Source organism: Salicola sp. Rm-C-2C1-2 (genome assembly GCF_040196175.1).
Lineage (GTDB): Bacteria > Pseudomonadota > Gammaproteobacteria > Pseudomonadales > Oleiphilaceae > Halospina.
Genome location: NZ_JBEFNF010000001.1, coordinates 914552 through 971781 on the forward strand (window position 1 = coordinate 914552; position 57230 = coordinate 971781).

Here is a 57230-nt window from a genome sequence, read left to right on the forward strand (position 1 = left end):
TTCTGGTGCTGGATATCACCGCTAACGCGTTTCTGCATCACATGGTGCGTAATATTGCCGGTACGCTGATGGCGGTGGGTCATGGTGAACGCCAGCCAGAGTGGGTCGCAGGGGTGCTCCGCGAGAAGGATCGGCGCTCTGCCGGCGTTACCGCGCCAGCCCAGGGCCTCTACCTGGTGGATGTATGCTATCCGGCGGAAAACGTTTTGCCGCGCCCAAGATTGGGCCCCTGGTGGCTTGGGCCGCCTCCATAAGGCTTGGTCTGCGAGGCGGCGGGCGCTATGCTGTGCGTTTTAACGCTGGAGATGGTCTTGTCACGCCCCCGAATCAAGATCTGCGGTATTACCCGTGAGGAGGATGCCATCGCGGCGGCTGAGGCCGGCGCGGATGCCATCGGCTTGGTTTTTCATCCTGATAGTGCGCGTTATGTCCCGCTTGAACAGGCTCGGCGAATCCGCGAGGCGCTGCCTCCTTTCGTAACGACGGTCGGTCTTTTCGTGAATGCATCAGGCCGTTTCGTGGAGGAAGCACTTGGCCATGTGCCACTGGACCTGCTCCAGTTCCATGGTGACGAGTCGGCGGCGTTCTGTGGCGGATTCGGACATCCCTGGATTCGCGCTGTCAGGGTTCGGGATTCCCGGGTGGTTGTGGCGGCAGAGAATACTTATTATAGAGCGCTCGGCCTGCTGACGGATGCCTATGACCCGGATTGTTATGGTGGAACAGGAACAACGTTCAACTGGGACTGGTTGCCGTCGACGCCCTCCATGCCGCTTATTCTGGCGGGCGGGCTTACAGCGGAGAATGTCGGCGAGGCCGTACGACGCGTGCGACCCTGGGCGGTGGATGTCAGCGGCGGTGTGGAATCCGAACCGGGCATCAAGAGCCGTCGGCGCATCAATGAATTTGTCCGGGAGGTTACCCTGACCCATGAAACTGACTGAGCAACAGATCAAGGAAAGTCCGGACGCGCGGGGCCATTTCGGCGCCTACGGGGGCCGTTTTGTCTCTGAAACCCTGATCGATTCTCTGCAACACCTGGAAAGCGAGTATCTCCGGCTGCGTGAGGATCCGGATTTTGTCGCAAGGGTGAACAGTGATCTTGCTGACTATGTGGGTAGGCCGACGCCGCTTTACCATGCGGATCGGCTGAGCAGCCAGCTGGGAGGCGCTTCCATCTGGCTGAAGCGTGAAGACCTCTGCCATACGGGCGCGCACAAGGTGAACAACACCATTGGCCAGGCGCTGCTGGCTAAATTCCTGGGCAAACCGCGTGTCATTGCGGAAACAGGTGCTGGTCAGCACGGTGTTGCTACGGCGACCGTTGCAGCGCGTCTTGGTCTCAAATGCAAGATCTACATGGGGGCTGAGGACGTCCGCCGGCAGGCGATCAACGTCTATCGCATGAAGCTTCTGGGCGCCGAAGTGGAATCTGTTGAAGGGGGTACGCGCACGCTCAAGGATGCCATGAATGAGGCGCTGCGTGACTGGGTTACCAATGTGGACGACACCTTTTACATTATCGGTACGGTGGCAGGCCCCCATCCCTATCCGATGCTCGTGCGTGATTTCCAGTCCGTGATCGGTCGCGAAACGCGACAGCAGTGCCTTGAAAGAAACGGGGCACTGCCGGATGCGTTGGTCGCCTGTGTTGGCGGTGGCTCCAACGCAATAGGGCTTTTCCATCCTTTCCTGAGCGATGAATCGGTTGCGATGTATGGCGTTGAGGCCGGCGGCCATGGTGTGGAATCCGGCGAGCACGCGGCGCCGCTTAGCGCGGGCAAGCCCGGCGTATTGCATGGTAACCGGACCTATCTGATGGAGGATGAGTTCGGCCAGATTGCGGGCACGCATTCGGTTTCAGCCGGCCTCGACTATCCTGGCGTGGGCCCGGAGCATTCCTGGCTCAAGGACATCGGGCGCGTAAACTATGTGTCGGTGACTGACGACGAGGCAATGGAAGGCTTCCGCCGATTGACGGCGGTGGAAGGTATCATGCCTGCGCTTGAAACCGCTCACGCGATTGCCTGGGTCATAAAAATGGCTCCTACCATGAGGCAGGATCAATCCATCGTTATTAATCTTTCCGGCCGTGGCGACAAGGATATCGATTCTGTTGCCCGCATGGATAACATCGAAGTGGAGCAGCGCTGACCCATGAGCCGAATTGAACAGCGACTCACGACCCTGCGTGAACAGGGGCGTAAAGCCCTGATTCCCTACATCACTGCTGGTGATCCCGACACCGATGAGACGCTACATATCATGCACAGTCTGGTGCAGGCCGGGGCGGATCTCATCGAACTCGGGGTGCCGTTTTCTGACCCCATGGCGGATGGCCCCGTGATCCAGCGGGCCTGTGAGCGCGCGCTGGCGAAAGGCTGTACCAGCCGCGACGTGCTGGAGGTGGTGCGCCGTTTCCGGGAAACAGACGGCGAAACGCCCGTTGTGCTTATGGGGTATCTCAATCCTGTCGAGGCAATGGGTTATGAAACTTTTGCCGGGCGTGCTGCCGAAGCAGGGGTGGATGGTGTCCTGATGGTGGACTTGCCGCCGGAAGAGGCTGGCGATGTGGTTCCCTGGTTCCAGTCCCAGGGGCTCGATCTTATCTTCCTGATCTCGCCTACCACCTCGGATGAACGGATTCGGCGCATGGGCGAATACAGCAGCGGTTACCTCTATTACGTGTCACTCAAGGGGGTCACCGGGTCTGCCAGTATCGACGCTCGAGCCGTTGAGGACGGCGTTGCCCGCATCCGTGATCTTACGGAACTGCCGGTCGCTGTCGGGTTCGGGATACGTGATGCCGAGACGGCAGCCGCCATAGGTCGGGTTTCGGATGCTATTATCGTGGGTAGTATTATTGTTGATTGTATTGGCCGGCATCCCGAGGGGGGCGAATCACTGCACCAGGCCCTCAAAACGCTGGTGAAGCCCCTGAAGGACAGCCTCGACACACCCTGAGCCGGAGGACAGTTCATGAGCAGCTGGCTCGATAAGATCATGCCCGGGATGATCCGTTCGGACGCGCAACAGCGCTCCACGGTCCCAGAAGGGCTCTGGAAGAAATGCCCCAAGTGCAGCGGGTTTCTATACCGCCCGGAGCTCGATCGCAACCTCAACGTTTGCCCGAAGTGCGAGCATCACATCCGGATCAACGCGCGTCGTCGCCTGGAGATCTTTCTGGACGCGAAAGACTCTCGCGAATTCGCGAATGACCTTGAACCCGTGGATCGCCTCAAGTTCAAGGACACCAAGCGCTACAAGGATCGCCTGAGCCAGGCTCAGAAGAGCACGGGCGAGAAAGACGCTTTGGTGGTCATGGCCGGTACAGTGCAGGAAGTCCCTGTCGTTGCGGTGGCGTTCGAGTTCCAGTTTCTGGGCGGCTCCATGGGGCAGGTGGTCGGCGAGAAGTTTGTGCGCGCCGTAAACCTCTGCCTTGAGGAGAACGTTCCGCTGGTTTGTTTTGCTGCCAGCGGTGGCGCCCGCATGCAGGAGGCCATCATGTCGCTGATGCAGATGGCCAAGACAGCAGCGGCGCTTCAGCGCATGCGGGAAAAGGGTATTCCGTTCATTTCCGTGCTCACCGATCCCGTTTTCGGCGGCGTTTCCGCCAGTCTTGGCATGTTGGGCGATCTCAATATCGCGGAGCCGTATGCGCTGGTGGGCTTCGCCGGCCCCCGGGTCATCGAGCAGACCGTGCGCGAGAAACTGCCGGAAGGGTTCCAGCGCAGCGAATTCCTGATCGAGCACGGGGCGATTGATATGATCGTTTCCCGGCATGATATGCGGGATCGTGTTGCTCACGTTCTGGCCAAGCTGGGGCAGCGCGAGCAGCCTCCTGAGGACGAGCCTGAGCCGCTTGCCGAGCAGCTGCCGGAAGAGGCCAGCGGTGACGCCGATGCCGCTCAGTGATGCCGGTCTTGATGACTGGCTGGCGTATCTCGAATCCCTTCATGCCAGTGAAATGGAGCTTGGCCTTGACCGGGTGATGATCGTCTACCGGCGTCTCATGCCGGAAGGCCTGCCCGGCAGGGTCGTGATCATCGGGGGCACCAATGGCAAGGGCAGCACGCTCACCGCTCTGGAATCGCTGATCCGTTGCCATGGCCACAGCACTGGGGCCTTCACCTCTCCGCATATCCGGCGTTTTAATGAGCGCGTGCGCATTGACGGTGAACAGGCTTCGGACGCAGCCCTCTGCAGCGCCATGGCTGCCGTGGAACAGGCTCGACGCAACGTGGCGCTCACCTATTTCGAGTTCACCACTCTGGCGGCTTTCTGGCTTTTCCGGGAGGCTGGCGTGGAGTACCCGCTTCTGGAAGTGGGCCTCGGGGGGCGCCTCGATGCTGTCAATGTGGCTGAACCGGTACTGTCCATCATTACCGGGGTGGATCTGGACCATACCCAGTGGTTGGGCAGTGACCGCGAAACGATTGGTTATGAAAAGGCCGGGATTCTGCGTGCGGGGCAGCCGGCACTATTCGGTGATCCGGATCCGCCGTCCTCGGTCGTTGACCAGGCTGCTGCTCAGGGTGTTGCTCTGCGCATTCGGGGCCGGGATTTTGGTGGCGAGGACGGTGACAGGGGATTATCAGCTTCCCAGCAGACAGCTCTCGCCGCCCACGGGATGCTTGGCTTTTCCGAGACTGACGAAACGCTGATAAAGCTGCGTGAGTCTGAAGCCCCGGCCGGCCGTTTCCAGAGGCTGGAAGGCCAACCGCCCGTAATCCTTGATGTGGGCCATAATCCCCAGGCAGCTCGTTGGCTGGCGAGGCGACTTGAGGGGTTGCCGGAAAAGCCGGTGGAAGCGGTTTATGCTGCCATGAGCGACAAAGATGTCGAAGGGGTAGCCGCTGCGCTCTCCGGTGTCATTGACCGCTGGCATCTGGCCCCGCTGCCGGGACCGCGTGGCTTGGCCCCGGAGCAGCTTGCTGAGCGGATTTCCGGTGTTATTCCGCAGGATCTGATCCGAACGACCCCCTCGGTTCGGGATGCTTTGGCCTCAGCCAGCGAGACGGCCGGGCAGAGCGGTTGCGTTCTGGTTTTTGGCTCTTTCCTGACGGTTTCTGAAGCTTTGTCAGTGGTGGCTCCGTAACTGGCCCCGGCTTCCTTAAAGCGGTTACACTCCATACCGACCTGAACATAATCGAGGCGCAGGGATTTGGACGGATTCAAACAGCGGATCATCGGGGCACTGATCATTGTCTGCCTGGCAGTGATCTTCCTGCCGATGCTTTTTGACGAGCCGCACCAGGGCCGTCAGGAGCAGATTCTGGAAGTTCCTGAAGAACCGGAAATGCAGCCGGTGCAAATTGAGGAGCCCAAGGAGCCGGACGTACCGCGAAGCGGTGACGCGCCGGATATCCCCATGGCGGATCAGGGGGTGGCCCGTGACGAAGAGCCAGCCGTGGCGCAGGATGATCCAGAGCCGGCTCCTGAAGTGGAGCAAGAGGATGCGGGCGCGCTCAAAGGCGCTTGGCTGGTTCGGCTTGGCAGCTTCAGCAATCGTGATAATGCCCTCAGGCTCAGGGACAGATTGCGCAATCAGGGCATGGAAGCCCACAGCGAGACCGTCGATAATGAGAAGGGCACCTTTACACGTGTGTTCACGGGGCCTTTTCTGGACGAGCAGAAAGCCAAGTCCGCGCGTGACCAGCTCGAAGCCGATTACGACCTTGAACCCATGGTGGTTGAAGGACGGGACTGACGTCGGTTTGGCGGTCTCCAGATTCCTGCTAGAATGTTCGTTTGCTGAAAACACTGGGGCCTCCGGATGGATGCGCTGATCTGGATTGACTGGGTCATCCTTGCCATTGTCGCCGTTTCCACTCTGATCAGCCTTAAACGGGGTTTCGTCAGGGAAGCGATGTCACTTGTGATCTGGGTGGGCGCATTTGTAATTGCCCGCACGTTTCACCCCAATATGCAGATGCTACTGGCGGATACCGTCAGCAATCCCACGGTTCGTCTTATCGCGGCTTTCAGCATCCTGTTTCTGGGCACTCTGGTCGTAGGGGCAGTGGTGAACAATGCTCTGGGCCGATTGGTGGAGGCCACCGGCCTCAGCGCTACTGACCGAACCCTGGGCATGGTCTTCGGACTGTCGCGTGGTCTGGTAGTGGTACTGGTTGCGCTCGCGCTGTTGCGCATGACGCCAGTGACCGGTGACGTCTGGTGGCGTGAGTCGGTGACCGTTCAGGAGCTTGCAAGAGTCGAGGCCTGGACGCGGGATATACTTGGTGATGAGATCGATGCGCTTCTGCCGGATGCGGAAGCCGCGAATGACGCCTCTGGAAAGGCTATGAAGCAAGGCGCACAACACCTTATGGAAATGCAGGAAAGTGCGCCGCAATTCTCCAGGGAAGACCGTTCCCAACCCTAAGCAACCGCGGAGTAATGCAATCCGATGTGTGGAATCGTTGGCATCGTTGGCACGGCCAACGTCAACCAGTCGCTCTATGACGCGCTGACCGTTCTTCAGCACCGGGGTCAGGATGCAGCAGGCATCGTGACTTTCGAAAATGAGCGTTTTTTCCTGCGTAAAGACAACGGCCTGGTCAAGGATGTCTTCCGTACCCGCCACATGCGCCGGCTGGTGGGCAATGTTGGCATCGGGCATGTGCGCTATCCCACAGCGGGTACATCCAGTTCAGCTGAGGCACAGCCCTTTTATGTTAACAGCCCCTATGGCATAACACTGGCGCATAACGGCAACCTCACCAACACAGATGAGCTGGCGAACGATGTATTCCGTTCGGATCTGCGCCATATCAACACCAATTCCGATTCCGAGGTGCTTCTGAATGTCTTTGCGCATGAGCTTCAGAAGAAAGGCAAGCTGAATCCGTGCAGCGACGATGTCTTTGATGCGGTGCGGACCGTTCATCGCCGTGCGAGCGGAGCCTATGCCGCGATCGCAATGATTACCGGCTACGGCATTGTCGGTTTCCGGGATCCCAATGGCATCCGCCCGGCCTGTTTCGGTGTGCGTGAGACGCCTGAAGGTAAGGAATACATGATCGCCTCTGAGAGTGTGGCGCTGGCCTCACAGGGGTTTGAGTTGATCCGTGACATTGCGCCGGGCGAGGCGGTCTACATCGAGACGGATGGCAGCCTCTACACGGAACAGTGCGCGGAATCACCGATGCTCAACCCGTGCATCTTCGAGCATGTGTACTTTGCCCGCCCTGATTCAATCGTTGACAACATTTCGGTGTACAAGTCACGTCTGCGCATGGGCGAAGCGCTTGCCGGCAAGATCAAGCGCGAGATGCCTGACCATGACATCGATGTGGTGATTCCCATTCCCGATACCAGTCGTACATCAGCATTGCCGCTTGCCTATGATCTGGGGGTCAAGTTCCGGGAGGGGCTGATCAAGAACCGCTACATCGGGCGTACTTTCATTATGCCCGGGCAAACCATGCGCAAGCGTTCCGTTCGCCAGAAGCTCAACCCGATTGAACTGGAATTCCAGGGCAAGAATGTGCTGCTGGTGGACGATTCGATCGTTCGCGGCACCACCTGCCAGGAAATTGTGCAGATGGTGCGTGATGCCGGTGCCAGGAAAGTTTACTTTGCATCGGCGGCGCCGCCTGTCCGGTATCCCAATGTCTACGGTATTGACATGCCGGCGGCGAACGAATTGATTGCCCACGGACGTACCGAGAAAGAGGTGGAGTCACTGATCGGTGCGGATTGGCTGATCTATCAGGACCTGGATGATCTGGTTCACTGTGCCCAGGAGGGCAATGAGGCGATCGGCGAGTTTGACTGTTCGGTGTTCAATGGCCATTACCCGACTGGCGACGTAACCGCTGAATACCTTGAGCGCCTGGAACAGGAGCGCTCGGACGCCAAGAAAAATGAGCGCAATAAGGACCTGACAGCGGACAGCGACGTCATCGATATCTATAACGACGAGTGAACCATGAGTGATTCAAGCAAAGAGGTGCCCCATGCCGATCTGACTGGTACCCGGGTTGAAACCCGGGCCGTTAGGGCAGGCCAGCGCCGGACGCCCGAACTTGAGCACAGCGAGGCGCTGTATCCGACCTCCAGCTTTGTCTACAACAGCGCGGCCCAGGCAGCGGCACGTTTTGCTGGGGATGAGCCCGGCAACATCTACTCACGTTTCACCAACCCTACCGTAGCCACCTTCGAGGATCGGATTGCGGCCATGGAAGGCGGTGAGCGTGGTGTCGGCACAGCGTCCGGTATGTCAGCCATACTGGCCACTTTCATGGGGTTGCTCCAGCAGGGGGACCATCTTGTGTGTTCCCGTGGTGTATTCGGTACCACCACGGTCCTGCTGCAGAAGTACATGGCTCGCTTTGGCGTTGAAACCACTTTTGTGGATCTGACCAGTCAGGCGGAATGGGAAAGCGCTATCCGACCGGATACCCGGATGCTGTTCCTCGAGACGCCCTCTAACCCACTTGGGGAAATCGCCGACATGCAAGCGCTGGCGGCACTCGCCCACCGTAATGAGGCGCTCCTTGTCGTGGATAACTGCCTCTGTACGCCGGTGCTGCAGCAGCCATTCCGCCACGGTGCGGATATCGTGATCCACTCGGCCACCAAGTATCTGGACGGACAGGGGCGTTGCGTGGGGGGCGCTGTTGTCGGCAGCAACCAGCTGATGGAACAGGTCCATGGTGTGATCCGGTCGGCAGGGCCTACTATGAGTCCGTTCAATGCCTGGGTTTTTCTCAAGGGTCTTGAAACACTGTCGCTGCGTATGAATGCCCACTCGGCGAATGCCCTCAGGGTTGCGGAGTGGTTGCGTGCGCAACCGGCCATCGAGACGGTGCTCTATGCCGGTCTGCCGGATCACCCCCAGAATGAGCTGGCGCAGCGCCAGCAGAGTGGCGGCAGCGGTGTGGTGTCTTTCAGAGTCAAGGGGGATCGCGATCAGGCATGGCATCTGATTGATCAGCTGAACCTTTTCTCGATTACTGCCAATCTGGGCGATGCCAAGAGTACTGTGACCCATCCAGCCACTACGACCCACGGTCGCCTTTCCGATGATGACAAGAAACGGGGAGGAATCACTGAGAACCTGGTGCGCCTGTCTATCGGGCTGGAGTCGGTTGAGGATCTGATTGAAGATCTTGACCGGGCGCTTTCCGGCGGCTGAACGGCTGGTTTCCCGTTGGACATGTTCTGGCGAATCAAGTCATTACATGTTTAACTTGGGGCAAAGGATCAAGTGGACGCTATGGCACAGGGCAAAACCGGACAGGCGCAGCAGGAGACAGCAGATCGGGGGCAGACGCGCTTCCGTGAGCTTCTCGCCCAGGGTGGGCGTGAAGGGGCACTGATTGCGCTGATCGTGCTCTGCGTTTACCTGGTAATGGCTCTGGTCTCCCATAATCCGGCCGATCCGGGCTGGGCGAGCATTGGTCATGAGCTTGATGCGACTAACTATGCAGGGCGCAGTGGTGCCTGGCTTTCCAGCCTGCTGATGACCTTTTTCGGTGAACTCGCCTGGCTCTTTCCGCTTCTGACTGGCTGGTGCGCCATTACGCTGTACCGCAACCGCGGTACCTATCCGGACTTCCACTGGCCGCTGTTCTTTCTTCGCGCCGGCGGTTTTGTGCTGTTCCTCGCCGCCAGCTGTGGCCTCTTTGGCCTGTATTCGTTCTTCGATCTTGGGCCGGATTCCGGTGGCGTTCTGGGCAGCGAGATAGCCATGACACTGGTTGCCATGCTCAACAGGCCCGCCACCACCTTGATTCTGGCAGCGATCGTTCTTTTCGGGCTGACGCTGGTCACCGGACTTTCCTGGATTGGATTGATTGACCGTATTGGGCAGGCGGCATTGATGCTGCTCCGCGCTATGGCAATGGCCGGCCGGGGTGTTACGGATGCTCTGGCACGCCTCAGGCGCAGAGCCGCAGAGGTGCGCCAGGCGCGTCTGGAAGCCCCGAAGAAAACCGAACCGCCGGTCGTTAACCGGCGCGTGGACGAGCCCTCACCCGGATTTCTAAAACGCTTTGTTCAGCGCCTGCGGCGCAGACGTTCGCATCGGAAAGAGGCGGGATTCGGGCGTCAGGAACCGGCCATTGGTGATGACCCGGAGTACAGTCAGCCCTCATTGCCGGTGGTTATGGATGCTGTTGATGAAAAGGCTGATCCAACTGCGGGGGATCCGGGTGACCAGGAAGTAACTATTACGCGCTTCCAGGGTCAGGGTGCAGGCGACGCGCAGCCCGAGGCGGATGAAAAAAAGGCCAGCGGAAAACGCGGCCGGGCCCGTCGTGCCAAGGGCAAGGCAACTGATCGGGGGCAGAGCTCAGTGCCTCCTGTAAGTCTTCTGGATGAGCCCGCAGCGCACAAAAAACAGGGGTATTCCACCGACTCGCTGCAGTACATGTCCCGCCTGCTCGAAGAGAAACTTGCCGATTTCGGAGTGGCCGTGGAGGTGGTTGAAGTCAATCCCGGACCGGTGATCACCCGCTTCGAGATCAAGCCAGCGGCTGGTGTTAAGGTTAGCCGGATCTCCAATCTGGCCAAGGATCTGGCGCGCGCTCTGGCGGTATACAGTGTGCGCGTGGTCGAGGTGATCCCCGGCAAGTCGGTGGTCGGCATCGAAATCCCGAACGAAGAACGGGAGATGGTGAAACTCTCTGAGATCCTGTCCTCGCCCAGCTATACGAAATCCGGATCCGCGCTCACCCTCGCTCTGGGCAACGACATCGGTGGTGAGCCGGTGGTGGCGGATCTGGGTAAGATGCCCCACGTTCTGGTTGCCGGCACTACCGGGTCGGGTAAGTCCGTGGGTGTGAATGCCATGATCCTGAGCATGCTCCTCAAGGCCACGCCTGAAGAAATTCGTATGATCATGATTGACCCCAAGATGCTGGAGCTTTCGATCTACGAGGGGATCCCGCATCTGCTTTCGCCGGTTGTGACAGATATGAAGGAAGCAGCCAATGCGCTGCGCTGGTGCGTGGCGGAAATGGAACGGCGTTACCAGCTGATGTCATCCCAGGGGGTGCGCAACCTCGCTGGCTACAACCGCAAGGTGCGCGAAGCGCGCGAACGCGGCGAACCCATCAGGGACCCGCTCTGGAACCCGCAGAATGCGCTGGATCCCAGCGAAGACGCCCGGCCGGAGCTGGAGCCGTTGCCGTATATTGTTGTGGTCGTGGACGAGTTCGCGGACATGATGATGATTGTTGGCAAGAAAGTGGAAGAGCTCATTGCCCGGATTGCACAGAAGGCCAGGGCGGCCGGCATCCACCTGATTCTGGCAACGCAGCGGCCCTCGGTGGATGTGATTACGGGCCTGATCAAAGCCAATATACCCACGCGGATGTCGTTCTCTGTGCAATCGAAAGTGGATTCACGAACAGTTCTGGACCAGGGCGGGGCTGAGCAGCTTCTGGGCAATGGCGACATGCTTTACCTGCCACCGGGCTCCAGCAATCCGGAACGGGTGCATGGCGCGTTCGTGGATGATGATGAAGTGCACCGGGTGGTGGAGGCCTGGAAGCAGCGCGGTGAGCCGGATTACGTGGACGAAGTGCTCAGCGGCGGCGACAGTGACAGTGTCCCGGGCATCGCCGCCGTGGGCGGCAGTGAAGACAGTGAGCAGGACGCGCTGTTCGATGAGGCGGTAGCTTTTGTCACCGATAGTGGCCGGGTTTCAATCTCTTCCGTACAGCGCAAATTCAAGATTGGATACAACCGGGCGGCGAACCTGGTGGAAGCCATGGAGTCGGCGGGCGTGGTCAGCGCTGCCGGTCACAATGGTGCCCGTGAAGTTCTTGCTGCCCCGCCACCGAGAGATTAGCTATGACCAAAATGATCCGGATCACCTTGATGACGCTCTGCCTTGCGGCCGCGCCCGCACTGGCCCAATCAGTCGGGGCCGGGGGCGCAGCCGAACTGCTCAGTAAGCGTTTGTCAGATTACCAGAGCTACCAGGCGGATTTTGAGCAGACGGTGCAGAGGCCGGATGGTGAACGGCTGCAGAGGACAACAGGCCAACTCAGCGCACGCCGGGGCGGTGACTTTTTTTGGTACACCGATCCGCCCATGGAGCAGAAGATTGTCACGGCAGGCGATCAGGTCCGTGTCTATGACCCGGACCTGCGCCAGGTAACCATCTACCCGCTTGAAGACCGGATTGCCTCAACGCCCGCGCTGCTGCTCTCCGGCGAAGTCGGGAATCTGGCGGAGACCTTCCGGGTCCGGCATGAGAAAGAAGGCGATGGTGAACGCTTCATATTGAAGCCGAGGGAACAAGGTGCGCTTTTCCTGAAGTTGAGTATGCGTTTCGACGAGGCCGGGGTGCTGCGTCAAATGCAGCTGCATGACTCGCTGGATCAGCTCAGCAAGCTCCAGTTCCGTAATGTGGTACTTAATGAGACTGTTCCGGATGACCGTTTTGAGTTGGATGCGCCAGATGATGTGGATGTGATCCGCAATAAGGCGAACGGAGCCCGCTGATGCAGCAAGGGCTTTTCGGCACTGATGACGCACGGCACCAGCCCCTGGCCGCTCGGATGCGTCCACGCGGGCTGGCGGACTATGCCGGCCAGCAGCATCTTGTGGGCGAGGGCAAGCCACTACGCCGGGCTGTTGACGAGAATCAGCTGCATTCCATGATTCTCTGGGGGCCACCTGGTGTGGGCAAGACCACCTTTGCGCGCCTGCTGGCAGAGCAGACCTCAGCCTGGTTCGAAACGCTCTCGGCAGTAGCTGCAGGCGTTAAGGACATCCGTAACGCTGTGGGCGCGGCGCGGGAGCGCCTTGAGACCAGCGGTCAGGAAACGCTGCTGTTCGTGGATGAGGTCCACCGCTTCAACAAGTCGCAACAGGATGCCTTTTTGCCCCACATTGAGGAAGGCACCGTGATTTTCGTGGGGGCCACCACCGAAAACCCCTCGTTCGAGCTCAACAGCGCACTGTTATCGCGGACCCGGGTATACGTGCTGCGGGATCTTGAGGAGACTGACCTGATTGCTCTGCTCCGGCGCGCTCTGGAAGCGGAAGACGGGCTCAATAGTTCAGTAGCGGTTTCCGACGAGGTGCTCGCCATGATGGCCCGGGCCTCGGATGGCGACGCCCGGCGCGCGCTCAACAGCCTTGAAGTAGGTGCGGATCTTGCCCGGGATGAGGAAGGCGGCAAGCCCGTTATTGATGAGGCCGTGCTGGGAGAGGTGTTGCAGACATCGCTGCGGCGCTTCGATAAGGGCGGTGATGTTTTCTACGATCAGATCTCCGCACTGCACAAGTCAGTGCGGGGCTCGGATCCGGACGCAGCCCTGTACTGGATGTGCCGGATGCTGGATGGCGGCTGCGACCCGTTGTATATCGCGCGCCGGCTGGTGCGCATCGCTAGTGAGGACATTGGCAATGCGGATCCGAGAGCACTGAGCCTGAGCATGGAAGGCTGGCAGGTACAGGAGCGGTTGGGCAGCCCGGAAGGGGAGTTGACTCTGGCACAGGTCGTGACCTACCTGGCGCTTGCACCCAAAAGCATTGGCGTCTATCGGGCTTTCAATGAGTGCATGGCATTGGTGCGCCGGGATCAGGACCGAACCGTTCCGGTGCATCTGCGCAATGCGCCCACGAAGTTGATGAAGGAACAGGGTTACGGCGCGGAATACCGCTATGCCCATGATGAACCGAACGCGTTTGCGGCGGGTGAGAGTTACATGCCGGAGGCGCTTCATGGCACGTGCTTCTATGAGCCGGAGCCGCGCGGCCTGGAACAGAAACTGGCGGAGAAACGCGCCTACTTGGATCGGCTGAATGCCGAGAGCGAGCGCCAGCGCTATCCGTCCGGGAACAACAACTGACGATTGGAAAGAGAGTATCATGCTGGATCCCAAATGGGTGCGAACCGATCCTGACGCTGTGGCTGTGCAGCTGGCACGGCGCGGCTATGAACTGGACACAGGACGGGTGCGCGAACTGGAGACCCGCCGGCGCGAACTGCAGAGCCGGACGGAAGAACTGCAGGCGGAACAGAAGCGGCGTTCCAAGACAATCGGGGAGGCTAAGCGCAATGGTGAGGACCCGCAGCCGCTGATGGATGAGGTGGAATCGCTCAAGCAGCAGAAGGCGGATGCTGAGAATCAGCTCAGAGACCTTCAGGCTGAGCTCAACGCCTTTCTTGAAGGCATTCCGAATGTGCCGGATGAGGCTGTGCCCGAAGGGGATTCCGACGAGGACAATGTGGAAATCCGCCGATGGGGTGAGCCAGCCCAGCCCGACTTTGAGCCCGTGGATCATGTGACGCTTGGTGAAGGGCTGGGCGGTATGGATTTCGCTGCCGCCGCGACCATTGCCCGGTCCCGGTTTGCCGTGATGCAGGGTGGTGTAGCACGCCTTCACCGTGCGCTCACCCAGTTTATGCTGGATCTGCACACGGCGGAGCATGGCTACACGGAAACCTATCTGCCGTATCTGGTGAACAGCGACAGCCTGACCGGCACCGGCCAGCTTCCCAAGTTTGAGGAGGATCTGTTCCGCCTCGATGGCGACCGCGATCTCTACCTGATTCCGACGGCGGAAGTGCCTGCTACCAACCTGGCACGCGACAGCATCCTGGGGCCCAATGAGCTGCCAAAGCGTATGGTCTGCCACACGCCGTGCTTTCGCAGCGAGGCCGGGGCCTACGGCAAGGATACCCGGGGCATGATCCGTCAGCACCAATTCGAGAAGGTGGAGCTGATCCACATTGTGCGGCCCGAGGAATCCGACGCCGCTCTTGAAGCACTTACCGGTCATGCGGAAACTATCCTGCAGCGGCTCGAGTTGCCATACCGGGTGGTCACCCTGTGCGGTGGTGACATGGGCTTCGCGGCTGCCCGCACCTATGACCTGGAAGTCTGGCTTCCCGGCCAGTCCGCCTACCGGGAGATCTCTTCCTGCAGTAACACCCGTGACTTCCAGGCCCGCCGGATGCAGGCGCGCTGGCGCAATCCCGAAACCGGCAAGCCGGAACTGATTAATACTCTGAATGGTTCCGGCCTGGCGGTGGGGCGTGCGCTGGTGGCGGTGCTGGAGAACTATCAGGAAGCGGACGGCAGGGTCCGTGTTCCGGCGGCGCTGAAGCCCTACATGGGTGGCATCACCGAGCTTGTACCTGAAGGAGTCTGAAGCCAATGGTTACTCAGTGGGTGAAGGATCGCCTCAGAAGCCTCCTGCCTCCGGGCAGGACGACCGTCACGGAAAACCAGCGTGGCGGTGAAGTTTACCTAGTGGGGGCAGGGCCCGGCGATCCCGATCTGCTGACCATCAAGGCACTGCGCCTGCTGCGTGAGGCAGATGTGGTGCTGCATGACCGGCTGGTATCCCAGCCCATTATGGACCTCATCAACGAGGGCGCAGAAGTCATCCATGTGGGCAAGGCGCGCTCCAACCACAGCGTTCCTCAGGACCGGATCAACGATATGCTGGTCGAGTATGCCCGTTCAGGGAAACGGGTAGTACGGCTCAAGGGCGGGGATCCATTCATTTTCGGGCGCGGCGGTGAGGAGATTGAGCGGCTGGCCGAATACGGGGTTCCTTTCCAGGTCGTTCCGGGGATTACTGCCGCCCAGGGGTGTTCTGCCTATGCAGGCATGCCTTTGACGCATCGGGATCACGCCCAGTCAGTGCGCTTCATCACTGGCCACCTCAAAAACGATACCGCGGATCTTCCCTGGCAGGATTTCGTCCAGAATCGCCAGACCCTCGTGTTCTATATGGGTCTCGTTGGGTTACCGGTCATTACGCGTGAGCTGGTCGCCCATGGCATGGCAGCAGATACGCCCTGTGCCCTGGTCGCCAAGGGGACCATGCCGGAGCAACGGGTGGTGTGTGGCACCCTGGGGTCCATTGTGGAGTCGGTTGAACAGGCGGAGGTCCGGGCACCGACCATTATCATCGTTGGGGATGTGGTGAGCCTGAGAGGCCAGCTCGGCTGGCTGGAGCAGATGCCCGCCGAGCTGGAGGCGTTCAGCTCCGGTGACGGTGGGGAATCTGGTCCCTGAGTTCGGTCTATATAGCGGCTTGGCAAGTTGGTGATCGACTATCAGTTTATATGAGTTGACGGCGTTCCTGGTTTGTCTGGCAGCGGGCCTTGATCCTGTTTCAGTGCGGGTGGTAATTTTCCTGTCCAGTTAAGTATTGATAAACAGGGAGGTTTAGCATGAGCACACCCGCCATTGCAGATCGTTACGTTACTAGGGATTTCAGGAACGCCCCGCTCATATCCTTGGCGGACCTTATGGGACTCAAGCGTTATAAAGATGAGATCCTGGGGGCACCAGAGGTCTATTCACCGATTCTTTCCGGAATAGCCGTTCACCGGCATCTTCCCGAGCCTCAGCAGCGGCAGGTCAACAGGGCAGTTGTTAAAGGCATTCCTGGCAGCCACCTTCAAACCCAGTTGATGAACAGAATTTGCGCTCAGAGAGTCCAGCCGTACTGGTATATGTGGTCTCTCTCCGATAAAGAGCTGAAGGCGTTTTACAGCTTCAACTCGAACGCGGCGGCTGTTACCAATGAATTTAATCCGATTCCCATTCCTGATTTAACCGTCACAACTGTGGCCGGTGGCCTTTACTTTATGGCCAAAGGACGCTTGCGGGAAGCGGCACTGGAAAAGTTGTCCTCGTTAAAGACGAGTGAGCTGGTGACGGCGGTTGGTCGGCGTTTTGGGTTGGGGGAAGGGGCTGTAACGGCTCTTGGTAAGACTGCTCTTCCGGCCCTGATAGTGATTTCAGGCATCAATATCATGGCGAAGAATCAGTCTGAACAAGCCAAGAAGGAATTGGCGGCCCGTGGCCTACTTGCGTACGAGGATCTGTAGAATGCTCATTATTCTCCTTGCAAGTGGCTTAGCCGGTTCGTTTTTTTATTATGTCGGGCTGTGGACTATCAAAGAGGGAAGGCTTTCAAAGAGCTTATTAAATTGGTCGCGCTGCGTCGCCACGCCTGCCCTACTTTTGGCCGTATGCGCAACGGCCACCACTGAGTATTTTTATGAGGATGCACCGTATCTATTGACGCTGGGATTGTGGCTGCTGTTCATCCTTGCTCTTGAGCCGGCTTACCTCCTGACCGACGAGGTTGATGCGCGGCAGACGAAGGAGGATGAGGCGTGAATCGTCAGTGTGCTGTCTGGTGATGGGCCCGGGAGTTCATGAGATGACAGTTCTCTTGATTACCGCGTTGGGTGCTGTGCTTCTGCTCTACGTGGGGTTGAAAGCGATTAAGAGGGGATACGTTTCGAGGGGGCTATTGACGTGGCTTGGGACAGTTGGACTCCCGGGATTGTTATTCGCTCTCTGTGCCAGTGCCATGATCGGCTGTTTTTTGGGTAACCCTCCGTATTATCTGACGCTGACGATCTGGCCAGTGTTCATGCTTGGCTTGGAACCCGGTTATCGCCTGGTCGGGTATGCGGAAGGGTGAATCACAGGAAACGGGGGATATAGAGCAATGGATGGATGCCTCAATGCGGTTTTTCCTGACTCGCGGTACTTCAGGGCATGCCTATTCGTATTGCTGACGCCATGCTTGTACAGCCCCTCCGGATGGGCGGAAGAGTCAGGGTTCCGCTATGAGGGGCGGCTAGTTCCGGTGGCTCGTACCTATAACGATCTCCAGCTTTGTTCCAATTTTGCGTTTGAATTTGAAGGCAATGAAACACTTGCTGATCGTTACCTGAATGTTTCCCAGAGCCTCTATGAAGCGTCCGAGAGTTCCGGATGGACGCCTGACGAGTTTGCATCCGCACTCGTGGTAGTCCAAGAAGACATGAGTTCGATGAAGGTTCGGGAGGGCGAGACACTAGAGAGATTCAGCCGCCGCCATTACTCCGGCGCGCTCTGCGAGGACGCTGTGGAGCGGGCTGAAGCCTATCTTGAGGGTGATCTACCCAAGCCTTGAATAGTTGGGTCGCAGATGCCCGCCGAGCTTGAGGCGTTCAGTTCCGGTGACGGTGGGGAATCTGGTCCCTGAGTGCGTCCCGCATCTGGCGGATGGCCTTGTCGGTGGTCTCCCAATCGATGCAGGCATCCGTCACGGATACGCCGTATTCCATTTCATCCATTGCGGCAAGTTTCTGCTTGCCCCAGTTGATGTTGCTTTCGACCATCAGTCCGATGATGGACTGGTTACCTTCCTTGATCTGATGGGCGACATCCTGCATAACCAGCGGCTGTACGGCCGGATCCTTGTTGGAGTTGGCGTGGCTGCAGTCCACCATAATGGCATTGCGCACGTTTGCCGCCTCGAGTTCCTTTTCGCAGAGTGCAACGTTCACTGAATCGTAGTTCGGACCGCTGGCGCCACCTCTCAGTACCACATGGCTGTAGGGATTGCCTTTAGTGCGGGTAACCGCCACCTGACCATTCTGGTCAATCCCGAGAAAGCTGTGCGGATTGGATGTCGAGTTCATAGCGTTAATGGAAACATCCAAGCTACCGTCAGTACCGTTTTTGAAACCTACAGCCATGGATAGTCCGCTGCTCATTTCGCGGTGGGTCTGGGACTCGGTGGTGCGGGCTCCGATTGCGGACCATGCGATGGTGTCCTGAAGGTACTGTGGCGCAGTAGGATCCAGCGCCTCAGTAGCCGTGGGTAGGCCCAGTTCGGCAATGTCCAGAAGCAGCTTGCGCCCCAGGTAGAGACCACGTTCAATGTCGAAGCTGTCGTCGAGGTGCGGGTCATTGATCAGACCCTTCCAGCCCGTTGTGGTGCGTGGCTTTTCAAAATAGACACGCATAACCAGAAAAAGGGTATCACTTACTTCGTCTGCAAGCGCCTTGAGGCGCCGGGCATAGTCGAGCGCGGCCTCGGGATCATGGATCGAGCAGGGGCCCACAACCAAGAAGAGGCGTGGGTCTTTGCCATCAAGGATGTTGTTAATGGTCTGACGACCTTCCAGCACGGTGCGGCGCGCTGCATCAGTCAGTGGCAGCTGTTGTTTGAGCGCCGCTGGCGTGGTCAGTACCTGCTGTTCCTCAATGTTGACGTTTTCGATGTCGCTGCTTGCCATCATTGCCTCTTGGTCGCCATGCACGTAAACAGGTCGTTATAGTGCGTCAAATCCCTCAGTGATGCAATCCGGCGGGCTGCTGTACTGGCCCGCAACGGTTGCCTGGTTTAAGCTGTATAACAGACATTTCTGACCGTGCAGGGCAACGTTTGAGCCTGATTGAATCCATTATCACCGAACTGAGGGTGCCGGATCTTCCTTACCCAGTCGGTCAGCCAGTGCCAGCCGAACACCCGCTCTGGTACCGGACGCTATCACAGGCCTGGGACGCTGGCAGCGATGAACGGGTGGTTACGCACCTGCAGCGGGTCGACGCAGTCTGGAGCATGCGTCAGGTTAATGCTGCTTACCTGGCAGATCGGATTATGAATGTGTTCCTCCGCCGCTCCGGGCTTCATCCCTATCTGGTTCACCGCGCAGCACGTCTGCGTTTCTGGCTCGCTCTGGACCTTGAGGCACATGGTGACAAGGCCGTGGCCGAGGAGCGACCGCTGCGGCGGTGGCTGGACAGTCTAAATGCACTGCGTGGCTGGAGTCGTACCGGAGGGCGCTCTGACCGGCCTGTGGAGACTCACCTGGCGTCGATGGAACAGGCAGTGGGTGAGGCTCTGGAAGCCGGCGACGAGCAGCCGATTGACAGCTGCGTTGGTGACTGGCTGGAACAGGTCCGGCGTCAGGCTGAGCAGGCGGAGCGTGTTGCTGCACGCTTGTGGCAGACCGAGAGTGGCGCAGCTGGTCAGCGCGCTGCGGAACAGGCAGTCAGGGCTGCTCTCTCGCGTACCTGTCGGGGGCGGCGTTTGCCCAATGCCTTACTGACGTTTATTGACGGTGACTGGCGCGGGCTGATGCGCCGTGCGGCACTGGTTCATGGGGTCGACTCTGAAGCCTGGCGCCATGCGTTGCGCCTGCTGGAATGGTTGATCTGGGTCGGGGATGAAAGTCTTTGCGGTCAGGACCGGAACAGGCTCTACCATGTTGGAGAACAGTTGACCGACAAACTGGTCCAGGTGGTTGCCATGGTGGAAGGAGAGAACCCCGATCCTGAACGGTTTGCGGCGGTGGATACCTTGCTTGCAAGGCGGCTGCGTGATGAAGCCGTCGATCAGGAACCGGCGGACATGCCGGAAGCGGATCCACGCTGGCTGGACAGGCCCGATCAGCAACAGCGGGAAGAGGCCAGTGATTGGATAGACCGGTGGTATCTGTACGAGGAGGATGGCCAGCAGATCCGCCAGTTTCTGACCGGTCTGTTGGAGGAAACGGGCGAGGTACTTTGGACAAACGCACGGGGTGCCAAACTGGGCGTTGAACCTTTCCGCTCGGTACGCGCCCGGTTTGAGGCCGGTGAGTTGATGCAGCTTCCGGACGCTTACCCGTTTGCCGCTGTTCTGAAAGACACGCTAAGCAGTCTGCAACGGGTTCTTGAGTCCCAGAGAAAACAGCGGGAGCAGGCGCGGGACAAGGCACGCCAGGAAGCGGAGGCGCTGCGCCGTGCCCAGGAGGAGGCGCTTGAAGAAGAACGCCGCCGCGATCGCGAGCGTGAGGAGCGCGAGGTGCGTGAGCGTGAGGAGGCGGCTCAGGCGGCACGTGATGAGGACGAAGCAGAACGTGTCAGTGAAGCTGCTGAACTCTGGGCAAAGGTTTTGGCGGAAGTCGACCGTCTCGAGGCCGGAAGCTGGATTCAGTTGGGCAGTGGCGATGAGGCCGTGCGGTTGAAGCTGGCGCTGCGTATCAGGGCATCCGGAAAAATGGTTTTTGTGGACCGGTACGGGCTCAATCGCAGGGAAATCCTGCGTGAGGAACTGGCTGGCCGGGTACGCAGCGGGGAAGCGTGGCTGCTCAGTGAGGGAGCCGAGTTTGCGGATACGCTTTCGCGGGTTGTGGGACGATTGCGGGTAGGGCGCTGATGACAGGAACCTGGATACCGGAAGACAGTGATCAGCGCAATGAATACCGTCTCGCTGGCCGTGTGGTTGCGGATCTGCAGGTGGTGGATGGTGTCGATGACGAACCGCCGCGCTGGTTGCGCTGCCGCACACGGGATATTTCCGCCAGTGGACTCAGTATCACTGCGGACGAGTTTGTGGTGGAGGGCGCCTTGCTGAATCTGAGAGTGACGATCGATGACAGCTGTGTTCACGCGCTTCTAGCGGAAGTGCGTTCATGCCGGGAATGGGAGGATGGCTTCTGGCGGGTCGGTCTGGTGGTTGTAGATGCTGGCGACGACAGCCTTCCTGATTGGAAGGAGGCTGTCGCCACCCTTCTTGAGGCCTGAGAAACTGCTCAGGTCTCCATCGGATTCATGGCCATGTTGCGGAATCCTGCATCCACGTAAATAACTTCCCCGGTGATGCCGCTGGCCATATCAGAGGTCAGAAAGGCAGCTGTGTTGCCAACTTCCCTGGTAGTTACATTGCGCTGCAGGGGCGTGCGCTTTTCGTTCTCCGACAGCATGCTGCGGAAGCTCTTGATGCCGGAAGCCGCCAGGGTCTTGATCGGGCCCGCGGAAATGGCATTCACACGGGTTCCTTCCGCGCCCATGGAAGCAGCCAGATAACGCACGCTGGCTTCCAGACTGGCCTTGGCCAGACCCATGACGTTGTAGTTGGGCAGCACCATCTGCGAGCCCAGATAGGTCATGGTCAGGATGGACCCATTGCGCCCCTTCATCAGCGGCCGTGCTTCGCGAGCAAGCGCGGTAAGGCTGTAGGCGCTGATGTCGTGGGCCATCTTGAAACCCTCACGGCTGGTTACTTCGGTGTAGTCGCCATCGAGTTCTTCACCGGGGGCGAAGCCAACGGAGTGGACCAGTATATCGAGTCCTCCCCAATGTTCGTTGAGCGTCTCGAAAAGCGCCGCAATCTGATGATCATCGGAGACATCACAGGGCAGCACCATGTCGCTGTTCCAGCTCTCGGCAAAACCCTCGACCCGGGATTTGAGCTTGTCATTCTGGTAGGTGAGGGCCAGCTCCGCACCCTGCTCGTGCAGTGCCTGGGCAATGCCAGTGGCAATTGAGTGTTTGCTGGCGATGCCGACGACCAGCGCTTTTTTTCCTTCGAGTATTCCCATGCTGACCTCAGTGTGCGTTGCGTATGTCGACGTACAGCTTAAGCTGCTGTCCGGGCTGAAGATAGTCCTGAGTGTTGATGTTATTCCACTGCGCGATCTGGGATACACCCACATTGAACCGGTTGGCGATGTACCGGAGCGAGTCGCCGGACCGAACCGTGTAGCCCACACGCCGGACCATTTCCCGCCGTTCGTTGCGTGGCTGCTGCTCATCGGTCCATATGGCAAGGGTATCTCCCGGGCGGAGTGTGTCGCCGGGAGCCAGGTTGTTCCAGCTCGCCAGTTTGCTGACGGAAACACCATGGGCGCTGGCAATATCCCAGAGCGTGTCCCCGGGATTAATGCGGTAGTCGATCCGGTTCTGCCCTTCACCGCCTGCAGAGGCCTGACGTGCAGCCCGACGGTTGGATTCGCTCAGGGCATAAGCGTTGCTGTCGTTACCGGCAGCCGGAATGAGCAGGCGTTCACCGCTGCGGATGGTGTGGCCGCTGATGTCATTGTGTTGGCGGATGACATCCGGCGTCGTGTTGAAGGAGCGCGCAATGCTGATCAGCGTGTCGCCACTCTGGACGGTGTAATTGCGCCAGCTGACCCGCTGACCATCAGGCAATGAGGTCAGTGCCTGCCGGAACTGTTGCGCCGAATCCGATGGTACCAGCAATCGGTGTGGGCCATCGGGTGGCGTTGCCCAACGGTTGAAGCCAGGATTGAGCCGGTAGATCTCGTTTACGTCCACCCCGGCCATTTTGGCAGCTTGCGCCAGATCCAGCTGGCCGCCGATATCCACTACTTCGAAATAGGGATCATCCGGAATCGGTTCAAGGCGGATGCCATGGGCTTGAGGGTCCGCAACGATGCGCGCCAGCGCAATCAGCTTGGGCACATAGTGGCGCGTCTCCGCAGGTAGGTTCAGGCTCCAGTAATCGGTGGGTTTGCCTTGGCGCTCATTGCGGCGCATAGCTCGGAGTACGCGTCCGGCGCCGGCGTTATAGGAGGCGAGGGCGAGTTCGTAATCACCGTCAAACCGGCTTGCAAGCTCGTCCAGATAGCTCAGCGCGCCCTGAGTGGCGCTGATGATGTCACGGCGTCCGTCATACCACCAGTTCTGTTTCATGCCGAAAGCACGCCCAGTGGCCGGGATAAACTGCCATATTCCGGACGCACGACCGTGTGAATAGGCGAAGGGATCATAGGCACTTTCAACCAGCGGCAGCAATGCCAGTTCGCCAGGCATGTCGCGCTTTTCGATTTCGCGGATGATGTAGGGCAGGTAGCGGCGAGCCCGTTCAGCCGTACGGTCCATGTAGGATTGATTGCGGCTGTACCACGCCAGCTGACTGCGTACCCGCTTATCCTTGCTTTCCAGGTCAAGCTGGAAGCTGTCCCGCAGACGCTGCCAGACGTTGCCGTACCCGTCGCTTGCGGTCTCGGGATTGGCCTCTTCCTCAGCCTCGGGCTTCAGAGCGCCATCTGTACGCACGTTAGCATCCATCCTGACGGCACGAGTAATGGCTGGCGGGTTACTTTCGGTACTGACCTCCCGCGGCTGAAGACTTTCGCAGCCTGCCAGTAGTGGCAGGCTCATGGCTGAAAGCAGGCACAGGAGCGGAACGTAATGCATAGAAACAGCCGGTTGGTTGAAGCTCGTGACAAACCGCATGCACGCGGTGTTACCGGATTCTAGAAAGGGGGGCCGGTACCGTCAATTACAGCGGGTAAGTTTTAATGTAGTTTGCGTTAACCGCGGGGTCAGCCCCGGAAGCTGTCTTTCCATTGGCGTATCACACCGAACACACGATCAGCCGTCAGGTCATCCTCGCCGGCCCTGGTTTCTGCTGCTTTCACTACTGCGGGGTCATCCCAGCGCAAGAAGGGATTGAGGCGTCGCTCTTGACCCAGGGTTGTGGGTATCGTCGGCTGGCCGTCATTTAGCAGCTGATCCACCTTCTTCTGATAGTCTGCCAGCCCGGTTTCGTCCGGTGTGACCGCGCGCGCGAAGGCGACATTGGCGCGGGTGTATTCATGCCCGCAGCACACCAGCGTGTTGTCTGGCCATTCACGGAGCTTTGCCAGGGAGGCGCGCATATGAACCGGATTGCCCTCGAACAGCCGGCCACAGCCGCAGGCGAACAGGGCATCACCACAGAGCGTGATGGGTTGGCTGAGGCCGGAGCTGTCGCTGTTGAAGGCAATGTGATCCAGAGTATGGCCGGGTACGGCCAGAATCCGGAACGCCAGGTCCCGCCAGGTCAGTGTATCGCCTTCGTGTAGGCTGTGGGTTATCCCCTTGAAGGGGGAGTCCGCGGGACCGTGAACCGGAATGTCGCCGTTACTGGCAAGTGCTGCCACACCATGGGTGTGATCCGGATGATGATGTGTCAGGAGTACGCCCTCCAGACTCAGATCGTTGTGTTCGAGAAAGTCCCGGGGTGCTTTTGTTTCGCCGGGATCCACGATCAGGGCACCGTTGCTTTCGGTGTCATGGATACACCAGATGTAATTGTCACTGAGCGCGGGGATGGCATCGACCTGATAACTCATGGCACGGACTCCGTTTCTGGACTGCGTGACCCATTATAGGCGTTGCAGCGGCTGTGACGACAGCGTGCTTGCCAGTTGCCGCACAGGCCTCGACAATTAGGTATCACAGATACGAGGAATCACGATGAACGGAGAGGCATTCGCACACTGGCTCGACACGGGGCTGGGGTCGGCACTGATGAGTCAGGAGCAGGCCTGCGTGGCGACGGCCATGACCCGTGTGTTCGGGAACCGCCACCTTGAGGTGGGAGTGAGTTCAGCGCGGGCAGTGACACCGAGTCTGCCGCATGGGCAACAACCGTTGGTAGTACCCGCCGCCAACGGTGACACGGATCGCGGGCCAGTGGTTGCGAGACCGGAAGAGTTGCCTTTCCATGATGACTGGATGGATTCGGTCGTTCTGCATCATACTCTGGATCTGGCAGAGGACCCGCATCAGGCTCTGCGAGAGGCGGTGAGAGTGGTGCGCTCTGGGGGCCAGGTTATCGTGGTCGGATTCAACCCCCTTGGATTATGGGGGCTTCGACAATTGCTGGAACCACAGCGCGGTGTTCCCTGGAACAGTCGTTTCCTGCTGGCACGCCGCGTTCAGGAGTGGGCTCAGGTGCTGGGCTGTTGTGTTGCGCCACCACGTTATGGATTTTTCCGGCCCCCGGTAGGAGGGCAGCATTTTCTGAATCGGCTTGCTTTTCTGGAGCCTTTCTACGAGCGCGGGTTACAGGTCCCTCTCGGCGGTTTCTACTGTCTTGTTGCCGAGAAACGGGATGCTGCCGGGATCCCGCTAAAACCAGTCATACCAGAACCCAAAGTAGTAGCCATGCCGGTTGCAAATCGTAACGTGTCACCCGGGGTGCGAGCGCCCAGACTGAGGGTCAAGGGGCCGAGCTCGGGTGATACTGGAGACCAATCATGAGTCAGGTGACGCTGTACACGGATGGCGCCTGCAAAGGTAACCCCGGGCCGGGAGGTTGGGGCGTGGTACTGTTTTATGGTGACCACGAGAAGCACCTTTGGGGCGGCGAACCGAATACCACCAATAATAGGATGGAACTGAAAGCTGCTATCGAGGGTCTGGCCGCGCTCAAGCGTCAGTGCGATGTGGATCTGTATACCGATTCCCAGTACGTACGTAACGGCATCAACCAGTGGATGGCCAACTGGAAACGTAACGGTTGGCGTACATCGGCGCGCAAGCCGGTTAAAAACGCGGAACTTTGGCAGCGACTGGATGAGCTGGTGCAGTCGCACCGCATCCAATGGCACTGGGTGCGGGGCCACAGTGGCAATGATGGCAATGAACAGGCCGATGCCCTGGCTAACCGGGGTGCGGCTGATGTGATGGAAGGTAAGGGCTGAATATGCGCCAGATCGTGCTGGATACTGAAACCACGGGGTTGGAACCAGAGCAGGGCCATCGAATCATAGAGATCGGCTGTGTGGAGGTGGCGAATCGGGAACTGACAGGTCGTCATTACCACGTGTACATCAATCCGGAACGGGAGGTGGAAGACAGCGCCGTCGAGGTTCATGGCATCACCAATGAATTCCTTGCGGATAAACCGACGTTCCAGGATATTGCACACGACTTTCTGGAGTTTATCCGTGGGGCTGAGCTGATCATCCATAATGCGCCCTTTGATGTGGGTTTCATGGATCATGAGTTTGGGATGCTCAACGCTGGCTACCCCCGGACGGCGGATGTATGTGGTATCCGGGATTCGCTGCTGATGGCGCGTAATAAGCATCCCGGGCAGAAAAACAATCTGGATGTGCTATGCCGTCGCTACGGCATCGACAACAGCAACCGGGAGCTGCACGGCGCACTTCTGGACGCCGAGATTCTGGCCCTCGTCTATCTGGCGATGACCGGGGGGCAGACCGCATTATCTCTGGGCGAGGCTGAGGAGGGAGAAGAAGTCGCTACCGAAATACGCCGCCTTGGTTCGGACCGGTCACCATTGCCCGTTCCCGAACCGGGTGCCGATGAACTGAGCGCACACCGGGCGTTTCTGGATGGTATGGCCGAGAAGACCGCTGTGCTCTGGAATGAGCAGGGGATTTGTTGAGAAAACTGAGAAACCTGCTACAGGTTATTGAACATCTAAATTCATAATGGGACTCCCGTTTATGGTGCAGGCGTCACTGGCAAGCAAGACACAGTCCTTCGGGCTGGTTCGTGAGGAAATTGAACAGACGATCGGCCATGCGGAGCAGAGTCTTGAGCAGTTTCAGGAGAATCGTGAGAGCGAGGAAGACCTGCAGAACTGTGTGGATTATCTCAATCAGCTGCGTGGGATCTTCTCGCTGGTGGAACTCAAAGGAGGCGCACTTCTCTGCCAGGAGGCTGTGGTCCTTGCGAACGAGGTGCCGGTGGGCGCCACCGATGACAAAAACAACCTTCTGACCGCCCTCAGTAACGCCCTTTTCACGCTGAGACGCTACATTGAATACTACCAGCGCCAGCAGGTGGACCGGCCGGAGCTGCTGCTGCCAGTGGTGAACGAAATCCGTGAGGCACGCCGGGATGCCCCCTACCCGGATTCCTGGTTCTTCGGGGCAGGTCTGAGCGTGGCGCCTGATTTCTGCAGCGAGCGTTCGGTACCACAGATTGAGACAACGAACGAGGCTGATTTTGAAGTGCACGCCCGCCGGTTCCGTCTGATGTATCAGGTCGGATTACTCGGTGTACTGCGCAATCAGGATCAGCGCACCAGTCGGCGTCTGATCGCCCGTGCGGCCCATGGCCTGGCAAGGCTTTGCGGGGGCGGTGCCATGCAGTCTTTCTGGTGTCTGGCGAGCATGACAGCCGATGTGCTCCAGGAGCAGGATCTACCCATCGAGCGCAACCGCAAGCGGCTTTTCATGCGCATCGAAAAGCAGGCACGGGATCTGGTTTACAGCCGCAGTTCGGTCGCGCAGCAATCACCTCCGGATCCTCTGTTGCGTGAGCTGGTCTATATCCTCTATCGCAGCGGTTCAACAAACCCTGAGGTGCGCAGCATGCTGAGTGGCGCTGGCCTGGATCAGCCTGATATCACTGAGTCTGAGTTGATTGAGCACCAGCGTCATCTCTACGGCCCCGGTGCCGACGTCCTGCGATCCTTTGCGAATGCGATTAACGAAGAGCTCACTGAACTCAAAGATCGTCTGGATATTGTTGAGCGCGGGATTGACCCGGATACCACTGAGCTAGCAACCATCGCTGCGGCTCTGGAACGGGTGGGTAACTCTCTGCTCATTCTGGACCTGCATCAGCTGAGCTCGCTGGCGCGCCAGGAAGCCGTCCGGCTCAGGGACTGGGAGGAAAAGGGGGCTCTGCCTTCCGAGACCGAGCTTTATGCTGTTGCGGATGCCGTCCTGAACATCGAGGAGGCTTCTCAGCATCTAGCGAGTCATGGCATTACGGCCGAGACTGATCGCCTTGCGCAGAAGGTGCGCCGCGAGGAGGGGTCGATCTTCGTTCAGGAGTCGCTGATTGTGCTCAGTGACGAGGCGAGATCAGCGCTTACTCTTGCGAAACAGGCCATTACCGCTTTTCTTGAATCCGATTTCGACAAGCTTCATCTGGCCAATGTACCGGCAACGCTGCGCAGCATTGAAGGGGGCATGCGACTTCTTCAGAACGATCATGCGGCGCGTGTTGTGGCGCAGGTAACAGACGCGATCGAGTCCCAGCTTCTGAACACCCAACAGCCTCCGGAATCACGGATTCTGGAAGCGCTTGCCGACGCGATAACGTCTCTGGAGTATTACATTGAGGAACTGGGGATGGATGCCGAACCGAATCCGGAGCTGCTGCGTTTGGCTGATACGTCACTTCAGGATGTGGGACTCTGAGCGCGTGACTCCAGAAACGATAGGCAAGAAAAACGGGAACGCCACCTGCAATGGCGTTCCCGGACTTGGCATCAGCCGATATTGAACAGCTCGCTCAGTTTTGTTGCCAGCATCATATCGCCTTCAGCACGCAGCTGACCGGCCATGAATGCCTGCATGCCATCGGTCTCGCCACTTACAATGCCCTGCAGTGTTTCTGAGTTCATAATGAGCGTTACAGACGGATCGTCATGCTTACCGTCTTTGAGCTCACAGGTACCATCCTTGATGATCAGGTGATGGGATCCATCGTCCTCGATATCAAACTGGAATACCAGATCCAGGCCGGCAGCAGCGTCCGCGTTGAAGTTTTTCTCGAGTTTTTCGAATACGGATTGTACAGACATGCTCGAAGTCCTTGATTGCCGTTGTTGTCTCGCCATGGGCATGGCTTCCGAGCGACTTTAGGCGGGGGCGTCAGTACTGTCAAGCTTGATCGAACGCTTGTTTGAATGCTGTGAGCTGGCTGGGTCTTATCCTCACCTGTGGTGACGCGTAGAATACGAATGGTCTTTTGATAGAATCTCTTGCGAAAGGAGTAACTGGTGGAAATTCTGGCGGAGTACGGGCTTTTTCTGGCCAAGATAGTGACCTTCGTCGTGGCGGCACTGATCGTTGCCGCCATGGTCATGTCCGCGGCTCAGCGCGCGCGGGGCCAGGAGGATGAAGGTGAGCTCCAGGTAACCCGGATCAACGATCAGCTCCGGGATAACCGGGAAACGCTGGAGGCGCAGCTGCATCAAGGCGCTGGCCGCAAACGCTGGCTGAAGGATCGACGGCGCAGCAAAAAGAAAGAAAAGAAGGCTGAACAGAAAAAGGATGGCAATGCTGAACGCCGGGAGCGGCTCTATGTGGTGGACTTTGAGGGCGATCTCAAAGCCAGCCAGACCGCCGATCTTCGCCATTGCATAACATCCATACTTGGCGTGGCCGAACCGGAACGCGATGAAGTGATGGTTCGCCTGGAAAGTTCCGGCGGTATGGTTCATTCCTATGGCTATGCGGCGGCTCAACTGGACCGGATCCGACGTTCGGGGCTGCCTCTGACCGCCTGCGTGGATAAAGTGGCTGCGAGTGGCGGCTACATGATGGCTTGTGTGGCGGATCGGATCATTGCCTCCCCATTCGCTATTCTGGGCTCCATCGGGGTGGTGGCACAGTTACCCAATGTGCACCGTCTGCTCAAGCGCAATGATGTGGACTTCGAGGTTCTGACAGCGGGCGAGTACAAGCGCACACTGACGGTATTCGGCGAGAACACTGAGAAAGGGCGCCGCAAGTTCACAGAGGACCTCGAACAGACCCATCAGCTTTTCAAGGATTACGTCAGCGAGCATCGCCCGGTAGTGAACATCGACCAGGTTGCAACCGGGGAGATCTGGTTCGGGCGTCAAGCCCTTGATGTCAATCTGGCGGATGAGCTTAAGACGTCCGACCAGGTGATGACTGAGGCTTGTGATGAGCGTGATGTATTTCTTGTGCGTTACGAGCGCCGCCGGACCCTGCCAGAGAAGCTTGGATTGAGCGCGGTGAGTGCGGTTGAGTCCGGTATCATGCGAGGTGTCGAGTGGCTCCGCGCAGGGCGTTTCCAGTGATTGGCAGTTGAAACTGGCAAGGGGCCTCAAAGCGGGTTATCATGAAGACATGCGCCGATTATCGATAAGCACTTGATGGGAGAAAGCAATGAGCTACGGCAACCAGAACGAAGCGCGGCAGAATGATGCCGGGCCCAGTGAAAAGGATGAACGCGTTGATGCGTTCGCCGCTGTTGGATTGATCCTGCTGTTCGTCGCACTTGCGACCACATTTGTCGCCACGCAGTAACAGTGGCGTGTGATGCCGGGGGGTCAGGCCGCCCCGGTGCTTTCCAGAACCAGCTTCACGATTAGCGCAATACCCACTACGAACATCACGCCAAAGATTACGCCGCCAACAATGAAGGGCCAGGGCGAGGATGCGCTGAAATCCCGTTCCCGGTTGCTTTCCGAATTAACACCCAGGGCTGCGGCCAGAATGCTGACGACTACTTGCCAGAAGCTAGGCTTGTTCCGTTGCGTATCGTTCATTAAACCTCCTGTGGGCTGATTGGCTTCTTATTATAAAGCAATAAAAAACGGGCATCAGGTGGCCTGATGCCCGTTCAGCTTTCCGGTTTTCCCCCCTCGCGCGGAGGAGGGCTAGAACGGTTTACTCGTCCGGATCGTACGCCAGGTTCGGCATAAGCCAGCGTTCAATTTCGCTCTTCTTCATGCCCTTACGCTTGGCGTAGTCTTCTACCTGGTCCGAGCTGATCTTGCCTACGGCGAAGTACTTGGACTCCGGATGCGCGAAGTACAGACCCGAAACCGCTGCGGCCGGAAGCATCGCATTGCTCTCGGTAAGCCTCAGATCCGTGTTTTCCTCCGCCTGCAGGAGCCGGAACAGTTCAGGTTTCTCGGTATGATCCGGGCAGGCTGGGTAGCCAGCGGCCGGACGGATACCCTGATACCGCTCTTTGATCAGGTCCTCGGTCGATAGTTGCTCGTCGGTCTGGTAACCCCAGTACTCCTTTCGCACGTGTGCGTGCATACACTCGGCAAACGCCTCGGCGAAACGATCGGCAAGGATTTTAACCATGATGGCGCTGTAGTCATCATTCGCCTGCTCGTACTCCTGCGCCAGCTCGTCCGCCTCGGGGCCGGCCGTGACCGCAAAGCCGCCAATGTAGTCCGGGATTTCCGACTCCTTGGGTGCAATGAAGTCGGAAAGCGACATCATGGGCTTGTCAGGCGCTTTATCATCCTGCTGCCGCAGCTGATGCAGCTTGGTCAGCACTTTCTTGCGTGACTCGTCCTCGTAGAGTTCGATGTCATCACCCACGCGGTTTGCGGGCCAGAACCCGATGACGCCGTGGCACCGAATCTTGTTTTCTTCAACCAGCCAGTTGAGCATATTCTTCGCATCGTTGAAGAGATTGCGGGCCGTTTCACCTTTTTTCGGGTCTTCCAGAATATCCGGGTACTTGCCTGGCATGTCCCAGCTTTGGAAGAAGGGTGACCAATCAAAATACTCAAGCAGCTCGTTCAGATCGAAATGGTCAAAAGTCTTGAGACCCAGGAACTCGGGTTTAGTCGGTTGATACGATTCCCAATCCAGTTCCGGTGCGCGGCTGCGCGCCTTATCGATGGGAATGATCTTCGCTTTTTTACCCTGGTTCTTTCGCCGCTCACGAACTTTTTCGTAATCCGCTTGAACTTCGTTGAGCAGATCCTGCTTCTGCGTGTCGCTGACCAGTTTGGCGGCGATCCCCACACTGCGTGACGCATCGTTTACGTAGATGACCTGATCATTCTCATAGCTCGGGTCAATCTTGACGGCGGTATGGGCCTTGGAGGTGGTTGCCCCACCGATCAGCAGCGGCACATTGAAATCAAGGCGTTGCATCTCCTTCGCCACATGAACCATTTCATCCAGTGAGGGCGTGATGAGACCGCTCAGTCCAATCACGTCCACGTCTTCGTCCTTGGCCTTCTGCAGGATCTGGTCGGCAGGCACCATGACGCCCATGTCGATCACCTCGAAGTTGTTACACTGGAGTACAACCCCGACGATGTTCTTGCCGATGTCGTGGACGTCGCCTTTAACCGTAGCCATGAGGATTTTGCCCTTGGCCTTCTGGCCCTCGGATTTCAGGGCCTCGATGTACGGGATGAGAATGGCGACGGCTTGTTTCATGACGCGGGCGCTCTTGACCACCTGCGGCAGAAACATCTTGCCTTCGCCGAACAGGTCACCGACGACGTTCATGCCGTCCATCAGCGGGCCTTCAATCACCTCGATGGGGTGCTCCGCGCGCTGACGCGCCTCCTCGGTGTCCTCATCGATGTAGGTGGTGATGCCCTTGACCAGCGCATGCTCAAGCCGCTTTTCAACCGGCCATTCGCGCCACTCGAGATCTTCCTGTTTTTCCTGGCCGCCTTGACCCTTATAGCGCTCGGCAATGTCAAGCAGGCGGTCGGTGGCGTCCTCGCGACGGTTGAGGATGACGTCCTCGACGTGCTCTTTCAGCTCATCATCAATGTCATCGTAGACAACCAGTTGGCCGGGATTGACGATGCCCATGTTCATACCCGCCTTAATCGCGTGATACAGGAAGGCCGAATGCATCGCTTCGCGCACGGCATCGTTGCCGCGGAATGAGAACGAGAGGTTGCTCACGCCGCCACTGACGGACGCGTAGGGCAGGTTCTCGCGGATCCAACGGGTGGCTTCAATGAAGTCTACGCCGTAGTTGTTGTGCTCTTCGATGCCGGTACCGATCGCCAGAATGTTGGGATCGAAAACGATGTCCTGGGGCGGGAAACCATCCTCAACCAGCAGGTCATAGGAGCGTTTACAGATCTCGATCTTGCGTTCGGCTGTGTCCGCTTGGCCCTGCTCATCGAAGCCCATGACGGTCACGGCAGCGCCATAGCGCCGCACCGCGCGGGCTTTGCTGAGGAAGTCCTCCTCACCTTCCTTGAGGCTGATGGAGTTAACAATGCTCTTGCCCTGGATGCATTTCAGGCTGGCCTCCATTGCCTCCCAGCGTGAGGAGTCGACCATGATCGGAACCTTGGAGATGTCCGGCTCGGACGCCACCAGGTTCAGGAACGTGGTCATGCATTCTTTCGCATCCAGCATGCCTTCGTCCATGTTGATATCGATGATCTGTGCACCGTTTTCAACCTGGTCCTTGGCCACTTCCAGGGCTTCTTCGTACTGCTCTTCCTTGATCAGGCGCAGGAACTTCTTGGAGCCGGTGACGTTGGTGCGTTCACCAATGTTCATGAAAACCACGTTGTCGTCATCGGTGAACGGCTCCAGGCCCGAGAGACGCAGCCGTGGCTCGCGGGTTGGTACCGAGCGCGGCGCGTACTTGCTGACCCGCTCGGTAACCGCGCGGATATGCTCCGGCGTTGAACCACAGCAGCCGCCGATGACATTCAGGAAACCGTCGCGAGCGAAGGTTTCGATGATGTCCGCCATTTCCTCCGGCGTCTGGTCGTACTCACCAAACTCGTTGGGCAGGCCGGCGTTGGGGTGCGTGCAGACGTAGAAGGGAGCCTTATTGGCCATTTCTTCCACGTAGGGTCGCATGGCGTCGGCGCCCAGAGCGCAGTTCAACCCGATCAGCAGGGGCTTGGCGTGTTCCACCGAGTTCAGGAACGCCTCGGTGGTCTGACCGGAAAGCGTTCGTCCAGACGCATCCGTAATGGTTCCGGAAATCATCAGCGGCACTTCGGCGCCCGAGTCGATCTCGTACTGCTGGGCAGCGTAGATGGCTGCCTTGGCGTTCAGTGTGTCGAAGATGGTCTCAAGCAGGATGATGTCAACGCCACCAATGATGAGGTTCTCAATGGCCTCGTAATAGTCCTCGTAGAGGGCATCGAAACTGGTGTTGCGGTAGCCGGGGTTGTTCACATCCGGTGAAATAGACGCAGTCTTGGAAGTCGGGCCCACGGCGCCGGCCACAAAACGCGGCTTGCTGGGGTCTTTCGCGGTCTGGGCATCGGCGCATTCGCGTGCCAGCTGGGCCGCCTTCTGGTTCAACTCCGGAACCAGATCTTCCATATGGTAATCAGACTGGGAGACCCGGGTGGAGTTGAACGTATTCGTCTCGATGATGTCCGCACCGGCATCCATGTACTGCTCGTGGATATCCCAAAGCTTTTCCGGCTGGCTCAGGCAGAGAAGGTCGTTGTTACCTTTGACCTCGTGCTCATAATCCTTGAACCGCTCACCCCGATACTGTTCCTCGGTGAGTTGAAGGTTCTGGATTTCAGTACCCATGCCGCCATCCAGGATGACGATGCGTTCCTGCAGTGCCTTTCGCAGCTGCTCGAGTCGAGTTTGTCGATCAGTCATTGATTCAACTACCTCATTGTCAGTGTTCGAATCGCGAGACATTAACTATTACGCCAGGCGGACACCCTGTAAGGCAGGGAAGAGTCATCCTGAGCATTACCAGAAGGGAGATGCTATCCGTGTCTCTATAGCGGGTTTTGCTTATTGAAGTAGATTCATACTAACACAGAATCTGCAAAAGTCTTGTCAGTTCATCAAATTTTTTTGATGTTGTACAGTGCTGCCTATTCCCGAGTGGTTTGGTTGGTCTTTTATTCGCAGGGGAGCTTCCTTACAATAGAGTGACATCTGATCATTAAAAGGGGAGCGGCATTGGATACCGTCACCGTCACCGAATCAGCCCAGCGCTATCTGGGCCAACTCGTCCAGAAGCAAGACGTAGAAGGGATGGGAGTGCGGCTGTTCGTGACCCAGCCCGGCACCCGTCACGCTGAGACCTGTCTGGCGTACTGCCCGCCCCATGAGGTAGTGCCGTCCGATGAGCAACTGGATATGGGCGATTTCCCGCTCTATATTGATTACAACAGCGCCACTTTTCTGGAAGAGGCTGTTATCGATTTTCAGGAAGACCAGACCGGTGGTCAGCTGACGATCAAGGCACCCAACGCTAAAATGCCGCAGGTGAGCGCGGATGCGCCGCTTTCCGAGCGTCTGGATTACGTGCTTCAGTCTGAGGTCAATCCCAGTTTGGCGGCGCATGGCGGCGAGGTCTCGCTGGTGGAGCTAACCGACGAAAACGTTGCCGTGCTGCGTTTCGGGGGAGGGTGCCAAGGCTGTGCAGCGGTGAGCCTCACGCTCAAGCAGGGCGTTGAGCGTACCCTCAAGGAGCAGTTGCCGGAGATTGCCGGCATTGAAGACATAACCGACCACTCGTACCGCGAAAACGCCTACTACTGATCGGTGCATCGGTGCCATCAGGCGCTGGTGCATACCGTTAGCGGCTGGTTTCCGCTAGAGTGTGTGCCTGAATGCGCGTTCAGGGAATGCACACGTGACCCTATCTGAACTACCTCTGACGATCCTGGCTCTGCCCTTGTTTACGGCCCTGCTCGGTTGGGCAACGAATCGCCTGGCCGTGTTGATGCTGTTCCATCCCGTGGAGCCTTTCGGTAGGCCACCTTTCCTGGGGTGGCAAGGTGTTGTGCCGCGCCGGTCCGAGCAAATGGCTCATGAGTGCATTGACCGCACTATTGCCCGCAGCGGTGATCTTACCGGTGTCTACCAGCGTCTGGATCCGGCCTTGATCACGGGTGAAGTGGTGAGCCGGATTATGCCGCATCTTGAGGAATACGTGGATGATGTGATGTATCAGCATCATCCGGTGCTCTGGGACAACCTGCCGCGACGTCTCAAGGAGCGCATTTACCGCTATGTAGAGCACAACCTGCCGGAGCGCGTAGACGCCATGGTGGCAGACTTTGGCGAAGAGTTGGGAGAGTTGGTGGATCTGAAAGCACTTATGAGCGAGGAGCTTCGGCATCATCCGGATTTCATGAACACGATCCTGCAGGACGCCGGGGCCTCCACATTCCGGTTCGTGATCCGCAGCGGGGGTGTTATAGGGCTTGTTCTGGGCATTACTCTGGTTACGGGGTGGGCCTTCTGGCCTTCGTCCTGGCTCCTTCTGGGAGGAGGCTTTGGAGTGGGGCTGCTCACCAACTGGGTTGCGCTCACACTTATCTTCCGGCCGCAGCAAGTGAAGCGCTGGGGGCCCTTCCGCATACAGGGGCTGCTCATGCGCCGGCAGCCGGAGATCAGTCATATCTGGGGCCAACGCGTGGCGCATGAACTGCTCACCTGCGAAAAAGTGGCCCACGCCATTGTTCACGGTGAGAAGGCAGGGCGTACACGCGCCATCATCCAGAAGCATCTGCGGCCGCTGCTGGATCAGTCCACTATCATGCGTCTCAGCACCCAGGTGGCGGTAGGCGCATCCGGTTATACGGAGCTGAAGAAAAGCATGAATGATCGCGCCTTGAGTGCCTCGGAAGAGGTGTTCCGGGATGATGCCTTCAATCAGGATCGCGCACGGATCGTTGCCGAACTCATTGAAGAGCGGATTTCAGGGTTATCGCCGGAAGCCTTCCAGTCGCTTCTCCGACCGGTCTTCGCGGCGGAGGAGGGACGACTGATGCTTGCGGGCGGTGTCTGTGGGCTGGTAGCAGCGCTCTTACCCGTCGTGTTGATGGGGCTCTGAGTTACCAGAACACCGGTTGCTGTTCTGTGAGAATGCGATCTACGAAGGTCGCATAATCAATAGCTTCACATACCTCCGGCAAAGCGCGGCTGTCTGCTGATTCGGCCAGGGCCAGCACTGTACCCGCTTTTATGGGGGGTAGCGGGGAAGATTCTGCCAGCCTATCAAGGGCCTGAGCTATCAGAACAAGCGTATCCTCAGGCGACAATGTTGCCAAGCAGCGCCCATGGCGTGGGTGGTCAGGCGATTTTGTAAGAACGTGAACCCGTCCTGTCATGGATGAAGAATCCTTGGCACCCGTGCATAGAGATCCTGTATCTGCGGCTCGTCAACCGGGATGGCGGTGTCAGGAAGGCTCGATTGGTTGTGGCTCGTTGTCCGTGATTCCACCATCAGATGCTGCAGTCCCATATCCCCGAAGCAGCTGACCGGAATGCCGCGGTGTTCAGCTGCAATAGCCTTTACACCTGTATCCACCAGAAGCAGGCCCACACTCACCCCGAAGGTGCAGAGCGTCAGAAGCATATCAAGGAATTCCTGGGTGTCGTCCTCACGGTCAAGCACGAAGAGCTGATCTGGCAGTGAAAAGGCTTCTGACGTTGGCATCAGCGCTCCCCCGTAAACTGAAGCATCCGGTCTGCCTCAGAACAGGCCATGACCCAGTCCCCTAAGCCGCCCGTCAACCAGCCAGCCCGCAGGTTACCGTCTCTCAGAGCGCGGTTATCTGCTGACCCGATGCACACGGTGGCGGGCAGAGACCATGCCGTTATGAGCTCTTCCCATTTATCAGCGGTCGCTGTCTGGGGCGAGGGAGCGTCATTGGGAGTTGCCGCGAGAAAAACCGCATCTCCCTGAAGGAAGACGCGATTGATGCTGTGCCCGGAACTGAGAAGAGCAGCGGCAAAGCACCAAGCCGATTCAATTACGTGGTGCTCATCATGCGCTGCCGTAATCAGTAAAGCTGCTTTCAAACCGGATCAGTTCTCGCCAGCGAATGCCATCAAAAGGTGTAGAAGGCTGATGAAAAGGTTATAGAGCGATACATAAAGGCCGATAGCCGCCATGATGTAGTTACGTTCGCCCCCGTTTATGATGGCGCTGGTCTGGTAGAGGATGCAGGCCGATGCAAAGAGCGTGAAGCCAGCGGAAATCGCCAGGTGCAGGTTTGGCAGATTGAACAGGAAGGCAATCAGCATGCCACCCATAAGAACCAGCGCACCGGCGAAGATGAAGCCCCCAAGGAAGCTGAAGTCTTTTCGAGTGATCAGGGTGTAGGCCGATAGGGCCAGGAAGATGGTTGCTGTCAGACCGAGAGCGGTGGTCACCAAATGCCCCGCGCCATTCGCAACAAAAGCGTTGAGAATGGGGCCCAGCGTCATGCCCATGAAGCCGGTTAGCGCAAAGGTGGTTACCAGGCCCCAAACGCTGTCCTGAAGCTTATGGGTGGCGAATAGAAGACCGTAAAATCCGACAAGTGTCAGGATCAGACCCGGGTGGGGCAGGTTCAGCGCCATGCTGGTCCCAGCCGTTAGGGCGGAAAAAGCCAAGGTCAGGCCCAGCAGCATGTAGGTGTTGCGCAGGACCGTCGTGACCTCGGTGCTCAGCCCTTCGCGGGCCCCGCCAGGTGCCCGGCTCTGGGCGGCATTGGGGAAACGGTTGTCGGCCATGTGCGGAATCTCCTTCGTGGATTCTTAACTGTCAGCCCAATAATAAAGCGTCCAGTGGGCAGTGCAAAGCCTTTCTGCATGCTTTTGAGGCCTTCAACACTTTGACATGACGCCGATTTAAGGTAATATTTGAATCGTTGTTCGTAGAGGCAACGCCTTTCCGGTGGGCTGGCAGAGTGGTCGATTGCAGCGGTCTTGAAAACCGCCGAGGGTTAACGCCCTCCCGGGGTTCGAATCCCTGGCCCACCGCCACTTCTTCTCCTGTGAACGCTCTCATTTCTTGCTCTTATCCTGTCGCTCGCGGATGGTCCGGCGACGATCCTTGAGCCGGTCAAGCTTTTCGTTGATCGCGTCCAGGCGGCTCTGGTAACGCTCCTGAATGTTACGTTCCTCCTGGGCCAGCGAGTTCTCCAGGGTAGCACCGGCAAGGTTGTTATTGGCCCGGCGTTTGCGAGCACGCACTTTATCCAGTTCAGCTTCTCTTTCAGCCTTGAGCGATTGACGCTTTTCGCGTGCGTCATCAATCTTGCGGTTAATGGACTCGAGCGCCCGCTCAGCGCTGCGTTGCTGTTGGAGTTCTTCATTGATCCCGGACCCCATGTCGCCGCCGGGCTTGGGGGCGCTCACATCCTCCAGCTTTTCCGCGTCGCTTCCGCAGGGTGAATCCGAGAAAACGGTCTCGCCGTCCTGGTCGCAGCGGTAGATTTCGGCTGGTGCCGGTATCGCAAGCACGAGACCGATGGCCAGAAGGGCAGGGCGTTGCATTCGAGTGCCTCCAAAAAGCGCCTTTTGTCAGCAAAAAGATAGCATCCGGGAGGAGGGGGTTACAGTTTTTTCGTTCTGTAGCGAACCGGTGGTTTAGGTCCGCGCCCGGGGTACCAAACACTCACTTGCATCAAACACGGAAAGCTAAAGAGGGGGACGAGCAGAGGTACGAGTAGTGGGGCCAGCAAGAAAAACGGGGCCGGAGGGCCGGCCCCGTGGAACGCGCTTACTCGCGACCGTAGATAGCCATTTGCGTATCCGCAACGTTGAGGTTCTTGATGCCGACAGAGCCAATGCTGGAGACACCGTTGCTGTCGCCACCGCCAACCTGAACTTTCGGCATCCACATGCTGGCTGTCATCTCATTGAGGTCCACGCGTAGGGTTTCGTCCGGTACCCCGCTGCCTGAAGATATTGCTGGACCAGACCCTACTTCCGCGTTCACGGTTACGCCGTTAATTGCAAGGTTAGTGCGGTCCGTTTCACTCAGAGAGCCTTTGAGAGCATCAAGTTGATCGGCGCCAGCCATGCGGAGCGTGGGAAGGCTGATCGCCGCAACATCAAAGTCGGCGCTGATTTCCGCATGAAAGATGTTTCTGATTCGGATTGAGCCTGTCCCAGCAGTGCCATTCTGGATCTGATTATTTACACGTGCCGTGATGTCGAGTCTGGTCACCCAGAAATCGGCTTCGAAGTCCGAGATCATGGTTGCCTGTTCGCTGCCATCACTGGAGGCAATACCCAGCCTATCGGCATCAACGCCTGCCTCAACAGGTTTTACTCCATTCCCAAGGGGACGAACTTCAATGTAGGCATCGCCTTCATCGAGATCTCCCGCAGGAAGACCATTGACCGAAGAATCCCCAAGAGGATTGCCCTGTTCCCCAGTCGCAAGGTCAACATTGACACTAACATCCACAGTCTCACCATCGTCGTGGCCGCCAATCCGGATACCGTCGACCAGAACGGACCCAGTATTCTCACCCTGGCTGTACTCCACCTGATCAATGGTGGCTGAGGTTGAAAGCTCGATGGTCACACCCTGCTGACCGGTCACATTGCCCATGTCCTTATTATTCATGGGTTGCAGGTCAGCGGCGGCTGCCATCGGCAGTGATGCGATTGATAGGGCCAACAGGCTTTTTTTCATTGTCGTCATTGTGATTTCTCCTCTTTTATTGTTTTGGGGCGGCCCGCCCCTTGATGGACCGCCCCCTCTGTTTCCCCGTTACTCCTCCAAACGGGGCGACAGCTCAAGCTCAATGGTATTGCCCGGCCCCTCGAAGAACTCGTTGAGGATGCCGGTCAGAAGACCGCAGTCCTCAAGTTCCGGTGCAACGTAGGTTCCTGTAACAGTACCACCGTTAAGTGGATCAAACTCTTCGCCTTCCGGGCTTGAGAGGTTGATGGTGGCCGGCTCTGTAGTCTGGCACGAGTTACCGCCACCGATCCGGATGCCATCAGAACCGAAACCGAAGCCAATGAGGGATACCCGTGCTTCGGGAATCTTGATCATGAGTTCGCTTTCCGCGGTTAGCTTACCGGTTTCAAGGTCGAGGGAACCGGTGGTTTCACTAACAGGTTCGAATTCAATGTCCGCACGGCCCTGGATCTTGTGGAAAAGCTTGGAGATCTGGAACTGCGCCTGGGTCGGATCGAGCTCAAGGTCAGCGGTGAACTCACCAGTCTGCAGGTCCAGCTCGCTGATGATCTGACCGCTCAGCGGTACGTCCGAGCCGTTGGCGGCCACATTGGTTACGCCATCCAGGTCAAAGGTGACGTCGATGGGTTTATTTCCGTCATCGCCGTTATCACCGTCCCCGTTGTCGCCATCGCCGTCATCGCCGCTCGTATCTTCGGAAGTGCCGGAGAGCGAAATGACTTCGGGAGAATCTTCGAGATTGGTTACAGCCTCCAGGTCTGCGCTGTAACTGTCGACCTGGTTGGTCTGGAAGGTAACCGTTACCGTGCAGGACTGATCCTGGCTCAGCGATGCAGGGCAGTTGTTGGTCTGCGTGAAGACACCGTCAGCATTGTTGATGACATTCAGGCCATTAATGTTGAGCACCGCTTCGCCTGTATTTGTCAGATCCAGTGTCTGCTGGGCACTGTTGGTGTTGGCCAGGTCAATGGTGCCGAAATCAACCTCCGGTTTGCTGAGTTCAAGTGCCGGCGTAGGCTGCTCGGTCGCCTCAGCGTTGAGGTCAACAACCTTGGGCGAATCTGCGGCCTCCGGATCAGTTGAATCGATCTGGACATTGGCACTGTAGGTACCCGGTTGAGTTGCCTGGAAGTTTACATCCACGGAGCAGCTCTGCCCCGGGTCGAGCGTGGCGCAGTCGTTGCTCTGTGTGAAAAGGTCAGCATTGGTGCCGGCAATCGTTACACTGTTGACGTTCAATGCTTGGCCGCCGTCGTTGCCAACGGTAATGCTGCCGTTGAGCGGGCTGCCCGCCATGGCACTGCCAAGATCGAGCGCTTCGGTATCAACCGTGATATTGGCGGGTTGGGTCTCGTCTGCTACCACCTCGAACGTATGCAGGACCATGTCTTCCTGGTTCCCCACCAGGGTGCAGTCAGCCGTGAATTCACCCACCGGATCGTCGAGCTTGGACCCGTCCTGGCCACGGACAACCTGGTTGAGCGTCAGGTCACCAACCGTGATGGTAGCTTGCCCCGGATTCTCGAAGGTCAGCGGGTCAACAGTGGCGCTTGATTCCACCGTGAATGAGCCGGATTCGCCGGGAATCGGCTGTTGCGGGATCTCGAGGGTGACATCCAGGGGCTTATCATTCTCGGGAAGGGCAATGTTGTTATCCGCGACAGCGTTGCCTTCCAGGGTGCGGGCCCCCGCGAAATAGAGTCCCTGGCGGGATTGGTTGTTGAGCGTGGTGACCGAGTTGATGGTCAGCTCGCCCGTGGATTCACCGGCCTTTACTTCCTTGGGCAGGTCAGCTGAAATATCGGACACCAGCGGCTGCTCACCGATGATCGGCAGCGGGCAGGTGTGCTCGACTGTCAACGAGGCCTCTTCCGCGTTCACGGCGCTGGCGCCCGTTGCGAGCAGCGCGGATACCGCACTGCTGAGCAGCAGGCGCCCAGGCTTACTTATAGGCTTTTCGGTTATGGCGTTCATTAACGTCATCCTCATTGTTTGTTGTATTCATGGTGCCGGGTCAGTTGACGCATTCTGACTCCTGTCCGGCACCTGCAACACTCGCGTGTCTGTTGGTCTCCGGTCATTGCTCAAAAAGGAAACAGCGTTGTTAAAAGCGGTTATCGTGGTGGGGAGTTGTTCAATTCGTGACGAACGTCAATCAGGGCGCGTGACGATATAATGAGCTGTATTTCATTTTTTGCACGGAACAAGAGTGCAGGGACTTGGCGAGAGTCTTTCCCGTACTGTCTCTGGTAGCGCGTTAAGGCCTGATCAGAGTTAGCGGCGGGTCTGGCCCGGGGTATGCCCTGTCCATGAGCGATAGGCGCGGGTAAAACTGGCCTGATCGCTGAAGCCAAGTTTTTGCGCAATAGTGCTCAGCGGCATGCGTGTATCGGCCAGATAACGCTCTGCGTAGTGGCAGCGGATTTCGTTGCGCAGATCCCGGAAGGAGTAGTTTTCAGCCTGCAGGTGGCGCCGCAGCGAGCGTGGGGTCATCTGGAGGTTCTCGGCAACGCGTTCCAGTGTGCAGTTGAGGCCGGGATCATCCAGGATCTGGCGGCGTACGCGTTCTGTCAGGCTGCTGTTGTTCTCAGCTCCCTTGAGGTCCTGGCGCGACCGATGCCGGGCGAGGAATGAAGACAGCTCTTGGCCGGTATCGGATCCCGACTGCTGGGCAGGGTGTAGAGTGGCGCGGGCTGCTTCCGCGTTGAAGCGGATCTCGGCCTCGGGCGCTACGTGTTGCCAATCGTCAGCGAGCAGCTTGGTTGAGGTGTCTAATTCCAGCAGCATATCCTTGCAAATGTGGCGCGAGAGCTCGTAAATGCTGCCCATATAGATGCGGATCATGAAGGAACGCAAGTCCCTCAGATCCCAGAGGTCATGCAGCTGGATTAGAACCGTCTCGTCTTTCAGACTCAGGCGCAGGTCATAGATCGGGAGGCTGACACGCTCGTATTCGATGATCATCTCAACGAGGCGAAAATAATCGTTCTGCCAGAGTACGGCTGCGCCAACAAGTCCATGCGCATCGATATCGAGTTGTTTTCCGAACTCGAAAGGAAGGCGTTCGTCCTCGGTAAGGTCGCTGGCGTGCTGCAGCAGCACCAGCAACTCGTTCATGGTAAGGCTTTCCCCGCTGGTTTCCAGCTGGGACGCATCAACGCCGGTGCCATCAAGGAGGGCCGGAGGGCGGACACCATACTGTTCCATGAAGTGCAGGAAATGCGTCACATACCGCGGCGGTAGTATGGGGACGTCATAGGCTTGGGTGTCCTGAGTTGAACGGGTGGGCACATCCATGCTTCGATCCCTCCGAAATCTATACTTTCCTTGACTGTATTTGCAGCTCAATCCCGCAACATTGGCCAATGCTTTGTTAACTGACGTCAGATTGACGAACCTTATATCAGGGAACAGGTGTTCACACTATGCATAGCAGGGTCTCTCTGCCAAGCGAAATGAGCACAAATAGAAGAGCATGGCCGTTCGCAGAGCAACGGTTACTCAGCACTGTGAACTGTGTCTCTCAGGTTCCGCAAAAGGTTCTTGGAACACGTTCCTGTGGTGCTGGCGGGCTCCGGTAGTCGGAATTATCGGCATCAGCTGAGAAAGGAGCCTTGAGCGCGGCCATCAGAGAATGGAACCGGCGCAGATCGCCTTGCTGGGCTGCACTGATGGCCGCCTCGACCTGATGGTTACGCGGAATAACGGCTGGGTTGGCTTCCCACATGACATCCGGTGAGTCCAACATTCCAATCCAGCAGGAACTCCACTGTTGTGCGTCATCTGTGTTTCCGAACAGGGAGGCAGCGGCTTTCTGCGGACTATCCATTTGGGTAATCCGTGTCATTTCCCGGAAAGTTTCAGTGAAGTCGCTGCCATTGCGCTGCATGAGCGCAAGCAGGTCGTGAACGACGCTCTCATTTTCGGGGGTAAGGTTGCTGACGCCGATCTTGCGACCAAAACGTTGGCGCCATGCGGCGTTATAGTGCTCACGGTAGGCTCCCAGCAGGGTTTTTGCTGTTTCAATTGCTTCGTCTTTACTGCCGTCAAAGAGCGGAAGCAGGGATTCGGCAAACCGAGCCAGGTTCCAATAGCCGATTTCAGCCTGATTGGCGTAGGCGTAGCGACCCCTAGCGTCAATGGAACTGAAAACGGTATCGGCGTGGTAGTGATCCATGAAGGCGCAGGGCCCATAGTCGACGGTTTCGCCGCTGATGGCCATGTTATCCGTGTTCATGACGCCATGGATGAAGCCAACACTCATCCAGTCCGCTATCAGCTCCGCCTGTTGCTCGGCAACCGCCCTGAGCAGGCTCTGATAAGGCTGATCCTCGAACATCACTGAGGGGTAATGCCGGGCAATGGCGTAATCGGCGAGCGTACGGATAGCTTCAGTGTCCTGGCGATAGGCGAAGTATTCAAACGTGCCTACTCGAATATGGCTGGCCGCCACGCGGGTAAGAATGGCGCCGGGCTCCGGGCCTTCCCGCATCACCGTGCTGCCTGTGGTAACAGCTGCCAGCGCTCTCGTGGTCGGGATGCCCAGCGCGTGCATGGCCTCGCTGACAATGTATTCGCGGATAACCGGGCCGATTGGAGCCCGTCCATCCCCGCCGCGGGAGAAACCAGTGCGGCCAGCGCCCTTGAGCTGTATATCGCGGCGTTTCTGGCACTGATCGATGACCTCACCGATGAGAATGGCACGCCCGTCGCCGAGCTGGGGAACGAAATTCCCGAACTGATGACCGGCGTAGGCCAGGGCGATCGGCTCAGCATTCTCCGGAAGACTGTTTCCGGAAAAGACAGAGGCGAGTTCGTGTTCATCGGATTCATTCACCTCAATGCCCAGCTCCTCGGCAAGTGGGCTATTGAAGCGGATGAGCTCCGGGTCGGGTGCTTGCGCCGGCTTTGCGGGTTGATGGAAGGACTCGGGGAGTCGGGCGTAACTGTTGTCGAACGGGAAAGGCGGAAGCGGCATGCGATCCTCTGACAGTTGAACACATGAGATAGTCTAGTTGAGTTACACTACGTTTTGCGTTCGAGATTGGACTCCTCGAACAGCTTCAGCTTGACAGGTACGCATCACAATCCTGATAATGCGCTCGCATTGCGGCAAGGCCGCATCCCATCCCTGATTTCGGCGTGTGGCGCAGTCTGGTAGCGCACTTCCTTCGGGAGGAAGGGGTCCCAGGTTCAAATCCTGGCACGCCGACCATAATCTTTCTCAAAAAGTACTTCCCAGCTCTTTCACACCCTCAACGTCCCAGGAGAACCTCTTGAGGAATGCGTGTACGCGGGGGCGGTTTTTGTTTGCTGCATGATGCTCTGTGAGCTCCCCGATGGAATCGATCACAACGTAGTCGGGCACAGCCAGCCCGGTACGGATTCTTTTGAGTTGGGGTCTGGAATCTCCAGGCTCCGCTAGAGCCCACGTCTCCGGCAGCAACGGAACCCCAGAGAGCGGTTACGAGTACGGACAGCAGCTCCACGGGCTCCCCGAGTCGCTCGCCATCTTGGAGTCCCATGGAACGTAGGCAAGCTGTACCGGAACCACCGCGGCGTCCTGCCCAGGATTATCTTTATCTTTTTGTCGTCAGAGCAGCCAGCGAGCAGCGCCCCAAGCAGGAGCCAGCCAAGCACGTTTCCTCTGGAGCGGAAACGTGAACAGGGCAAGCACAGCACCATGGCGACCTCTTATCGATTAAATCAATAATAAGTTCAATACGATCACCCAATAGCATAGCTGGCAGGCTGCCTGCATTCCAGGTACCGCCATCCTGCATTAACGGAGAGCCTGCCTGTGGTCCGTGATCGCGTAAAGATCGATCAGGGGTCAAGCGCCTGTATGAGGGCATGGTGGTACGACTGCGGCGTGCCGATTTTTAAAAGCCTTGTCATCAAAATGCCACTTAAAGTGCCTACCTTTCTTAAGGGCGTTTGAGGCTAGGGTGTCTGTCTGAAATCCACCCGGTAAGTTTTTGTTGACTGAACGTTCAATCAATAACAGTATTAGCCTCTTCGTAGTAAGTAGAATTACGTATTGATTGATGAGGAGCAATTTTATGGGTCGCTTAACCCGGCGTGATTTCATTCGAGGCAGTGCCTACGCATTGGGTGCGTTCGCTGTTTCCTCAAGCCTCCAAGGTTGTCTTGACAGTAGCGATCAGCAGCCGGCGCGGTTCGAACAGGGGGTGGCGAGTGGTGACCCTCTGCAGGACCGTGTGATCATCTGGACCCGTGCCGTTCCGCTGTCATCTGGCGCCAATGAGGGTATTGAGGTCAATTACGAAGTTGCAGAGGATGAAGCATTCACAAACGTTATTCGCAATGGCAGCCAAACCGTCACTGCAGATCATGACTACACCCTGAAGGTTGACGTTCAACGCCTGAAGCCTGGCAAGACCTATTTCTATCGGTTCAGCGCCGGCGGCAACACCTCTGAAACCGGCAAGACGCGCACCCTCCCGGAAGGCTCTGTGGATCAGGTTCGTCTTGCTGTAGTGTCGTGCTCCAACTATCCAGCAGGCTATTTCCATGCTTACGGCGAAATTGCAAAAGAGTCTGAGCTCGATGCTTTTGTGCACTTGGGGGATTATCTGTATGAATACGGCGCAGGCGAATACGCAACTGAGGACGCACAAGCCCTTGGTCGGGTTCCGGACCCAGCTAAAGAACTGATCACGCTGGCGGATTACCGAGCGCGCTACGCCCAGTACCGCTCGGATGGCGATTTGAAGACGTTGCACCGCACGCTGCCGATGATTGCTGTATGGGATGATCACGAGGTGGCGAACGACGCATGGCGTAAGGGAGCCGAGAATCACGAGGAGAGTGACGGCGAAGGTGATTACGCAGTTCGAAAGCGTGAGGCACTGCAGGCCTACTTTGAGTGGATGCCGGTGCGCCCTGTTCAGGCAAACGACCAGGCAATCTACCGAAGCTTTGACTTTGGCAACCTGGTGAGTCTGCACATGCTGGACACCCGGATCATTGGGCGTGAGGAGCCTTACGCGCTTGGTGATTTTGTCACCGATCAGGGTTTTGATGGAGAAAAGTTCGCAGCGCAAGTTGGTGATGAAAACCGAACATTGCTCGGTGCTGAGCAGCTGAACTGGCTTAAAAACCGTATGGGGGGATCCAATGCGACCTGGCAGGTGCTGGGGCAGCAGGTTCTCATGGGGCGGATGGAATGGCCTGCAGAGCTGCTAACACAAGGACCTGATCCTGAGAGTTTGAGCGAGTTGGCAACCATTAAGCAGCGAATACTCAATAGTGATGAAAGCGTGACCAAGGAGGAGAAGGCACGTGTCCAAAATGTGCTCCCGTATAACCTGGATGCCTGGGATGGCTATATTGCAGAGCGCGAGCGCGTTCTCGGGACGGCTTTGAAGGCTGACAAAAACCTGGTTGTGCTTGCTGGGGATACCCACAATGCGTGGGCCAATGACCTGACGACAGGGGCAGGCGAAAACGTTGGTGCTGAATTCGCTACATCATCGATTTCGTCCCCAGGGCTTGAGTCGTATTTAAAGCTAGCTGAAAATCAGATACCTAGTGTTGAGGCTGCCTTTCAGCTGCTGATTGATAACTTGCGCTACACCAATGTCAGCCAGCGGGGTTACATGGTGGTAACCTTTACCGAAGACAATGCGCGGGCAGACTGGCGGTTCGTAACGACGATCAAAGCAGATGAGTATTCGGTTGATCAGAAACGTGCGAAGTCATTGCAGATCGGGGCTGGTGAGAAGCAGGTTAAAGAGGTCTAGTTAAGATCTACCTGCTGGCTCAGCTGCGGAAGCGCCCCACTGTTTCTGTTTTTTCCGGCGCCACAGCCGGCTGACAGCGGGGCGCTGTTACCCATCCAGAAAGCCAATCCTGAGGAAGGCTTTACTTAACGACCATGACGGCACTACTCCCGTCCGTAGATGGCCATTTCCGTACCGCTGACATCAAGGTTATCAATGGCGACAGAACCAATACTGGCCTTACCAGTACTGTCGCCACTACCCACATTGATCGTGGGCATCCAGATGTCACTCACGAAGCTGTCAATCTTGACCCGTAGGGTCTCATCCGGGCCTGTTCCGGAGAGCGCCGGGCCCGACCCCAGCCTCAGGTCCAGAGGCACCGGCTCAAGCGCCAGTTTCGTCGAATCAGTATTTGGGAACTTGCCGACCTCTTTGAGTCCGCTATGGACCTGGCCTTCCAGGGACCCCGGACCGCCCATGCGGAACCCTTCCAGCGAAACAGCGGCTACGTCGAAATCCACGTCCAGGTTTTCAATGGCAAAGTCAGCATCCAGCTTCAGTGAGCCAGCACCGCCGGCGTTTCCCTGCAGATCTTCGACCTTGGCACGGAGGTTGAAGTTAGAAACCCAGGTGCGCATGTCAATATCGGAGATGAGGGTTGCGGAACCCGAATCACCACTCAGGCCAACCGATCCAATCGACACATCAAGATCTACCGGATTAAACCCCAAAGGACCGAACTTCAACAGAGCGTCACCGTTTTCCTGCAGATCAATGTCGATCTTCATGTTGAGATTGTTATCTAGGTTGGCAACATTACCGAAGCCCCCAATCTCGATATCATTGACCAGCACCGATCCGGTTGAAGGACCTTGTGAGTAGTCTATCTGGTCGATTTCAACACGGGTATCAAGTTCAATCGTTACCCCTGCCTGACCGGTGATTTCTCCCATGGCTGCGTCACCGAGCTGCTCAATCCCGGCGGATTGAGCAGCCCATGGCACGACTGCTATTACCGCTCCAAAGGTTATTGTTTTCAGGCCTTTCATTTACAACTCCTGCTGCGTTTCATTGTTTGGTTTTTTTATTATTGGATCAGTCCCAAGGGACCTCATTGAAAACATTAGCAGACCAATACCCGATTTAATGCGACAACCTGACTGAGCTATTAACCTTTTTTAATATCTGCCTAAAAGTTCATACTCTGAATCCGGTTTCATGGGTTCCATTCACGGTCGATCCCGGTTCTGGTCGGAAACCTGTTTCCTTTCTATATTAGGCTTGCTTGGCATCTGGAAATGGTTGCGCGTAGGGTAGTCAGGACAAGGTTTGCGAAGTGAGATTACGGCCAGTGTACCTTGGTGCCATTTTTCACGGCGCATCATCGGTTCTCAGTCAAGACTGGAGGTATTTTAACCAATATGCGGGTGGTTGATTTCAACAACCCGGGCGAAGCGGATGCCTGGTGGGCCGTGAATGACGGCGTTATGGGAGGCGTATCCCACAGCCATCTGCGGATTGTTGAGGGTGTTGGCATTTTTGAGGGCCACACATCGCTGGAGAACGGGGGTGGATTTGCATCGGTGCGGCGACAACCCGCTCGTTATGGGCTGGGCAACTGCACGGGCATACGCCTTTCGGTGCGGGGTGACGGGCGAACCTATCAGCTTCGCCTGAGAACTAGGGCGTTGCCTGAAGGCGGCGCTTACAGGGCGCGCTTCACGACCGTCAACGGCGAGTGGGTTGACGTTATTCTGGGTTGGTCTGAATTCGAGCCTGTATTCCGCGGGCGCTTACTGGATGACGCACCGCCACTGGTGGCGAATGACATTCAACAGGTTGGGTTTCTGATCGCTGATCAATGCGCCGGTGATTTTCACCTTGAGATCGCGTCAATTGAGTCCATCGCGGCGCCGGTTTGATGCGTAATCTTTTAGCCGGTTTGCCGAGCGACCTCGAGGATGAAGTGTTCGAGCCCATTCTTGAGGCTGAGCATGTCCGTATCGAGCGTATTGTCTCAAAAGGGCACACATCACCGCAGAAGGGCTGGTACGACCAGCAGGAGCATGAGTGGGTTGTCGTTCTGGAAGGTGCGGGAACCGTATTGTTTGAGCAGGGTCCTGAAGTCCATCTTGAAGAGGGCGATCACCTCACGATTCCGGCTCACTCCAGGCATAGGGTCAGCTGGACTGACCCCGAGCGAGTGACCGTCTGGCTTGCCGTGTTCTACCTTTAAAACGGAAGAGCTGCTTTCAGCTTTCCAACTCAACCCCGAGATTCTTTCCTACACGCTGAATGAAACCAGCGGACGCTACCACAAATGTTATTTCCGCGATCGCCTGATTGGAAAAGTGTGCTTTCAGCGCCTCCATTGCTTCCTCGGATGCTTTCACGTCGCGGGTGCTTTCGTAGGCAAAGCGAATAACAGCCCGTTCGGGCTCGGAAAACAGGCCACTGTCGAATCCTTCCTCGTCCAACTCATCGATCTGGGAATCCAGCAATCCAGCCTGTTTGGCGGCCGGTACGTGATGACCCTGGCAGTAATTACAGCCGTTAAGACGAGAGGCCGTCAGATAGGCGATCTCGCGAAGCCGGTTGGTGATGGAGAGCTGACCGAAATAGATATCAAGAAGTGTGCCGATGCCCTGTGTCGCTGCGCCTGAGTGGCCGAGTAGTTTGGCCACGTTCGGAACCAGGCCCATGGTCTGTTCCAGCTGCTGGTAGACCTGCGTGGCGCCTTCCGCTTCCTGGCCTTTTTCAGCATAGGGGATTCGTGCCATTCGTTTTACCTCGTTGTTGGATCAGTTTTTTGAACAAGGCACAGGCGCTTGCGGCCTGCTCCTTTATTTTCAGCTCCTTCGTTTTGATAGGTTATCTGATCCGGGAACTGGTTCGCGACCTGAGTCGGGCCCAACCGTGCGTTTTCCCATGAGGCACGGGTGTTGATATCGCTATTGATGATTTCGGGACCGGCTACTCGTCGCTGGCCTACGGCGATTCCCGGAAAAGGGCCCTTCCAAGACGGGAGAAATAGGCGCTGAAAGCCTCATTAATGAGCTGGCGCTGTGGCTGTTGCGGGTATAGACCGGCACGAGCCTCATCGGATTGGCGCGTCCCTTTGACCAGAAAAGGACTGTTGACTGGCGCATCCTGCACAAAGGCTTCAAAGGCGCGTGCCCCCATCTCCTCAGGGCGGCTGTAATAATGAATGCCCAGCTTCCGGTCCATACTGGCGGACGCGCTGAAAAGCGGACTGGGCTCGTTGCCGTCATCGCTTACTAGAATTCGACGCAAGCACTGAAACAGCCGTTGGTTAAGAGGGTGCCGAACGGGCGTGTACTCACTGAGCCAAGCGGCGCTCGCGAAACAATCTGACGGTGCATGGTTGAAAGCGTGAGATGCCAGATAATGATCAAGAGCGTGAAACCACTCGTGGGCTAGACTGCCTGCTCCCGCATTTTTGGCCAGCGAAAGACTGCGCTTGGCCGGCGTGTAGTGTGCGGAAACACCGCGCTGACCGCCGATGCCATATTCAAGTGAGAGGCTGCCGCGCAGTGAGATGAGCGCCTCTGGCCCGCCCAGTATGGCCTTCAGGTCTTGTAGTGCACTAGCAAACCTGTCGGCCGCGCGCTGCTGTTCCTGGGCGGTTACCCAGTTACCGATACCGATACTGCGGAAATCATACTGGCGCCGGATTGCTGCAAAGCTGTTACTGTCCATAACCGCACTTTAAAGGGGTAGCATCGGTAACTGAAGGGGGCTGAGTATTCCGGGCTGTTATTCCTGATTGCGTTTCCTGTAATGGTTTTCCCTAAAAATCATTGATTTGTTGCATCGAGATTAGCAGGATGAAGATCGCCAGCAAGGCGCTGATAATGACTGAGCTACAGAACAACCCCGGAGCCGCCACTGAATGACTTTCTCCCTTCTCGCCGTTGGTGATCTGCACCTGGGCGCTCGCCCCAGTCGTCTTCCGGCTGAGCTGACCGGGCGCTCGGTTGAGCTTGGTACCTCAGGGGCTTGGCGCCGGATTGTCGATCAAGCCCTCGAACAGGCAGTTGACGCTGTGGTTCTGGCGGGCGACGTGGTCGAAGACGAGGACGATTTCTTTGAGGCCTACCGGGATCTGGCGACCGGAGTGGAGCGCCTTCTCGTCGCGGGGATCCGGATAGTCGGTATAGTAGGCAACCATGATGTGCGTGTTCTGCCGCGACTGGCGGATCAGCTCTCGGGGTTCGAGCTGCTTGGTCGTGGGGGCGAGTGGCAATCGGTGACTCTGGAATCCGCAGGTGCGCAGCTGACACTACACGGTTGGTCTTTTCCGTCACCGCATTACCGGGAAAGTCCGCTTCAGCATGTCAACCTTGCACGCGGGCCTGGAACCAATCTCGGTGTTCTGCATGCGGATCGGGACCAGCCGGCCAGCCCTTACGCACCCGTGAGCAGTGCTGAGCTGAGGGAGGCAGGACTGGATGGCTGGTTACTGGGCCACATCCATAAGCCGGATGCACTTAACGCTGAATCGCCCAGTGGCTACCTGGGCTCCGCCACGGGCCTGGATCCCGGTGAATCCGGGCCTCGCGGCCCTTGGTTGTTTGAGCTGGATGGCGGTGGTATCCGGAGCGTGACCCAATGGCGGCTGGCACCGTTGCACTGGGCTCGCCTGCCGGTGGATCTGACCGGCATTACAGCGGCTGAGGACGCGCGGGAACGTCTCCAGGCGGCTGTTCACGAACTGGATGACACTCTCATCGACCAGCGGATGCCGCCGGAAGCGGCCGCACTCCGGGTTGAGTTTACAGGGCGTACGGGTCTGGGAGCCGAGGTGGCCCGGCTAATGGAACGCGAATCCTTGGGCGGGCTGCATGCTGGTACTGGCCGTATTCATTATTTCGTAGAGACACTGCGCTACCTCACCCAACCGGTTATTGAGCTGGCCGAGCTGGCGCGTCGCGCGGATCCGGCGGGTCTGCTGGCCCAGCGGCTTCAGCTACTCGAACGGCAATCGGATGATCCGCAACGTCAGACACTGATCCGGGAGGCCCATCAGCACCTCCAAGAACAGGCTGGCCGAGCGCACTGGCAGGCGCTGTCCCCTCGGGGCATTACCGAGTATGACGTGGTCGACTGGCTTCAGCGGAGCGGGATGGCGGCGCTGGAACACCTTCTCGCCCAGGGCCGGGGGCATCATGATACTGCGTGAACTGACCATCACCCAGCTCCCAGGGTTCGGCGAAAGACTTCGTGTCGAGGGATTCGATCCGGGGTTTACCCTGATCACTGGGCCGAATGCCTCGGGCAAGAGCAGCCTCGTGCGCGCTCTGCGTCAACTGGTAGCGCCTGGGTCTGAAAGAACTAATGGCGCACTGACACTGGAAGCCCGGTTCTACAGCGGCAAGGATGTGCTTACTGTCAGCCGTAGCGGCGAGCAGGTGGTATGGCAGCGTAACGGCCAACCTATTGATGCTCCTGAGCTGCCCGCCGATGACTTCCTGCGCTGCTACTGGCTAGCCATGAACGATCTGCTTCAGGCCGGCGATACCGAAGCCTCGATAGTTGCACGACTGCAGCAGGAACTGGCTGGCGGTTTTGATCTGGAATCCCTGCGCCGAGATCCGCTGTTCGAGGTACGGCGTCGGCAGGGGCAGTCAGAAGCCAAAACCCTTCGGGAGAAAGAACAGACACTGGCCAGATGCCAGCGTGAGTATGCGGAGCTGGATCAGAAGCGTCATCGCCTTGCCGAACTCGATGAGCGCATTGAGGCAGCTCGGGTGGCCCGTGCCCACGTCACCCGCACTGAACAGGCACTGGCATGGCTGGCGGCACGCCAGCGGCGACAGGCGGCTGAGCGGGCTCTGGCGACGTTCCCGGAGGCAGTGGCGCGCCTTAATGGTCAGGAACGGGACAGGCTTGATGAGCTGGAGGTGCAGCGTGACCGGCTGCTAGAGCAGATCCGGGACAACCAGCGCCAGCAGGACGAGGTATGGCGCAAGCGCGACGGCGCGGGGCTTGAAGAAGCAGTCCCGGAAATTGCTGAAATGCATGCTTGTCGCCAGCATCTGGAGGAAGCGGACCGTAAGCTGTCAGACCGTGATGGCCTGCGCGAGCGGCGGGACGAGGCCAGAGCCCGTGAATTCAGTGCGGAAGGGGCACTTCAGCCTCCGGGAGGGCGCTCGCCTGAACCCACCCCGGAGGCGGTGAACCAGGCAGTGGAAATGGCTGAGTCACTGCGCCGTGTCCAGTTGCGGCTTCAGGAGCTGCAAACGCGCCTGGAGCGCACTGATGGTAACCATCAGGACCCGGAACAGCTCCGTAGCCGGATCAAGGCGCTGCGCCGCTGGCTCCGTCAGTTGGAACCGGCAAGACGCCGCGGCCTGGTGGCGGGCAGTCTTGTGACATTGGTCGCTGCGGCAGTTACCGCCTCAGTCGGGCTGTTTTACAGTCTTCCCCAGAGTTGGGGGCCGGCTCTTATCGCTATGGTGACAGCTGGCTGGTCCGCGCAGCAGTGCGTGAAGTTGGTTACGACGGCCCGTGAGGCGGGGCGTTGGGCGGAAGAGAGCGGTGTGACGGTTCCAGAATGGCAGACAGAAACCGTCGCCAAGCATCTGCAGGAACTGGAAGATGAGTTGGCCACCGCGGTGTACCAGCAGGAGCTGGCCCAGCATGCCAAGGCCCACGCCTCGGAGATCGAAACCCTTGAGCAACAGCAGTCCCAGTTGGAAGGCAACCGACAGGCCCTGGCCGAGGCTGTTGGTTTTGATCCCGCATTGACCGGGGAGGGCGCGGCACGCTTCCTGAAGCTGGCGGCGGAGCTGGACCAGGCCCGGACAGAGAGGGCCCAATTCGAACAGAGGCTGACCAGCCTCGATTCTCAGATTAAGGCGGAACTGGCCCCCGTGCAGCGTCTGATTGAGCGCCAGGGTCTGACGTCCGGCGATGGCACACCAGCCGGCCTGCGCGCCGCATTTGAAGATCTGAAACGCCGCGTTGACACCGTCACCGAGGCGGAACAGACGCTTGCCCAGCTCCAGACCCGCCGTGGGGAGCTGGAAGCGGATGATCGTGAGCAGCAGGAGGCGATAACAGCTCTTTACCGCAAGCTGGATCTGCCAGAAGGTGAGCGCGAATCGCTGGAATCGCTGTGTGAACAGCTTGAAGCCTACCGCCAGGCTACCACTACGCTGGAGGCAGAACATCGTGCCGAAACGGATCGTGCTGCCGGGCTTGAGAATGATCCGGAACTGATCGCCATGGTTGAGGCCAATGACCAGGCTGGTCTGGAAGAACGCCTCTCTGCATTCCGTGAGCAAGCGGGTTACTACGAGCAATGGCTCGAGGAGCGCAGTCAGCTGGCAACCCGTCTGGATCAGGCCGGCAGCGACCGGGCGCTGGAGCAGGCGCGTTTCGAGCGGGACCGAGCCCGTGAAGCACTGCAGAACGTCTTTGACAACACCATGGTTGCCGAGGCCGGCCAGTTCCTGCTGGAGCAGGTTGATGTCGCCCATCGCACTGAAAGGGAGCCGGCGGTACTCGCTCATGCCCGGGACCGCTTCGCCCGTTTCACCCACTATCGCTATGACCTTCGGGTTGATCAAAACGGCCAGCTGCACGTCCGCGATCAGGTCCATGAGCGGGACCAGGCTCTGACGGAACTGTCCACCGGCACCCACATGCAGCTGCTGATGGCCCTGCGGCTGGCCTGGATCTGGACACTGGAGCAGGGCAGTGAGCCTCTGCCCATCTTCCTTGACGAAGTCTTGACCACATCGGACCCAGAGCGCTTCCGGGCTATTGCGGCCAGTCTGCGCGCGCTGGTTGAGGATGAGGGCCGACAGGTTATCTATCTCTCCGCCGAGCCCTCGGACCGTGCACGTTGGGAAGCGGCCTTGGGTAGCCCCCTCACGCATATCGATCTTCAGTCCCTGAGGCAGGAAACAGAAGTGCCCCAAGGCAGGGATTATCAGCTCCCCCGTCACGAGCCTCTGCCATCGCCAGAGGGGGACACGCCCGAGGCGTGGGCGGCGAAGATTGACGTTCCAGCGATCCACCCGAGCCGGGGCGCGGGCGCTATCCATGTTTTTCATCTGCTGCGTGATGATCTAACTCTGGCGCATCACCTGATTCAGAATTGGCGCGTGGATCGTCTCGGGCGGCTGGAAACCCTGATGCAGCAGCCGGCAGGAGCCAATGCTGTCACCGATCCGGCCTATCGCCAGACACTTCATGCTCGTTGCCGCGTGGCCCGGGTCTGGGTGGACGTATGGCAACGGGGGCGGGGTACCCCGGTAGACCGGAACGTGCTGGAAGCCTCGGGCGCGGTTACCGCTAAATTCATTGATGCGGTTACGGCGCTGGCAGAGCGCGTGGGCGGTGATCCCCGTGTGCTTCTGGAATCTCTCAACAACGGTGATGTTGCTCGTTTCCAGACCAACAAGCTGCGTGAGCTGGAAGCCTATCTGGAGAACGAGGGTCATCTGGATCCCCGCGATCCCATGGATGCCGAACAGCGGGAGCGGGCTGTGCTGCTGGAAGCCGGACAGGAGGCGGACGCCGCCGCCATCCGCGAATGGGTCGCCTGGCTGGAAGCGGGGCTGGGGTGAACCGGCGATCTCCTTGCAATCCGTGGGCGTATCTCCCTAGATTTAACCATCTTTTCAACGTTTGAGCCGTATCGCCCATGAGCCGAAACCAGAACGTGATCCGCGTCCGTGGCGCCCGACAGAACAATCTGTACAACTTTGATGTTGACCTGCCCATTGGCGAGCTGACCGTTGTCACCGGTCCCAGCGGCTCGGGTAAATCCTCGCTGGCCTTCGATACCGTCTACGCCGAGGGCCAGCGCCGCTACGTGGAAACCTTCTCGCCCTACGCCCGCCAGTTCCTGGATCGCATGGACAAGCCGGCGGTGGACGCGATCGAGGGCATCCCGCCTTCCATCGCCATCGACCAGACCAACCCGGTGCGCAACTCGCGCTCAACGGTTGGCACCATGACCGAGCTCAATGACCATCTCAAGCTGCTTTTCGCGCGCGGGGCACGGCTCTATTGCAGGGGGTGCGGTCGCGAGGTCAAGCGTGACAGCGAAGACAGCATCGTCGCCGACCTTCTGGAAAGGGAGGCGGGGCGGCGGGCTGTGATCGCCTTTGATATGGCCCTCACCGGGGATGTGGCTGAGAACCAGGTGCGCACCGAACTGGAACGCCAGGGCTACACACGGGTTGAGACTCTGGATGGCGGCTCGCTGAGGGTGACCCAGGACCGTGTACGGCTCTCTGAAGACCGCCGGGACCGTCTTACCGAGGCA

At 58.1% G+C, this 57230-nt stretch carries 51 protein-coding genes, 2 tRNA genes and 2 pseudogenes (2 of these 55 running past the window's edge); 37 read left to right on the forward strand and 18 right to left on the reverse strand.

Annotated elements, in window-relative coordinates:
- The 19 genes and pseudogenes from truA to AAF659_RS04250 all read left to right on the forward strand — a co-directional run.
- Window positions 1-254 carry the 3' portion of a tRNA pseudouridine(38-40) synthase TruA gene (gene truA, locus AAF659_RS04165; RefSeq protein WP_349750428.1) on the forward strand. It extends 589 nt beyond the left edge of the window, so only the last 254 of its 843 coding nucleotides appear in the window; the start codon falls outside the window, past its left edge; it ends in the stop codon at window positions 252-254.
- Window positions 255-311: 57 nt separating this feature from the next.
- Window positions 312-944: a phosphoribosylanthranilate isomerase gene (locus AAF659_RS04170; protein WP_502949188.1), complete on the forward strand. Its 633-nt coding sequence runs from the start codon at window positions 312-314 to the stop codon at window positions 942-944.
- On the forward strand, window positions 931-2154 hold the full coding sequence (gene trpB / locus AAF659_RS04175) for a tryptophan synthase subunit beta (protein ID WP_349750429.1): 1224 nt from the start codon (window positions 931-933) through the stop codon (window positions 2152-2154). The genes AAF659_RS04170 and trpB overlap by 14 nt, the downstream gene beginning before the upstream one ends.
- 3 nt (window positions 2155-2157) lie before the next feature.
- Window positions 2158-2964: a tryptophan synthase subunit alpha gene (gene trpA, locus AAF659_RS04180; RefSeq protein WP_349750430.1), complete on the forward strand. Its 807-nt coding sequence runs from the start codon at window positions 2158-2160 to the stop codon at window positions 2962-2964.
- 15 nt (window positions 2965-2979) lie between these two features.
- Window positions 2980-3915 carry an acetyl-CoA carboxylase, carboxyltransferase subunit beta gene (gene accD, locus AAF659_RS04185; protein WP_349750431.1) on the forward strand — a complete coding sequence of 312 codons (936 nt, stop codon included), beginning with the start codon at window positions 2980-2982 and terminating at the stop codon, window positions 3913-3915.
- Window positions 3902-5098 (forward strand): bifunctional folylpolyglutamate synthase/dihydrofolate synthase, encoded by a 1197-nt coding sequence (locus tag AAF659_RS04190; protein ID WP_349750432.1) that lies wholly within the window; start codon window positions 3902-3904, stop codon window positions 5096-5098. The genes accD and AAF659_RS04190 overlap by 14 nt, the downstream gene beginning before the upstream one ends.
- A 66-nt stretch (window positions 5099-5164) precedes the next feature.
- Window positions 5165-5710 carry an SPOR domain-containing protein gene (locus AAF659_RS04195; protein WP_349750433.1) on the forward strand — a complete coding sequence of 182 codons (546 nt, stop codon included), beginning with the start codon at window positions 5165-5167 and terminating at the stop codon, window positions 5708-5710.
- A 66-nt stretch (window positions 5711-5776) separates the two neighbouring features.
- Window positions 5777-6385 (forward strand): CvpA family protein, encoded by a 609-nt coding sequence (locus AAF659_RS04200; RefSeq protein WP_349750434.1) that lies wholly within the window; start codon window positions 5777-5779, stop codon window positions 6383-6385.
- A gap of 24 nt (window positions 6386-6409) precedes the next feature.
- On the forward strand, window positions 6410-7930 hold the full coding sequence (gene purF, locus AAF659_RS04205; RefSeq protein ID WP_349750435.1) for an amidophosphoribosyltransferase: 1521 nt from the start codon (window positions 6410-6412) through the stop codon (window positions 7928-7930).
- 3 nt (window positions 7931-7933) lie between these two features.
- The gene (locus AAF659_RS04210) at window positions 7934-9142 is read left to right on the forward strand and encodes an O-succinylhomoserine sulfhydrylase (RefSeq protein ID WP_349750436.1); all 1209 of its coding nucleotides are present in this window, start codon (window positions 7934-7936) and stop codon (window positions 9140-9142) included.
- An 81-nt stretch (window positions 9143-9223) separates the two neighbouring features.
- Window positions 9224-9805 (forward strand): annotated as a pseudogene (locus tag AAF659_RS15090) (DNA translocase FtsK 4TM domain-containing protein); the annotation flags it as partial.
- A 489-nt stretch (window positions 9806-10294) separates the two neighbouring features.
- Window positions 10295-11803: pseudogene (locus AAF659_RS15095) on the forward strand (DNA translocase FtsK); the annotation flags it as partial.
- Window positions 11804-11805: 2 nt separating this feature from the next.
- Complete coding sequence (lolA, locus tag AAF659_RS04220) at window positions 11806-12462, forward strand: outer membrane lipoprotein periplasmic chaperone LolA (protein WP_349750438.1); 657 nt, start codon at window positions 11806-11808, stop codon at window positions 12460-12462.
- The gene (locus AAF659_RS04225; protein WP_349750439.1) at window positions 12462-13817 is read left to right on the forward strand and encodes a replication-associated recombination protein A; all 1356 of its coding nucleotides are present in this window, start codon (window positions 12462-12464) and stop codon (window positions 13815-13817) included. The genes lolA and AAF659_RS04225 overlap by 1 nt, the downstream gene beginning before the upstream one ends.
- A 19-nt stretch (window positions 13818-13836) precedes the next feature.
- Complete coding sequence (gene serS, locus AAF659_RS04230) at window positions 13837-15123, forward strand: serine--tRNA ligase (protein WP_349750440.1); 1287 nt, start codon at window positions 13837-13839, stop codon at window positions 15121-15123.
- A 5-nt stretch (window positions 15124-15128) separates the two neighbouring features.
- Entirely contained in the window at window positions 15129-15998 is an 870-nt protein-coding gene (cobA, locus tag AAF659_RS04235) for a uroporphyrinogen-III C-methyltransferase (protein ID WP_502949189.1), read from the forward strand.
- Window positions 15999-16156: 158 nt separating this feature from the next.
- On the forward strand, window positions 16157-16819 hold the full coding sequence (locus AAF659_RS04240) for a hypothetical protein (RefSeq protein WP_349750441.1): 663 nt from the start codon (window positions 16157-16159) through the stop codon (window positions 16817-16819).
- A gap of 1 nt (window position 16820) precedes the next feature.
- Window positions 16821-17114: a hypothetical protein gene (locus AAF659_RS04245; RefSeq protein ID WP_349750442.1), complete on the forward strand. Its 294-nt coding sequence runs from the start codon at window positions 16821-16823 to the stop codon at window positions 17112-17114.
- 478 nt (window positions 17115-17592) lie between these two features.
- Window positions 17593-17901 carry a hypothetical protein gene (locus AAF659_RS04250; RefSeq protein ID WP_349750443.1) on the forward strand — a complete coding sequence of 103 codons (309 nt, stop codon included), beginning with the start codon at window positions 17593-17595 and terminating at the stop codon, window positions 17899-17901.
- Between the two features lie 37 nt (window positions 17902-17938).
- On the opposite strand, the gene AAF659_RS04255 is transcribed toward AAF659_RS04250, so the two are convergent.
- Window positions 17939-19012, reverse strand: a complete 1074-nt coding sequence (locus AAF659_RS04255) for a 3-deoxy-7-phosphoheptulonate synthase (protein ID WP_349750751.1) — start codon at window positions 19010-19012, stop codon at window positions 17939-17941.
- Window positions 19013-19161: 149 nt separating this feature from the next.
- Between AAF659_RS04255 and AAF659_RS04260 the strand changes: the two genes are divergently transcribed.
- Entirely contained in the window at window positions 19162-20919 is a 1758-nt protein-coding gene (locus tag AAF659_RS04260; protein ID WP_349750444.1) for a DUF1631 family protein, read from the forward strand.
- Window positions 20919-21287: a PilZ domain-containing protein gene (locus AAF659_RS04265; protein WP_349750445.1), complete on the forward strand. Its 369-nt coding sequence runs from the start codon at window positions 20919-20921 to the stop codon at window positions 21285-21287. Before AAF659_RS04260 ends, AAF659_RS04265 begins: the two co-directional genes overlap by 1 nt.
- 8 nt (window positions 21288-21295) lie before the next feature.
- On the opposite strand, the gene AAF659_RS04270 is transcribed toward AAF659_RS04265, so the two are convergent.
- From AAF659_RS04270 to gloB, 3 genes are all read right to left on the reverse strand, one after another.
- A complete protein-coding gene (locus AAF659_RS04270; RefSeq protein WP_349750446.1) occupies window positions 21296-22084 on the reverse strand; it encodes an enoyl-ACP reductase FabI in 789 nt (262 codons plus the stop codon).
- A 7-nt stretch (window positions 22085-22091) separates the two neighbouring features.
- Complete coding sequence (locus tag AAF659_RS04275; RefSeq protein WP_349750447.1) at window positions 22092-23705, reverse strand: lytic transglycosylase; 1614 nt, start codon at window positions 23703-23705, stop codon at window positions 22092-22094.
- Window positions 23706-23833: 128 nt separating this feature from the next.
- Window positions 23834-24625, reverse strand: coding sequence for a hydroxyacylglutathione hydrolase (gene gloB / locus AAF659_RS04280; RefSeq protein WP_349750448.1), 792 nt, complete (start codon window positions 24623-24625; stop codon window positions 23834-23836).
- Window positions 24626-24749: 124 nt separating this feature from the next.
- Between gloB and AAF659_RS04285 the strand changes: the two genes are divergently transcribed.
- The 4 genes from AAF659_RS04285 (at window position 24750) to AAF659_RS04300 (ending at window position 28462) form a co-directional block, all read left to right on the forward strand.
- Window positions 24750-25538 (forward strand): class I SAM-dependent methyltransferase, encoded by a 789-nt coding sequence (locus AAF659_RS04285; RefSeq protein ID WP_349750449.1) that lies wholly within the window; start codon window positions 24750-24752, stop codon window positions 25536-25538.
- Complete coding sequence (gene rnhA, locus AAF659_RS04290; RefSeq protein WP_349750450.1) at window positions 25535-25981, forward strand: ribonuclease HI; 447 nt, start codon at window positions 25535-25537, stop codon at window positions 25979-25981. The genes AAF659_RS04285 and rnhA overlap by 4 nt, the downstream gene beginning before the upstream one ends.
- Window positions 25982-25983: 2 nt before the next feature.
- Window positions 25984-26691 (forward strand): DNA polymerase III subunit epsilon, encoded by a 708-nt coding sequence (dnaQ, locus tag AAF659_RS04295; protein WP_349750451.1) that lies wholly within the window; start codon window positions 25984-25986, stop codon window positions 26689-26691.
- A 61-nt stretch (window positions 26692-26752) separates the two neighbouring features.
- Window positions 26753-28462 carry a FimL-related protein gene (locus AAF659_RS04300; RefSeq protein ID WP_349750452.1) on the forward strand — a complete coding sequence of 570 codons (1710 nt, stop codon included), beginning with the start codon at window positions 26753-26755 and terminating at the stop codon, window positions 28460-28462.
- Between the two features lie 71 nt (window positions 28463-28533).
- Here AAF659_RS04300 and AAF659_RS04305 read toward each other — a convergent pair whose 3' ends face one another.
- Complete coding sequence (locus AAF659_RS04305; RefSeq protein ID WP_349750453.1) at window positions 28534-28848, reverse strand: SCP2 sterol-binding domain-containing protein; 315 nt, start codon at window positions 28846-28848, stop codon at window positions 28534-28536.
- A gap of 198 nt (window positions 28849-29046) precedes the next feature.
- On the opposite strand from AAF659_RS04305, the gene sohB reads away from it, so the two are divergent.
- Together sohB and AAF659_RS04315 are read left to right on the forward strand one after the other, a co-directional pair.
- A complete protein-coding gene (gene sohB / locus AAF659_RS04310; RefSeq protein WP_349750454.1) occupies window positions 29047-30096 on the forward strand; it encodes a protease SohB in 1050 nt (349 codons plus the stop codon).
- A gap of 88 nt (window positions 30097-30184) precedes the next feature.
- Window positions 30185-30325 carry a hypothetical protein gene (locus AAF659_RS04315; RefSeq protein ID WP_349750455.1) on the forward strand — a complete coding sequence of 47 codons (141 nt, stop codon included), beginning with the start codon at window positions 30185-30187 and terminating at the stop codon, window positions 30323-30325.
- Between the two features lie 23 nt (window positions 30326-30348).
- Here AAF659_RS04315 and AAF659_RS04320 read toward each other — a convergent pair whose 3' ends face one another.
- A complete protein-coding gene (locus AAF659_RS04320) occupies window positions 30349-30567 on the reverse strand; it encodes a DUF2970 domain-containing protein (RefSeq protein ID WP_349750456.1) in 219 nt (72 codons plus the stop codon).
- Window positions 30568-30688: 121 nt separating this feature from the next.
- Entirely contained in the window at window positions 30689-34387 is a 3699-nt protein-coding gene (gene metH / locus AAF659_RS04325; RefSeq protein WP_349750457.1) for a methionine synthase, read from the reverse strand.
- Between the two features lie 312 nt (window positions 34388-34699).
- Here metH and nfuA point away from each other — a divergent pair, with 312 nt between their 5' ends.
- On the forward strand, window positions 34700-35284 hold the full coding sequence (gene nfuA / locus AAF659_RS04330) for a Fe-S biogenesis protein NfuA (RefSeq protein WP_349750458.1): 585 nt from the start codon (window positions 34700-34702) through the stop codon (window positions 35282-35284).
- 94 nt (window positions 35285-35378) lie between these two features.
- Entirely contained in the window at window positions 35379-36584 is a 1206-nt protein-coding gene (locus AAF659_RS04335) for a DUF445 domain-containing protein (protein ID WP_349750459.1), read from the forward strand.
- A 273-nt stretch (window positions 36585-36857) separates the two neighbouring features.
- Here the strand turns inward: AAF659_RS04335 and AAF659_RS04340 are convergent, their stop codons facing one another.
- From AAF659_RS04340 to AAF659_RS04345, 3 genes are read right to left on the reverse strand one after another with little or no spacing between them, the layout of a single operon-like run.
- Window positions 36858-37190 carry a hypothetical protein gene (locus tag AAF659_RS04340; RefSeq protein ID WP_349750460.1) on the reverse strand — a complete coding sequence of 111 codons (333 nt, stop codon included), beginning with the start codon at window positions 37188-37190 and terminating at the stop codon, window positions 36858-36860.
- Complete coding sequence (locus AAF659_RS15100) at window positions 37190-37555, reverse strand: DsrE/DsrF/TusD sulfur relay family protein (protein WP_502949190.1); 366 nt, start codon at window positions 37553-37555, stop codon at window positions 37190-37192. Before AAF659_RS15100 ends, AAF659_RS04340 begins: the two co-directional genes overlap by 1 nt.
- Window positions 37556-37561: 6 nt before the next feature.
- Window positions 37562-38251: a Bax inhibitor-1/YccA family protein gene (locus AAF659_RS04345; RefSeq protein ID WP_349750461.1), complete on the reverse strand. Its 690-nt coding sequence runs from the start codon at window positions 38249-38251 to the stop codon at window positions 37562-37564.
- Between the two features lie 162 nt (window positions 38252-38413).
- Here AAF659_RS04345 and AAF659_RS04350 point away from each other — a divergent pair.
- A tRNA-Ser gene (locus AAF659_RS04350) sits at window positions 38414-38503 on the forward strand.
- A 21-nt stretch (window positions 38504-38524) separates the two neighbouring features.
- On the opposite strand, the gene AAF659_RS04355 is transcribed toward AAF659_RS04350, so the two are convergent.
- The 5 genes from AAF659_RS04355 to AAF659_RS04375 form a co-directional block, all read right to left on the reverse strand.
- Window positions 38525-39016 (reverse strand): DUF4124 domain-containing protein, encoded by a 492-nt coding sequence (locus AAF659_RS04355; protein ID WP_349750462.1) that lies wholly within the window; start codon window positions 39014-39016, stop codon window positions 38525-38527.
- Window positions 39017-39242: 226 nt separating this feature from the next.
- Window positions 39243-40175 (reverse strand): DUF6160 family protein, encoded by a 933-nt coding sequence (locus AAF659_RS04360; protein WP_349750463.1) that lies wholly within the window; start codon window positions 40173-40175, stop codon window positions 39243-39245.
- A gap of 69 nt (window positions 40176-40244) precedes the next feature.
- On the reverse strand, window positions 40245-42152 hold the full coding sequence (locus AAF659_RS04365; protein WP_349750464.1) for a choice-of-anchor D domain-containing protein: 1908 nt from the start codon (window positions 42150-42152) through the stop codon (window positions 40245-40247).
- 300 nt (window positions 42153-42452) lie between these two features.
- Entirely contained in the window at window positions 42453-43475 is a 1023-nt protein-coding gene (locus AAF659_RS04370) for a helix-turn-helix transcriptional regulator (protein WP_349750465.1), read from the reverse strand.
- Between the two features lie 226 nt (window positions 43476-43701).
- Window positions 43702-45156: a protein adenylyltransferase SelO gene (locus AAF659_RS04375; protein ID WP_349750466.1), complete on the reverse strand. Its 1455-nt coding sequence runs from the start codon at window positions 45154-45156 to the stop codon at window positions 43702-43704.
- 160 nt (window positions 45157-45316) lie between these two features.
- Between AAF659_RS04375 and AAF659_RS04380 the strand changes: the two genes are divergently transcribed.
- Both AAF659_RS04380 and AAF659_RS04385 read left to right on the forward strand, forming a co-directional pair.
- Window positions 45317-45393 (forward strand) — tRNA-Pro (locus tag AAF659_RS04380).
- A gap of 847 nt (window positions 45394-46240) precedes the next feature.
- The gene (locus AAF659_RS04385) at window positions 46241-47944 is read left to right on the forward strand and encodes an alkaline phosphatase D family protein (RefSeq protein WP_349750467.1); all 1704 of its coding nucleotides are present in this window, start codon (window positions 46241-46243) and stop codon (window positions 47942-47944) included.
- 143 nt (window positions 47945-48087) lie between these two features.
- Here the strand turns inward: AAF659_RS04385 and AAF659_RS04390 are convergent, their stop codons facing one another.
- Window positions 48088-48975 (reverse strand): DUF6160 family protein, encoded by an 888-nt coding sequence (locus tag AAF659_RS04390; RefSeq protein WP_349750468.1) that lies wholly within the window; start codon window positions 48973-48975, stop codon window positions 48088-48090.
- 372 nt (window positions 48976-49347) lie between these two features.
- Between AAF659_RS04390 and AAF659_RS04395 the strand changes: the two genes are divergently transcribed.
- Window positions 49348-49848 carry a CIA30 family protein gene (locus AAF659_RS04395; protein WP_349750469.1) on the forward strand — a complete coding sequence of 167 codons (501 nt, stop codon included), beginning with the start codon at window positions 49348-49350 and terminating at the stop codon, window positions 49846-49848.
- Window positions 49848-50162 (forward strand): cupin domain-containing protein, encoded by a 315-nt coding sequence (locus AAF659_RS04400; RefSeq protein WP_349750470.1) that lies wholly within the window; start codon window positions 49848-49850, stop codon window positions 50160-50162. Before AAF659_RS04395 ends, AAF659_RS04400 begins: the two co-directional genes overlap by 1 nt.
- Window positions 50163-50178: 16 nt before the next feature.
- On the opposite strand, the gene AAF659_RS04405 is transcribed toward AAF659_RS04400, so the two are convergent.
- Entirely contained in the window at window positions 50179-50706 is a 528-nt protein-coding gene (locus AAF659_RS04405; protein ID WP_349750471.1) for a carboxymuconolactone decarboxylase family protein, read from the reverse strand.
- A 208-nt stretch (window positions 50707-50914) separates the two neighbouring features.
- The gene (locus AAF659_RS04410) at window positions 50915-51646 is read right to left on the reverse strand and encodes a CLCA_X family protein (protein WP_349750472.1); all 732 of its coding nucleotides are present in this window, start codon (window positions 51644-51646) and stop codon (window positions 50915-50917) included.
- A 193-nt stretch (window positions 51647-51839) separates the two neighbouring features.
- Here AAF659_RS04410 and AAF659_RS04415 point away from each other — a divergent pair, with 193 nt between their 5' ends.
- From AAF659_RS04415 to uvrA, 3 genes are all read left to right on the forward strand, one after another.
- The gene (locus AAF659_RS04415) at window positions 51840-53129 is read left to right on the forward strand and encodes a metallophosphoesterase family protein (protein WP_349750473.1); all 1290 of its coding nucleotides are present in this window, start codon (window positions 51840-51842) and stop codon (window positions 53127-53129) included.
- Complete coding sequence (locus tag AAF659_RS04420) at window positions 53041-56526, forward strand: hypothetical protein (protein WP_349750474.1); 3486 nt, start codon at window positions 53041-53043, stop codon at window positions 56524-56526. The genes AAF659_RS04415 and AAF659_RS04420 overlap by 89 nt, the downstream gene beginning before the upstream one ends.
- A 77-nt stretch (window positions 56527-56603) precedes the next feature.
- Window positions 56604-57230, forward strand: the 5' end (the start) of a protein-coding gene (gene uvrA / locus AAF659_RS04425) for an excinuclease ABC subunit UvrA (RefSeq protein WP_349750475.1). Its footprint extends 4926 nt past the window's final position; the window shows 627 of its 5553 coding nt (coding positions 1-627); its start codon is at window positions 56604-56606; the stop codon falls past the right edge of the window.

What these genes read in the sequence shown, in the direction of transcription:
- trpB (WP_349750429.1), top strand. Translation starts at nt 931, where the DNA reads ATGAAACTGACTGAGCAACAGATCAAGGAAAGTCCGGACGCGCGGGGC.
- trpA (WP_349750430.1), top strand. Translation starts at nt 2,158, where the DNA reads ATGAGCCGAATTGAACAGCGACTCACGACCCTGCGTGAACAGGGGCGT.
- accD (WP_349750431.1), top strand. Translation starts at nt 2,980, where the DNA reads ATGAGCAGCTGGCTCGATAAGATCATGCCCGGGATGATCCGTTCGGAC.
- AAF659_RS04190 (WP_349750432.1), top strand. Translation starts at nt 3,902, where the DNA reads ATGCCGCTCAGTGATGCCGGTCTTGATGACTGGCTGGCGTATCTCGAA.
- AAF659_RS04200 (WP_349750434.1), top strand. Translation starts at nt 5,777, where the DNA reads ATGGATGCGCTGATCTGGATTGACTGGGTCATCCTTGCCATTGTCGCC.
- purF (WP_349750435.1), top strand. Translation starts at nt 6,410, where the DNA reads ATGTGTGGAATCGTTGGCATCGTTGGCACGGCCAACGTCAACCAGTCG.
- AAF659_RS04210 (WP_349750436.1), top strand. Translation starts at nt 7,934, where the DNA reads ATGAGTGATTCAAGCAAAGAGGTGCCCCATGCCGATCTGACTGGTACC.
- lolA (WP_349750438.1), top strand. Translation starts at nt 11,806, where the DNA reads ATGACCAAAATGATCCGGATCACCTTGATGACGCTCTGCCTTGCGGCC.
- AAF659_RS04225 (WP_349750439.1), top strand. Translation starts at nt 12,462, where the DNA reads ATGCAGCAAGGGCTTTTCGGCACTGATGACGCACGGCACCAGCCCCTG.
- serS (WP_349750440.1), top strand. Translation starts at nt 13,837, where the DNA reads ATGCTGGATCCCAAATGGGTGCGAACCGATCCTGACGCTGTGGCTGTG.
- cobA (WP_502949189.1), top strand. Translation starts at nt 15,129, where the DNA reads ATGGTTACTCAGTGGGTGAAGGATCGCCTCAGAAGCCTCCTGCCTCCG.
- AAF659_RS04240 (WP_349750441.1), top strand. Translation starts at nt 16,157, where the DNA reads ATGAGCACACCCGCCATTGCAGATCGTTACGTTACTAGGGATTTCAGG.
- AAF659_RS04245 (WP_349750442.1), top strand. Translation starts at nt 16,821, where the DNA reads ATGCTCATTATTCTCCTTGCAAGTGGCTTAGCCGGTTCGTTTTTTTAT.
- AAF659_RS04255 (WP_349750751.1), bottom strand. Translation starts at nt 19,012, where the DNA reads ATGGCAAGCAGCGACATCGAAAACGTCAACATTGAGGAACAGCAGGTA.
- AAF659_RS04265 (WP_349750445.1), top strand. Translation starts at nt 20,919, where the DNA reads ATGACAGGAACCTGGATACCGGAAGACAGTGATCAGCGCAATGAATAC.
- AAF659_RS04270 (WP_349750446.1), bottom strand. Translation starts at nt 22,084, where the DNA reads ATGGGAATACTCGAAGGAAAAAAAGCGCTGGTCGTCGGCATCGCCAGC.
- AAF659_RS04275 (WP_349750447.1), bottom strand. Translation starts at nt 23,705, where the DNA reads ATGCATTACGTTCCGCTCCTGTGCCTGCTTTCAGCCATGAGCCTGCCA.
- gloB (WP_349750448.1), bottom strand. Translation starts at nt 24,625, where the DNA reads ATGAGTTATCAGGTCGATGCCATCCCCGCGCTCAGTGACAATTACATC.
- AAF659_RS04285 (WP_349750449.1), top strand. Translation starts at nt 24,750, where the DNA reads ATGAACGGAGAGGCATTCGCACACTGGCTCGACACGGGGCTGGGGTCG.
- rnhA (WP_349750450.1), top strand. Translation starts at nt 25,535, where the DNA reads ATGAGTCAGGTGACGCTGTACACGGATGGCGCCTGCAAAGGTAACCCC.
- dnaQ (WP_349750451.1), top strand. Translation starts at nt 25,984, where the DNA reads ATGCGCCAGATCGTGCTGGATACTGAAACCACGGGGTTGGAACCAGAG.
- AAF659_RS04300 (WP_349750452.1), top strand. Translation starts at nt 26,753, where the DNA reads ATGGTGCAGGCGTCACTGGCAAGCAAGACACAGTCCTTCGGGCTGGTT.
- AAF659_RS04305 (WP_349750453.1), bottom strand. Translation starts at nt 28,848, where the DNA reads ATGTCTGTACAATCCGTATTCGAAAAACTCGAGAAAAACTTCAACGCG.
- AAF659_RS04315 (WP_349750455.1), top strand. Translation starts at nt 30,185, where the DNA reads ATGAGCTACGGCAACCAGAACGAAGCGCGGCAGAATGATGCCGGGCCC.
- AAF659_RS04320 (WP_349750456.1), bottom strand. Translation starts at nt 30,567, where the DNA reads ATGAACGATACGCAACGGAACAAGCCTAGCTTCTGGCAAGTAGTCGTC.
- metH (WP_349750457.1), bottom strand. Translation starts at nt 34,387, where the DNA reads ATGACTGATCGACAAACTCGACTCGAGCAGCTGCGAAAGGCACTGCAG.
- AAF659_RS04340 (WP_349750460.1), bottom strand. Translation starts at nt 37,190, where the DNA reads ATGCCAACGTCAGAAGCCTTTTCACTGCCAGATCAGCTCTTCGTGCTT.
- AAF659_RS04345 (WP_349750461.1), bottom strand. Translation starts at nt 38,251, where the DNA reads ATGGCCGACAACCGTTTCCCCAATGCCGCCCAGAGCCGGGCACCTGGC.
- AAF659_RS04355 (WP_349750462.1), bottom strand. Translation starts at nt 39,016, where the DNA reads ATGCAACGCCCTGCCCTTCTGGCCATCGGTCTCGTGCTTGCGATACCG.
- AAF659_RS04360 (WP_349750463.1), bottom strand. Translation starts at nt 40,175, where the DNA reads ATGACGACAATGAAAAAAAGCCTGTTGGCCCTATCAATCGCATCACTG.
- AAF659_RS04365 (WP_349750464.1), bottom strand. Translation starts at nt 42,152, where the DNA reads ATGAACGCCATAACCGAAAAGCCTATAAGTAAGCCTGGGCGCCTGCTG.
- AAF659_RS04370 (WP_349750465.1), bottom strand. Translation starts at nt 43,475, where the DNA reads ATGGATGTGCCCACCCGTTCAACTCAGGACACCCAAGCCTATGACGTC.
- AAF659_RS04375 (WP_349750466.1), bottom strand. Translation starts at nt 45,156, where the DNA reads ATGCCGCTTCCGCCTTTCCCGTTCGACAACAGTTACGCCCGACTCCCC.
- AAF659_RS04385 (WP_349750467.1), top strand. Translation starts at nt 46,241, where the DNA reads ATGGGTCGCTTAACCCGGCGTGATTTCATTCGAGGCAGTGCCTACGCA.
- AAF659_RS04390 (WP_349750468.1), bottom strand. Translation starts at nt 48,975, where the DNA reads ATGAAAGGCCTGAAAACAATAACCTTTGGAGCGGTAATAGCAGTCGTG.
- AAF659_RS04395 (WP_349750469.1), top strand. Translation starts at nt 49,348, where the DNA reads ATGCGGGTGGTTGATTTCAACAACCCGGGCGAAGCGGATGCCTGGTGG.
- AAF659_RS04400 (WP_349750470.1), top strand. Translation starts at nt 49,848, where the DNA reads ATGCGTAATCTTTTAGCCGGTTTGCCGAGCGACCTCGAGGATGAAGTG.
- AAF659_RS04405 (WP_349750471.1), bottom strand. Translation starts at nt 50,706, where the DNA reads ATGGCACGAATCCCCTATGCTGAAAAAGGCCAGGAAGCGGAAGGCGCC.
- AAF659_RS04410 (WP_349750472.1), bottom strand. Translation starts at nt 51,646, where the DNA reads ATGGACAGTAACAGCTTTGCAGCAATCCGGCGCCAGTATGATTTCCGC.
- AAF659_RS04415 (WP_349750473.1), top strand. Translation starts at nt 51,840, where the DNA reads ATGACTTTCTCCCTTCTCGCCGTTGGTGATCTGCACCTGGGCGCTCGC.
- AAF659_RS04420 (WP_349750474.1), top strand. Translation starts at nt 53,041, where the DNA reads ATGACGTGGTCGACTGGCTTCAGCGGAGCGGGATGGCGGCGCTGGAAC.